We start from the raw sequence: 57,146 nt of genomic DNA, 5'->3' as shown, positions 1-57,146 counted from the left end.
ACGATCATCAACACAGCCGCCTCAGCGGCATGACACCGACACTGTCACCCGATCGTGCAGCAGTCCCATGATCAGGCCGGTGCGGTACTCCGGCAGGTCGGGCAACAGCAACCACGCAAGCCCGAACATCACGGCGGGACCGATAATCCAATTCAGGACCACCGATCCGATCAGCAGACGACGGTCCCGCGTCACGGAGTCGAGGCGGTCGTAGCGCACCTTGGCGAGCACCGGATACATCATGATCAGCAAACCGATGGCGATCGGCAGCGAGATCCCGTCGATCTCGACGCCGGCCAGCACATCCCCGACCCCGGGCACCACGCGACCCAGCACCAGGCCGGCGACCATCGCCAGCCCGATCCACACCGGCAGAAATCGGTCGAGCGTCGAAAGTCGGCCCGTGGCAGCCGAATCCGTCGAGCTCATTCGCACGACCGCGCCTCGCCGGTCACCGCCGTCAACTCCCCGATCACGGCCCGAAGATCGTCGAGGACGCGAGTGTTCACGCGGTAGTACACCCACGTCGCGCGACGCTCACTGGTCAGCACACCTGCTTCCCGAAGAACCTTCAGATGATGGGAGATCGTCGGCTGCGACAGATCGAAGGAGCCCGAGATGTCGCACACGCAGGCCTCGCCACCCGGATGCGCAGCCACCTCGCTCACCAATCGCAGGCGCACCGGATCCGCGAGCGCTTTCAGCACCGTTACCGCCGTGATTGCCGCGTCGACGGACAGTCCGTCGTGCACGCGGCCTTGATTCGACATGTGCCTATATTGATAGATATCGATGTATGATGCAAATGGTCTGCGCCATGAGCTGGTGCCACACTGCAGGAGGTAAGCGGCGGGTAACAGCCGGCACGGCAGCGACGACATCCCAGGTTAGGGCCGGGTTTCATCGCAGCATCGCAGGGGACGCTTATGCCGAACGACCGCACGCCGAGAAACGCCGACGATCCCGAACCGTCGGACCGGCTCCGGGTCCGCGATGTGGATCGCATCACCGCCATGGCGGCACTCGACGATGCCTACGCCGACGGCCAGCTCGACCATGGGGCATACACCGACCGAATCGAACGCGCTCGCACCGCGGTGACGTTCGCGGATCTGGGCCGGCTCGTCGACGATCTACAGCGACGCGACGACGCCCCCGACCCCGGCCCGTCATCTGCTCCACCGTCCCGCACCAGGTGGCTTGCGGTCGTCTCGACAATCCTGGTCGTCGTCGCCCTCACCGTGGCGGTCGTCGTCGCGGTGGCAGCGGTACGTGCGGGCGATGATGCACATCCGCCGAAGGACACGTCGGCCGCCCCACAGAATCCGGGCGGCGACACACTCGTCGACGGCCCGATGTACACGACGGATGCACTCCGCGCTTTGATCACGAAAACCCGAGAACGATTCGGCACCACGGTGATCGACGGCGTGCATCTGTATCGGGACAATGCGGTGATCCATGTGTTCGACAAGAAATCGCCCAACGGCACAACGCATTACATGTATTCACCCGCGGGCGGCCGCTTCTACGACCCGGAGGTTTACGGCGGCAACGCGGTCAATTCCGGCCCCGGATCACCCCCGGTGGACCTGACCGAGGTTGACGTCGACAAGGTCATCGCCCTCATCGCCGACTCACCGGCCAAGCTCGGCCTCACCCCGGCCACAGCGGGCCCGGTCCCCTTCCGCGTCACCATCGGAGGTGATGACGGCGGCGATATCTGGATGGGGGTCAACGACATCAGCCTCGACTCTCATCTCGTCGCCGATCTCAAGGGCAACATTCTCGGCATCGAGAGATGTGGCTGGGGCTGTTGAATCAGCCAGGTCCCCCGGTTCGCGCGACATCGTCTCGTTCCCGCGACCGCGGCCGAAGTCGCAGGAACGAGGCGAGGTCGCGGGAGGTGTCGGCACCCCGCGCTACCGTGGGCTGATGTCCGAGGTCCGCCACACTGTGATCGACACCGTGCTGTGTCCGCTCTCGCTGGTGGCCGACGGCGATCATCTGATCGGCCTGCATTTCGAGCGGTCGATGACACCGGCGAAGCCGCTCCCGGGACGATACGTCGAGCTCACCGACGATCCGCTCCTGACGCGCATCCGGACCCAACTCGACGACTACCTCGCGGGCACCCGCCGGGAGTTCGACATCCCGCTCGACATCCGCGGCGACGAGTTCTCACGCACGGCGTGGGCTCGTCTGCGGGAGATCCCGTACGGCGAGACCCGGTCGTACGGCGAGCTCGCCGATCAGGTCGGACCGGGCGCATTCGCCCAGCGCATCGGGCAGGTGATGAACCGGAACCCGATCGCCATCATCGTGCCGTGCCATCGGGTCATCGGCGCCGACGGCCGGCTCATCGGATTCGGCGGTGGACTCGACCGCAAACGGTGGCTTCTCGATCTCGAGGAACCACCCGAGGCCCGGGAAGCGCGCCTCTTCTGACGACGGCCGTGCTCACCCCCCACCCATACTCGCGACGACCATGTGTTTCAGCCGAATGTGCCCCTGCGTAAGCAGCGCTGCCGCGGAAAGCGTTCTCGCCCAGGCCATGCCGGAGTAACGTCTCACGACCGCCGGGACCGCGTCGCGTAAGCGACCGGGCTGATGCCCACGGCGTCGGTGAAGTCCCTGGTGAAGTGGGCCTGGTCGTACCAGCCGAGATCCGCGGCGAGTGCCGCGACGGGGGTGTGCGGTTCGGCGTGCAGCCGATCGAGTGCATCGTGCAGCCTGCAGCGACGGATCAGCCACTTCGCCCCGACCCCCACGTAGTCGCGCATGAGCCGCTGCACGGTGCGCTCGCTCAACCCGTGCCGTGCCGCGACCTGCGCGACGGACAGCACCGACGAATGCTCCCGGATGTCGGCGACGAGCCGCGCGACGTCGTCGAAGGCGGCGTCACGCTCGGCGGGGATCATCGCGCGCACCACGGTCTCCAGGGCGTCCAGCCGTTCCTCGTCGGTGCCTGCCGCACGGATCGCCGACAGCGATGCGACGGTCGGCGAGATCGCAGCGGCAGCGACGATCCGGTTGGTGATCGTGTGCGCCCGCACTCCGGTGAGCGCGGTGAACGCGCCGACCGCGAACTTGATGCCATAGGTCGAGCCGGTACCGGTGAGTGCGATGTCGAATCGTGTGGTGACGACGCCGTGCACCAACTCGTCGGGCATCCGGTGGCCGAACCGGTCGGCGCCGGACTCGGCGGTCAGATGCACCGACGGATGACTGAGGACCTGGGAGTGATGTGGACGCGGATGCCGCACGTCCCATCGCACCGACCAAAAGTGCTCGACGAGGTGACTCAGATCGGCCGGCGGATCAGCCCGACCCAGCTCGAACATCTCGCCCGAGAACTCCGGGCGCAACACCCCCGTCGGGTGGTGCGGATTTGTCCAAGACGTCACCGTCCCAGAGTAGTGAGAATCGGCGACATGACCGACTATCGCCCGCAGGGATACACCACCATCACACCGTTTCTCGTCGCGACGCCCGCTCGGGAGGCCATCGCCTTCTACCAGGATGTGTTCGGCGCCACGGTCATCGACATCATCGACGGTCCGGACGACACCGTCGCGCATGCGGAGCTCGAATTCGGCTCAGGGCGTATGCAGATCTCCGATCCGGCCCCGGCAATGGGACTCGTCGCGACCGACGGAACGAACAACGTCAATCACTCGTACGTCATTTACCTGCCCGACGTCGACGCCACCTTCGCGAAGGCCGTGGCGGCGGGGGCGACAGTCTTCGAGGAACCGTCCACCTTCGTCACCGGCGACCGCTTCGGCACAATCCTCGACCCTTTCGGTCACCGATGGGCGATCATGACCCGCGTCGAGGACGTGGCTCCGGAGGAAGCCAAGCGCCGGGTCGCCGCGTGGGTGGCCGAGAACTCCTGATCCTCCCCGATGCGGGTCACCCCGTGTCGGCCGATCGACCTGTCCCTGCGCAACCGGCCCTTCCGAGCGACTCCGCCGTGCCCAGGCTTCTCACCTCGCGTCATCGATATTCCCCCGGCGAGTGAAAGCCTGGGCCCGGGCGGCCTGCCGCGATACGTTCCGGCCGTGACCCCAACCGACCAGCCGATTCATCTGGCCATCGCGTTGAACGGCGCCGGCTGGCATCCGGGGGCGTGGCGGACTCCGGACGCGCAACCCGCCGACCTGTGGAATGCGGACTACTGGACCGATCTGGTGGTCACGGCAGAGGCAGCCCTGGCCGACTTCGTGACCATCGAGGACTCCCTCGGCCTGCAGTCCGACGATCCGTTTCGACCCGATGACCGGACCGATCGGGTCCGCGGCCTCCTGGACGCCGTCGCGATCGCCTCCCGTGCGGCACCGTCGACGCGTCACATCGGCCTCATCCCGACCGTGATCTCCACGCACACCGAGCCGTTCCATATCTCGAAAGCCATTGCGACGCTCGACTATGTGAGCGAGGGGCGAGCCGGAGCGCGCGTGCAGATCGCGCCCCGTCGCGATATCTCCGATCATTTCGGCCGACGTGACCTACCGGAGATCGACCGTTCGCGACTCGACGATCCCGCGACCGTCGCCGCCATCCGGGACTATGTCGACGAGGCCATCGATCATGTTGAGGTGAGTCGTCGGTTATGGGACAGCTGGGGTGACGACGCCGAGATACGCGACGTGGTGACCGGCCGGTTCGTCGACCGAGACGAGATCCACTACATCGACTTCGAGGGCCGCTGGTTCTCGGTGAAGGGGCCGTCGATCACCCCGCGTCCGCCGCAGGGACAACCGATCGTCGCCGCCTTGGGGCACGGGGCCGAACCCTATCGGCTCATCGCGACGTCGGCGGACATCGGATTCGTGACACCCACCGACGCCGAGTCGGCCGCCGAGATCGTCGGTGCGATAAGGGATCTCCAGAATGCCGCCGACCGCGCCACCGAACCGCTGCACATCTTCGCCGACGTGCTGGTGATCCTCGACGACACCGAGGATGCCGCGCACCGGCGTCTCGACGAACTCGATCGGCTCGCCGGGTCACCGCTGCGCAGCGACGCCTCGGTATTCGCCGGCACCGCAGCACAACTCGCGGACCTCATCGAACAGTGGCATGGCGCGGGCATCACCGGATACCGGTTACGCCCGGCAGCCCTGCCCGTCGACCTCACCCGGATCTCCCGGCTGCTCGTCCCAGAACTGCAGTCACGCAAGATTTTCCGTACCCGCTACCCGGATGAGCCGACGACCTTGCGATCGTTGCTCGGGTTGCCCCGCCCGGTCAACAGGTACGCGCGCACATGACACGCCCGGACAAGCAGATTCATCTTGCCGCGCACTTCCCCGGCGTCAACAACACCACGGTGTGGAGCGACCCGGCATCCGGCAGCCACATCGAATTCAGTTCCTTCCGGCACTTCGCCCGGACCGCCGAACGCGGCCTCTTCGATTTCCTGTTCCTCGCCGAGGGATTGCGCCTCCGAGAACAGAACGGGCAGATCTACGATCTCGACGTGATGGGCCGCCCGGACACCTTCACGGTCCTCAACGCGCTGGCCGCGGTCACCGAACACATCGGGCTGGCGGGGACCATCAACTCCACTTTCAACGAACCCTATGAGGTGGCAAGGCAATTCGCCTCGCTCGACCATCTGTCCGGTGGACGCGCCGCCTGGAACGTGGTGACCAGCTGGGACGAGTTCACCGGCGAGAACTTCCGCCGCGGCGGATACCTGGAGGAAGCCGATCGTTACACCCGCGCGCAGACTTTCCTCGACGCCGCCATCGGCCTGTGGGACTCCTGGACGCCGGGGGACATCCTCGCCGACAAGGAGTCCGGAGCCTTCCTGGCCCGGCCGGACGCGGGCATCTTCGCCCACCACGACGCCTTCTTCGACATCCACGGACGATTCAACGTACCGCGCTCGCCACAGGGAAGACCGGTGATCTTCCAGGCGGGAGACTCCGACCGCGGTCGTGAGTTCGCCGCCGCCTCGGCCGATGCCATCTTCAGCCGCCACGCCACCAGGGATACCGGACAGGCGTTCTACGCCGATGTCAAAGGGCGCCTCGCACGCCATGGGCGTCGGCACTCGGATCTCCTGATCCTGCCCGCCGCAACCTTTGTGCTCGGCGATACCGATGCCGAGGCAGCCGATCTCGCCCACGAGGTGCGCCTCGCGCAGGTATCGCCGGCGACCGCACTCCGGTTCATCGAGCAGCTGTGGAATACGGACCTGACCGGCTTCGACGTCGACGGGCCGCTACCGTCCTTCGACCCGGTCGTCGGTGACACACTGATCTCGCAGGGACGGGCCAGCGTCCGCCGGTTCGCGAAAGATCCGGTGGCACAGGCACATGACTGGCGCGCACGCGCCGAAGCGGGGAACCTCACCGCGCGCGAGGTCGTCATCGAGGTGACCGGCCGCCAATCCTTTGTCGGTTCGCCCGACACCGTGGCCACCGCGATCAATGAGATGGTGCAGGCCGATGCCGCCGACGGCTACATCCTCGTACCGCACGTGACCCCCACCGGTCTCGACCACTTCGTCGACACCGTGGTACCGATCCTGCAGGAACGCGGCGTGTTCCGGACGGAGTACCCGGGCGGTACCCTCCGCGAGAACCTGGGATTGGGCGAATTCCACCCGGTGGCACGGGAATTCGTCGGGCAAGCATGACCACACCACTTGGCGTCCTCGACCTGATCCCGGTGACGAGCGGTTCGACCGCCGCAGACGCCCTCCGCAACAGCATCGAACTGGCCGTCGCCACAGAGCAACTCGGCTACAGCCGTTTCTGGTTCGCCGAACACCACCTCAATCCCGGCGTGGCCGGAACCTCCCCTGCCGTGGCACTCGCGCTGACCGCCTCGTCCACCACCACGATTCGGCTCGGTTCGGGCGCCCTGCAGATGGGACACCGAACGGCACTGTCCGCGGTCGAGGAATTCGGACTGCTCGACGCCCTTCACCCAGGACGATTCGATCTGGGGCTCGGGCGTTCCGGCGGCGCACCGAAGGAGAGCGTCGCTCCGGCACCGGCCATCGGTCGAGCGGCGACCGTGGTCGACGGCCATACCCCCAACGGCCTGCGGATACCGGAACGCTTCGATCCCGGCGCGCTCCTGCGATCACCACGCTTCGAGTTGCAGCGCACCCTGCTGACCCTCCCCGACAGCCGGCCGCAACCCTATTCCGATCAGGTCGCCGATGTTCTCGCTTTGCTGGCCGGCACGTATCGGGCTGCGAATGGCGAGGAGGCGCACGTCATTCCGGGAGAGCATGCGGCGCTGCAGATCTGGGTGCTGGGCAGCAGCGGCGGCGAGAGCGCGATCGTCGCGGGCGAGCGCGGACTGCGGTTCGCCGCCAACTACCACGTCAGCCCCGGCACGGTACTGGAGGCGGTGGACGCCTACCGGGCGGCGTTCACCGCATCCGACGACCTCGACGCACCCTTCGTGAGCGTGTCCGCCGACGTCGTCGTCGCCGAAACCGACTCCCACGCAAGTGAACTCGCGAGCGGCTACGGACCGTGGGTGCGCAGCATCCGGACCGCGGCGGGTGCCATTCCCTACCCGAGCCCGGCCGAGGCCGCCGGGTCCACGTGGACGCCGGAGGACGACGCGCTGGTCGCCGACCGCCTCGAGACCCGATTCGTGGGCACACCAACGCACGTCGCCGACGACCTGGAGCGACTACGGGACGCCACCGGCGCCGACGAACTGCTCATCACCACCATCACGCACTCACACGAGGCGCGCGTCCGGTCCTACGCACTGCTCGCCCGGGAATGGTCGCGGCGAGGACTGCTCAGCCCACCTCCGCGGTGACCTCTGCTTCGGCGTCGGCCTCGTCGGCCTTGCGTTTGCGCCGCGGTATCAACCAGCGACGATCCACCCACCGGTAGACGGCGATCACCGATGCGGCGAGCGCCCAGCCGAGCAGGATGTCGAAGACGTAGTGCTCGGCCGTGTAAACCAGGGTGAACGCCATCGCGAGGGCATAGCCCATGAACAGCGTCTTACCGAGTGCCTTGACGCGCGGCCACATGAACAGCGCCAGCAACATCGTGAGCCCGGCGTGCAGCGACGGGATCGCCGCGACCAGGTTGGCCTTGCCCTGGCCCATCTGCACCAGGTTCGACGCGGCCTCGATGTTCAGGTAGTTCCATCCGCGCGACGAGATCCGCTCGACGTAGGGTGCCGCATCCGGATGACTCGGTGTCACCTCGCCGAGGAGTCCGCCGTCCGGATCGGGGGTCTGCTCGTACATGCAGAGCGGATCGTGCGGATAGTCGGCGACCTCGGCGGCCGAGCACTTCGCCGCCGCCCACGGCGGTGCCGCGGGCAGCAGGGTGTAGCCGACAAGAGCGAGGAACGTCGTCGCCACGAAACACACGGCGTAGCGGCGCCAGGCCACCCGGTCCCGCAGCCACAGCACGGCGGCCGCCGCATACGGGATCACGAAGTACGACATGTAGACGACGCTGGTGATGATCTCCCACCACGGCGGTTCGGCCTGCTTGAGATGACTCTGCAGCCAGACCGTGGGGTTCACGCCGAACATCGCCTGATCGACGTCGACGGCCAGATGCCAGTGCGTCGGCATGCCGAGCCATACTGCGACGTCGCGCGTCCAGTCGTAGAGCAGCAGGATGAGCGCGAACGGGAGCCAGTCGATAATGACCGTGATGGCTCGCCGGCGGCCGATGCTCGCGGCGAGCAGCCCCAGGCAGAGCAGAACCAGCAGCCGCGTCCGGTCGAAGGCCAGACCGTGCTCGCTGAACTCGTAGATCATGAAGCCGAGCCAGGCCGCGAGAGCGACCCAGCGCACCGTGGTCAGATCGCGACGCTTCTGCGGCTCATGCTCCATCTCGGCGGCCGCACCCAGGTCGTCGAGGATCGGCTCGACACCCTTCGGGGACTTGTCCGTACCGGGCGGGCCGGTGGCCGACGAGGCCTCGACCGAATCGTCAATGGTCACCGGTGATCCCTACGTCCACACCCCAAAACCGCAGGGCACCCGTCATCGTTCAAGCATTCGCCGTATCACGTCAGCCTAATGATCATTACTCGTTCGGTCCGTGTTAACCCGCCCGTTGTCCGTCATCGGACCCACGAATGACACCGAAGAGCCACTACAATCGTGACTGGAATCACATTCGGCCTGTTGCGGCGACGACCGGCCCGACCGCAGGAGGGATGCCGTGCCCGATCGATACCTCCGCTACGGCGACCAGCGCTACATCATCACCAAGGAAACCGAGGCCCGCCTCGACCCACCCTGAACGCGGTCTACACCGGCGGCAGCCATCAGTGGCTGAACCTCTACCACGACAGCGAGGCGCCCTGCCGCCTCCTGATCGCACCCGGCGTCCCCATCACCATCGAGACCCTGCCCGCGCCGACGGACTGAGTGCCGGCGCCGACCTCTATCGTGGAGCCATGCGCATCGGAGCCCATCTGCGTGAAGACGACGACCCACTGGCCACCGCCGAGTCCCTCGGCATCGACGTGTTCCAGATGTTCGTCACGGACCCGCAGAGCTGGAAGAAACCCGAGGCGCGTCCCGATGCGGCCGCGATCCGCGACTCCGACGTGGACGTCGTGGTGCACTCCAGCTATCAGATCAACGTCGCCAGCCTGAACAACCGGCTGCGTATGCCGTCCCGCAAGGCCGTCGAACAGCAGGCCGCCGCAGCCGCCGAACTCGGCGCCTTCGGACTGGTCGTCCACGGCGGTCATCTTCGCGACGGCGAGGACTCGAAAGAGGGATTCGCCAACTGGCGCAAGCTCTTCGACCGTCAGGTCGACAAGGGCGGCTTCGGCGTGCCGATCCTGATCGAGAACACCGCGGGCGGCGACCACGCGATGGCCCGCACCCTGGAGGCCATCGACCGGCTGTGGGAATCGGTCGGCGATTTCGAGCAGGCCGGCTTCTGCCTCGACACCTGCCACGCCTGGGCGGGCGGCGAAGATCTGGTCGGACTGGTGGAACGGGTCAAGGCCATCACCGGCCGCATCGATCTGGTGCACCTGAACAATTCGCGCGACGAATTCGACTCCGGCCGCGACCGGCACGCCAATCTCTCCGCGGGCCACATCGATCCCGACGTACTCGTCGCGGTGGCCGCCGCCGCGGATGCGCCGGTGATCCTGGAGACGCCGGCCGACGGCATCCCCGACGACCTGGCACTCCTCAAGTCGCACCTCTGACTCACGCACCTCGGCTCGCTGCGGAATACATCGCGCTGAGCACCCTCCGAGGGCATATTGCCCTCGAACACCCCTGACGGCGACGTTTTCAGCAGCGTCGCGCACCCACCCGCGCCTGCGATCCGCCAGCGTGAACACAATGCTTGCAAGAGTTAGCGCAGATCACATTGCCGTGGCTTGTCGATGTTTGAAGCCACGAGTAGTCTGGCGGTTACTGGCGAGTAACTTACTCGTCGTCTTGGACTTCGCAGCCAGAACGTCACACAACGTCACGCCCACATCGGAAGAGAGAATCAGACATGGGCCACTACCAGAGCAACATCCGTGACCTGCACTTCAACCTGTTCGAGCTCCTCGAGCTCGACAAGGTGCTCGAGAGCGGCGAGTTCGGCGACCTCGATCACGACACCGCCGTCGACATGCTCCGTGAAGTGAAGACCCTCTCCGAGGGCCCGATCGCCGAGTCGTTCGCCGACGCCGATCGCAACCCGCCGGTCTTCGATCCGGACGAGCACTCGGTGACCATCCCCGAGTCCTTCAAGAAGTCCTACAACGCACTCATCGAGGCCGGCTGGGACAAGGTCGGCGTCGACGAGGCACTGGGCGGCATGCCCGCTCCCCGCACCCTGTACTGGGCGATCGGCGAGATGATCCTCGGCGCCAACCCGCCGGTGTTCATGTACGCGGCCGGCTCCGGCTTCGCGAACATCTTCTTCGACAACGGCACCGACGAGCAGAAGAAGTGGGCGGCCATCGCCTCCGAGCGCGGCTGGGGCGCCACCATGGTGCTCACCGAACCGGATGCCGGTTCGGACGTGGGCGCGGCCCGCACCAAGGCCGTCAAGCAGGAGGACGGCACCTGGCATATCGACGGCGTGAAGCGCTTCATCACCTCCGCCGACCAGGACATGACCGAGAACATCTTCCACCTGGTGCTGGCCCGCCCCGAGGGCGCGCGTCCGGGCACCAAGGGTCTGTCGCTGTTCTTCGTACCGAAGTTCCACTTCGATCCCGAGACCGGCGAGCTGGGCGAGCGCAACGGCGTCTACGTCACCAACGTCGAGCACAAGATGGGCATCAAGGCGTCGGCCACCTGTGAGCTGACCTTCGGACAGCACGGCACCCCGGCCGTCGGCTGGCTCGTCGGCGAGGTGCACGACGGCATCGCGCAGATGTTCGATGTCATCGAGCACGCCCGAATGATGGTGGGCACCAAGGCCATCTCGACTCTGTCGACCGGTTACCTGAACGCGCTGGAGTACGCCAAGGAGCGTGTGCAGGGCGGCGATCTGGTCCAGATGACCGACAAGAACGCCCCGCGCGTGACCATCACCCATCACCCGGACGTGCGTCGTTCGCTGATGACCCAGAAGGCGTACGCCGAGGGCCTGCGCGCCGTCTACCTGTACACCGCGTCGCATCAGGATCCCGTTGCCGCACAGATCGTTTCCGGTGCGGACGCCGAGATGGCGCACAAGGTCAACGATCTGCTGCTGCCGATCGTCAAGGGCGTCGGCTCCGAGCGTGCCTACAGCGTCCTGAGCCACGAGTCGCTGCAGACCCTGGGCGGCTCCGGCTTCCTGCAGGATTACCCGATCGAGCAGTACATCCGCGACTCGAAGATCGACTCCCTGTACGAGGGCACCACGGCCATCCAGGCGCAGGACTTCTTCTTCCGCAAGATCATTCGCGACCAGGGCGCCGCACTCGGCCACGTGTCCGCGCAGATCCAGAAGTTCCTCGACAGCGAGGGCGGCAACGGTCGCCTCAAGTCGGAGCGCGCACTGCTGAAGACCGCCTTCGAGGATGTGCAGGCGATGACCGCCACCCTCACCGGCTTCCTGATGGGCGCGCAGGAGAACCCGAAGGAGCTGTACAAGGTCGGCCTCGGTTCGGTCCGCTACCTGCTGGCCGTCGGCGACCTGCTCATCGGCTGGCTGCTGCTGCGTCAGGCCGAGGTCGCCCTCGCCGCGCTCGACAACGGCGCATCGGCCGAGGACAAGGCGTTCTACGACGGCAAGGTCGCGGTGGCGAGCTTCTTCGCGAAGACCATGCTCCCGCAGCTCACCTCCGTCCGCGGCACCGTCGACAACCTCGACGGCGAGATCATGGAGCTCGAGGAAGCCGCGTTCTGATCGCAGACTGAACAACCGACGTACGTCCCCGGTGGCCACACGGCCGCCGGGGACGTTCGTCGTGGGCGTCCACGCACGCGATCGTCCACCGGTGTTAGCGTGCGCCCATGACGACGCCCGAGAGCTACACCCATCGCCTGACCGTCCGCTACTACGAGGTCGACAGCCAGGGAGTCGTCTTCAACATGTGGTACCTCGGCTATGCCGATGTCGCGCTGTCCGGCTATCTCGCCCACGTCGGCCTGACCATGGATCGCCTGATCGAGATCGACACCGACATCCACGTCGTCAACGCGGAGGTCACCTACCGTGCGCCCCTGCGCCTCGACGACGTCGTCGACATCAGCATCGCCGAGGTGACCGTCGGACGCACCAGCATGACGTTCCATCTCACCCTGCACGTCGACGAAACGCTCACCACCGAGATCCGCGTCGTCTATGTGACACACCGCCTCTCGGACCGGCAGAAGATCGAGGTGCCCGAGTCGGTGCGGGCCGCGGTGACGGGTAACTAGCCGGTCCCCGAAAGCGAACGGACCGCCACGACCTGAGTCGTGACGGTCCGTTGATGCTACGAACGCTGCCGGTAACTACTTCGGTGGCATCCGGATGCCGCCGTCGACGCGGACGACCTCGGCGTTGACGTAGGAGTTGGTGATCAGCTCGACGACCATCGAGGCCAGTTCGTCGGCGATACCGAGACGATGCGGGAACAGCACCGACTCCCCCAGCTTCGCCTTGAATGCCTCGGAGGCCTCGCCCTCGCCGTAGATCGGGGTGTCGATGAGGCCCGGTGCGACGGTGTTGACGCGGATGCCGACCGCCGACAGGTCACGCGCGACCGGCAGGGTCATGCCGACGACGCCGCCCTTGGAGGACGAGTACGACGCCTGACCGATCTGGCCGTCGAAGGCCGCGACGGACGCCATGTTGACGATCGCACCACGCTCGCCCGCGGCGTCGAGCGGCTCGTTGCGGCTCATCGCGGTGGCGGCCAGGCGGATGCAGTCGAAGGTGCCGATCAGGTTGATGGCGATGACCTTCTTGTAGGCGTCCAGGTTGTGCGCCGACGCGAACTCGCCGTCCTTGCCGATGGTGCGCTGGGCCCAGCCGATGCCGGCCGAGTTCACCAGGGCGCGCAGCGGGCCGAGCTCGCCCGCCTTGTTGACGGCGTTCTCGATCTGCTCGGTGTTGGTCACGTCGACCTCGACGAAGGCGCCGCCGACCTCCTTGGCCAGCTCCTCACCCTTGTCCTTCTGCAGATCGGCCACGACGACCTTGGCGCCCTTGGCGGCCAGCTGACGAACCGTCGCCGCGCCGATGCCGGAGGCACCACCTGTCACGATTGCACTTGCTCCATTGATATCCACGTCCCGGAGCCTATCGAGCGTTCCATCGCGGGTCCAGAGGGGCGGCGCGGCCGCGACCATTCACTTGCAGGTGACCTTGGGCTCCGGATCGTATTTCACGGTGCGCGTGTGACGGTTGATCTCCCGGCCGGTACGGATGTCGGTGATGACGCGGGTGTTCGACGTGGTGAAGCCCCTGCTGCCGGAGGTCGCCACACAGTCGTCGCCCTTCGGCAGCGTCAACGACGGCGGATCGGTGTACGCACTTCGATTTCCGGTGATCGACTGCACCTCAACGGTTTTGGTGCCCCACAGCCGCACCGTGACGCCGGAGGGCGACCAGGAGGTCTCGATCAGCACACCGTGCTTGGAGTTGTTGCGGAACTGGAGGTCGATGGCCCCCTCGAAGACCGTCGCCTCGCGGGCCTCCGGATAGCGCGAGATGTAGTAGCTGTGCTCGGTGTGGTCGACGTCCTCGAGACCGGCGAAATAGGCGGCGTTGTAGAGGGTCGTCGCGAACTGGGAGATGCCGCCGCCCACGGACTTCGCCGCGTGGCCGTGATCGATGATCGTCGACTCGACGTAGCCCTGCGCGGTGCCGCGCGGCCCCGTGTAACCGTTGAGCGAGAACGTCTTACCGGGCTGGACGAGGGCACCGTTCACCTGTTCCGCGACGATCCGGATGTTCTCGCCGGAGGCGCTGGTGAACCCGCCGGTGGAGAATTCGCTGATCACCTCGCGCACCCCGAGTTTGCGGGCCCCGTCGGTGGTCAGCTTCGGTGGGAGCCTGGTGTACACGACCTTCGCGACGCGCCGCGGGTCGTCGCCGATGGCCGCACCCGCGACCGCGCCGAGCGACCGATCCCACTCGATCCGCGCACCCTCCTTGGCGGGCACCACGACGGGTGAGCCGCCGCGGATGGTGAAGCCCGCGTCGACCGGAGCGTTCTCGGTGCGGGCCAGCTTCGGCTGCAGAAGGGCCCGGCCGGCCTTGCGATCCATAACGGGCCGCAGTCCACCCTTGCCGTCGGGACGGAAGGTGAGCACCGGGCCGAGTTCCTGTGGAGTCAGGCGGACGGAAATGTTCTGGCTGCCCGCGACCGTCACCGGCCCCGACATCGCGCGTGCGGCCGGACCGTCGACGGCCGCCCGGACAGCGTCGGCGCCGACGGTCGGTGAGAAATCCTCCATGGGAAGGTCGACGTCGCGACCGTCGAGCCAGTGTGCCGCGAGAGCCTGGGCCGCGGCATCACGGTCGACCCGGCGTCCCGCGGCGGGCATCTCGGCGACGGGCTTCGCATCGACGAAATGCACGCCACCCTCCTTGGCCGCCTTCTCCAGGGTGCCCCGATGGGCGTGCAGGGCGCCGTTGAGCGCCTCGGCGTCCACGTGCACGACGGGAGTGACCGTCCGCGCAGCGCCCACCAGAGCGGCGGCACGGGTGAAGGGATTGTGGGGCTGCTCCATGAGCCGGTCCAGGGTGGCGTCGGTGTCGAAGCTCAGGCCGAGGTCCCGGGACGGAACCTGCGCCTGTCCGGTCTCGGTGCGCAGATCGACGGGCCGGTCGGCACGTTCGCCGAGCTGCTGCAATCGGCCACGGGCGGTGTCCCGGTCGAGGCCGCCCAGCTCGACGCCGCCGATCGTGGCCCCGCGTGCGGTCCGATCCTGGGTGAGGACCATCTCGACGGCCAGACCGATCCCCGCCACTCCGATCACCAGGATCGAGGCGCGGAGGATCCAGCGGGCCAGCACAGCCCAGGAAGCTCTTCTCACGAAATCAACTATTCATCACTGACGGGAATCACGGCCACTCACCGTGGGGGCCGGAAAAGTAGGCGCTCCGACCGAGCTGCCGGGTCGGGGGTCTGGCAGCTCAGCCGGAGCTACTCGTATATCTACGCTATTTTTCCGCTCGATACACGTTTCCGGAGAAAAAATTTCACCGTGTGTGACCTGATCGTTGCCGCGACCACCCGCGGCGGACGGCCTACGTTCGTATATCGACGCAGGTCACCGAGGCAGATCGGGATTTTGGTATCCCTAAGGCCGAATTAGCCTTCAATGATCGCCGTCACACCCTGGCCGCCGGCCGCACAGATCGACACGAGAGCGCGGCCACCGCCGTTCTCCTTGATCATCTTCGCGGTCTGCGCGACGATCCGGCCGCCGGTCGCGGCGAACGGGTGACCCGCCGCCAGCGACGACCCGTTCACGTTGAGCTTGCTGCGGTCGATGGCACCGAGCGGGACGTCGAGGCCGAGGCGCTCCACGCAGTACTCGTCGGACTCGAAGGCGGCCAGCGTGGCCAGCACCACCGAGGCGAAGGCCTCGTGGATCTCGTAGAAGTCGAAGTCCTGCAAGGTGAGTCCGTTGCGCTTGAGCAGACGCGGGATCGCGTAGGTCGGCGCCATCAGCAGGCCGTCGGGGCCGTTGATGTAGTCGACGGCGGCCGTCTCGCTGTCCACGAGGTAGGCCTGCACGGGCAGGCCCTTCTCGTCGGCCCACTCGTCCGAGGAGAGCAGCACCGTCGAGGCACCGTCGGTCAGCGGCGTCGAGTTGCCCGCGGTCATGGTGGCGTCACCGAGCGACGTGCCGAAGACCGGCTTGAGCTTGGCCAGCTTCTCGACGGTCGAATCCGCGCGCAGGTTCTCGTCGCGGGTCAGGCCGTGGAAGGGCGTCATCAGGTCGTCGTAGAAACCGCGGGCGTAGGCCGCGGCCATGTTCTGGTGGCTGGCCGCGGCCAGTTTGTCCTGGTCCTCGCGGGTGATGCCCATCTCCTTGGCGGTGATGGCCGCATGCTCACCCATCGACATGCCGGTGCGGGGCTCGCCGTTCTTCGGGATCTCGATGCCCAGGGTCGGCAGCAGCTTCGCGATCGCGACCATCTGCTCCTTGGTGGTCTTCGCGCGGTTCACCTCCAGCAGCTGCCGGCGCATCTGATCGGACACCGCGATGGGGGCGTCCGAGGAGGTGTCCACGCCACCGCCGACGGCGACGTCGTAGCGACCGGCCGCGATGCCGTCGCTGACCGCGACGATCGCCTGCAGGCCGGTGCCGCAGGCCTGCTGGATGTCGAAGGCCGGGGTGTACGGCGAGAGCGCGGAACCGAGCACACATTCGCGAATGAGATTGAAATCACGCGCATGCTTGAGGACGGCGCCCGCGGCCACCATGCCGAGCTGCTCACCCTGCAGGTTGAACCGGCTGACCAGCCCGTCCAGAGCAGCGGTGAACATCTCCTGGTTGCCGACCTTGGCGTATGCCTTGTCCTGGCGGGCGAACGGAATCCGGTTGCCGCCGAGAATCGCGACCGGGCGCATCGTGCGGGTCTTCGGTGTCTTGGCCACTTCGATCTCCCAAGGGTTGAGTTCGGAATCTATAGCGTATTCTTACTGATGAGTAAGTTCGTTGTCGAACTCCCCGACCCACGTCACAATCCATCATCAGACACATCACCAGACAAGGAGAACCCACATGGCCCCCAGCGGGAACAATGGCCTGTACTCGACCTTCGTCCATTCCCTTCCGGGCTCGTTCATCGCCAAGCAGGCGGGACTCCCCGTGCCGCCCACGCTACGCCGATACAAGACATCGGAGCCCGCTCTTCCGGGACCGGTGCTGCTGGGCGGACAGGGCCGCCTCATCGAGCCGCTGCGCGAGATCCTGACCACCCCGGACTACGACGTGATCCACAACGCGACCACCGGTCGCTCCGCCGACAAGTACGGCGCACTGGTCTTCGACGCCACCGGCATCACGTCGCCCGCCGAGCTCGGGCAGCTGTACGAGTTCTTCGCGCCGCAGATGCGGTCGCTCGCACCCTGCGCGCGCCTGCTCGTCATCGGCACCACCCCGGAACTGATCGACGACGCCAATGAGCACGTCGCCCAGCGCGCCCTCGAGGGCTTCACCCGCTCGGTCGGCAAGGAACTCCTCAAGGGCTCCACCGTCCAGCTCGTCTACGTCGCACCGGATGCCGCGACCGGCCTGTCGGGCCTCGAGTCGACCCTGCGCTTCGTGCTGTCGGCCAAGTCGGCCTTCGTCGACGCCCAGGTGATCCGCGTGGGCAGCGCCGACGCCACCGCTCCGGCGAACTGGGACAAGCCCCTCGAGGGCAAGGTCGCCGTGGTCACCGGTGCCGCCCGCGGCATCGGCGCGACCATCGCCGAGGTTCTCGCCCGCGACGGCGCCCACGTGATCGTCGCCGACGTCCCGCAGGCCGGTGAGGCACTCTCGGAGACCGCGAACAAGGTCAACGGCACCGCCTTCCCGATGGACGTCACCGCCCAGGACGCCGGGGCCAAGCTCGCCGAGCTGGCTCTCGAACGCCACGGCGGCGTCGACATCATCGTGAACAACGCAGGCATCACCCGCGACAAACTGCTCGCCAACATGGACGAGGCCCGCTGGGAGTCGGTCATCGCGGTGAATCTCATTGCGCCGCAGCAGCTCGTCCAGGCACTGCTGGACAAGAAGGCGCTGCGGAAGGGCGGCGCGGTCGTCGACGTGTCGTCGATCGCGGGCATCGCGGGCAACCGCGGCCAGACCAACTACGGCACCTCGAAGGCCGGCGTCATCGGCCTCGTCGACGCATATGCGCCGATCCTGGAGAAGGAGGGCATCACCATCAACGCGGTGGCGCCCGGCTTCATCGAGACCAAGATGACCGCGGCGATCCCGCTCGCGACCCGTGAGGCGGGCCGCCTGATGAGTTCGCTGCAGCAGGGTGGCCAGACCGTCGACGTCGCCGAGACGGTCGCGTACTTCGCCAACCCGGCCTCCAGCTCGATCACCGGCAACGTGGTCCGCGTCTGCGGCCAGGGATTCCTGGGTGCGTGATGGGTAGGACGATCACGCTCGACTCACCGCCGAGCACCCTGGAGGTGTACTCGAAGGCGATCGGCGCGATGCTGCCGGTCATCGGCAAGTCGGGACGGGTGCGCGCCGACGCCCCGCTGCCCGACTTCTCGTACCGCCTCGAGAACGTCCGCGTCGACCCGGAGCAGCTGCGCGCCTACTGCCGGGCGACCGGGCAGGCCTTCGGCGACACGCTCCCGGTGACCTACCCGTTCGTGCTGCAGTTCCCGCTGACGATGAAGCTGATGACCGAGGACTCGTTCCCGTTCGGCGCGGTCGGTTCGGTGCATCTGACGAACTCGATCCGGCGTTTCCGCCGGATCGGGGTCGACGAGCCGCTGACGATCACCACGCATGCGGAGAATCTTCGTGAGCACCGCAAGGGCATGCTCATCGATGTCATCTCGCAGATCAAGGTCGGGTCGGAACTGGTGACCGAGCAGGTGGGCACCTTCCTGAAGCAGCAGCGGACCAGTCTGTCCGACGAGCCGCGCGGACCGGAGCCGAAGTCGTCCACCCCGCCGCCCCCGGACGGCATCCTCTCGGTGGATCTCGGACGCATCCGCCAGTACGCATCGGCATCGGGCGATCGCAATCCGATTCACATGGGTGATCTGACCGCGAAGGCCTTCGGCTTCCCGCGCGCCATCGCCCACGGCATGTGGTCGGCGGGCGCCACGATCGCGAACGTCGAATCCCAGCTGCCCGGCGACGTCACCTACGACGTCCGCTTCGGCAAGCCGATCCTGCTGCCCGCGAAGGTGTATCTCTACACCAAGCGGGTCGGTGACGACGGCGACTTCGACATCGCGATCCTGGACCGCCGCAAGGGTTTCCCGCATCTGACGGCGACCACCCGCGGCCACTGAGCCGCGGTCGGCCCGGACATACGACGTTCCCGCGACCTCAACTCGTTCTCGCGACTTCGGCCGAAGTCGCGGGATCGGGACGAGGTCGCGGGAACGCTTGTTTGGCGGGTGTGGGGCGGCTATTCGCCGGAGGCCGCGAGATGCGGGCGTCCGACGCCCTTCAGGCCGCGCCAGGTGATGCCGACGAGAAGGTCGGTGGCGGTGTCGAGATCGACGTCGCCCTCGGAGATCCGGTCGGCGACGGCCTCACCGGCACCGACGAGCGCCACGGCGGTGAGTTCGAAATCGATGTCGCGAGCACCCTCGACCGTGGTGCCGGCACGGATGAGTTCGGTGATCATCTCGGTGACCCTGGCCCGGCTGTCGACGACGAACCGCGAGAACGACGCGGTGCCCACGGCCACCCGGTAGAGCACCTTCCACGACTGCCGGTGCTCGTCGACGAATCGCAGGAATTCCCGGACGACGGTGCGGGCCTGATCCCGTTGACGCAGTTTCGGATCGAACCCCGCGCTCATCGCCTCGATGAAACGTCCGGATTCGCGTTCGATGCAGGCGCTGAATAATTCGTCCTTGGAGCCGTAATACAGATACAGCATCGGTTTGCTGATCTGCGCCTCGGCGGCGATGGCATCCATGGACGTTTCACGAAAGCCGTTCTCGGAGAACACCTTCACCGCAGCGTCGAGCATCTGCTGTTCCCGAACGGCGCGGGGTAACCGCTTGGTACCGCCGGCCATCACCGCACCTCCATACGCCCGACACAAATAATTCCGATTGATCGTACCGAATATCTTACCAGCCGGTAAGTTAACCGTATTCAGAACCCTGCCCGGCGAGTCAGCAGGTCAGTACGCCTTTCGAACGAAGAATCCGCACGACGGAACGATCGACCCGCTCCCGCGTCAGCCGCTTGGCGGCAACCTCCCGTTGCAGGGCGTCCAGCACCGACGACACCCGATCCGTCGCCAGCCAGAGCGCGATGTCCGAGCCCGCTCGGATCGCCCGCGGAACCGCTTGCTCGATCGGATAGCGCGCACTGATGGCGGCCATGCCGGACAGATCGTCGGAGAACACCACGCCGTCGAAGGGCGGGGCGTCGTAGCCGCGCCCGCTGCGCAGCATGCCGATGGCGCGCGGGCTGATGCTCGCGGGCGTCTCCGGCCCGGTCAGTCCGGGGACGATCAGGTGCCCGACCATCACGCCCGCGGTGCCCGGGTCCCTGAGCAGACTCCGGTAGGGCACCAGATCGCTGGTCTTCAGACTCGACAGGGGCGGGGTGCGCACGACACCGGTGTGCGTGTCGCCCGACCCGTGGCCGTGGCCCGGGAAGTGCTTGAACACGGGCATGACGCCGGCCGCGGCGAGACCGTCGGCGAAGGCCTTCGCGTAGGTGGTGACCACCTTCGGGTCATTGCTGAACGAACGGTCGCCGACGACCTCGCCGTCGGACTCGTCGCTCACATCGGCGACGGGCGCGAAATCGACGGTGATGCCGAGCTTCGCCATGCGCTGCCCGATCGACTCGGCCAGTTCGCGCACCTGCTGCGGGGTCTTCGTGGCGGCGAGTTCCCGCGCCGACGGACTATCGATGCCGATCCCGGACAGCCGCGACACCCGGCCGCCCTCCTGATCGACGGTGACCATCAGCGGGATCGTGCTGTTGCGTGAAATACGCGCTGCCGCACCGGACGTGAGGATCGACTTGTCCGTCCAGCTGCCGACGAAGATCCCGCCGATCTTCTCCGACTTCACGATCTGCTGTGCGTCGGCCGCATCCCGCACACCGACGACCAGCAGCTGTGCCAGCTTCTGCCGCAGCGTCATCGCCTTGAGTTCCTGTGCCCCGCAGGCCAATGCGGCCGAGGTCGGCACGCTCGACGACGTCGGGGAGGTCGTCGGCGACGTGAGGGACGGCGAACTCGAGGGCGCACCGGTCGAGGCGTCCGAAGCGCAGGCAGCCGCGGTCGCCGCGAGCACCGGGACGACCGCACACACCAGCGCACGACGTGCCGCCATGGTGCGACGACGACCCGGACGAACTACTGCACCCCGCAAGAAACCCATGCGGCGAGTGTGGCATGGATCTCGCCTCCGGCATGTATCCTCAGGTCATGGACGCCGGGTCCGAGACCGCCTCCCAGGCCGCCAGCGCGCAGGCCTCGATGGCCCGGGCCGCCGTTCCACAGCCCACCGCCAACGGCCGTGATCCCGGGGACACCACGCATCAGGTCCTGATGATCGCCTACGACGGCTCCCCGAACGCCGACCGCGCCATCCGCTATGCGGGACGCTTCCTCCGCGCCGACACCGCTCACGTCGTCACCGCCTGGCGTCCCGGAGGTGTGGCACCCACCGGCATCTCCGCCCTCGCCGGCGGGGTGCAGCCCTACCTCGACCCGCAGCTGGACGCCGAGGTCGACGCGGCCCTGCGGGACGAGGCGGCGCAGATCAACACACGCGGGGTCGGCCTGGCCACCGAGTGCGGACTCAACGCCCGTGGCTCGCTGGCCGAGGTGGAGTCGACGGTGTGGGGCGCGCTCGTCGCCGCGGCGGACACCCTCGACGTCGACATGCTGGTCACCGGCACACGCGGGGAGACCGGACTCCGGGCGCTGGTGCACTCGAGCGTCGCCGAACACGTCCTGAAACACTGCGGTCGCCCGGTGTTCATCGTGCCCGCCTGCTGCGACCGGCAGCCCGACGTGACCCCGTGACGCATCACCCCTGATCGGATTTTGGTAGTTTCGTCGCCATGATCAACAACCGTCTGGCCGCTGGTGCCGCCGCCGGGATCGCCGGCATCGTGGTCGGACTCGGAGCCGTGTTCCTCGGCGGCTTCCTATCCGCGGAGACCAGTCCGTCGACGGACGTGAACAGTGTCAACCCGAACAGCGGCTTCGTGCAGGGCTCGGTGGACTACGGCACTCGCGGTGACACCGCGGACAACAACTGACGCCCGACTGACGCGCCGCGGCGTCCTGATCGCCGCCCTGTGCGCGCTGGTCGTCTCATTTCTCCAGTCACCCGGACGCATCGCGGCGGACACCAAACTCGATCTGACCGCCGACCCGATCGGCTTCCTGGCGCGCGCCGCTCATCTGTGGTCGCCCGACGCCCCGCTCGGGCAGGTCCAGAATCAGGCGTACGGCTACTTCTTCCCGCACGGCGCATTCTTCGCCCTCGGTGACCTCCTCGCACTGCCGCCGTGGGTGACCCAGCGCCTCTGGTGGGCCCTGCTGATCACCGTCGGGTTCGTCGGTGTCGTCCGGCTCGGCGAGGCTCTGCGGATCGGTTCCCCGGGCTCCCGGATCATCGCGGCATTGGTTTTCGTCCTGAGCCCGCGCGTGCTCACGACCATCGGCTCGATCTCGTCGGAAACCCTCCCGATGGTCCTCGCTCCCTGGGTGCTGATCCCGGTGGTGCGGGCCCTGGACCGCGACGCACCCGGTACGCAGCCGTTGTGGCGGTACGCGGCGCGATCGGCCGCCGCGGTCGCGCTCATGGGTGCGGTGAACGCGGTCGCCACCCTCGCCGCACTGGGCGTCGCGCTGCTGTGGTGGCTGCTCGCTCCCCTCGCCGGTCGAGTAGCCCGCGAGCGCAGCACCCCCGCCGATCACGTAGCACACGAGCGCAGCACCCCCGCCGATCACGTAGCACACGAGCGCAGCACCCCCGCCGATCGAGTAGCACACGAGCGCAGCACCCCCGCCGATCGAGTAGCAGGCGAGCGCAGCGAGTCTGCGTATCGAGATCTCGATACGCCCTCGGCCAGCGCCTCGGACTACTCGATCACCGGGAGATGGTGGCGCTTCGGCGCGTGGTGGGCGCTGGGACTCGCGCTGGCGTGTGCGTGGTGGCTGGTGCCGCTGCTGATCCTGTCGCGGGTGTCGCCGCCGTTCCTGGACTTCATCGAATCGTCGCGCGTGACAACCGAATGGACGTCGCTCACCGAGGTGCTGCGCGGCACCAGTTCGTGGACCCCGTTCGTGTCGCCCGAGCGCGTCGCGGGCGCGGTTCTGGTGACGCAGCCGGCCGCCGTGCTGGCGACCGTGGTGCTTGCGGCCGCCGGTCTCGCCGGATTGTGTATGCGCCGCATGCCCTTCCGCGGGCGGCTGATGACGATCCTGGTCGTCGGGCTGCTGTTGATGTGTGTGGGGTTCGTCGGCGGGCTGAGTTCCCCCATCGCCGAGCCGGTGCGGGTCTTCCTCGACGGTCCGGGCGCCCCGCTGCGCAACATCCACAAATTCGAGCCCTTCATCCGTATCCCCCTGGTGCTCGGCATCGCGCATCTGCTGGCCCGCGTTCCGCTGCCCGGCACCGCGACGATCCGGGACAGTCTGCGTGCCCTGGGACGCCCGGAACGGTCCCGGCCGGTGGCCGCGGCGATCGTGGTGGTGGTCGCCGCCTTCGGTGCCGGTTCGCTGGTGTGGACCGGCCAGCTCGCACCGGCGGGCACCTACCGGGCGCTGCCCGATCACTGGCGCGCGGCGTCGCAATGGCTGGCCGATCACGATCGGCCGCCCGGCTCCACGGCACCGGTACGCAGCCTGGTCGTCCCGGGTGCGCCGTTCGCCGATCAACTGTGGGGCCTCACCCGCGACGAACCGCTCCAGCCCCTCGCCGACGGTCCGTGGGCGGTCCGCGACGCCATCCCGCTCACCCCGCCCGGCGCCATTCGCGCCCTCGACTCGGTGCAGCGTGACATCGCGAACGGGCGGGGTTCGGCGGGCCTGGCCGCGACGCTGGCCCAGCAGGGCATCGGTTTCGTGGTGTTGCGCGCCGACCTCACCCCGGAGACCTCCCGGTCGGCGCGTCCACTCGTCGCGCAGCAGGCCCTGAACGCCTCCCCCGGCCTGCGCCGGGTCGCGGTCTTCGGCCCGGAGACCGGCCCCCCGACCGTCGACAAGGTGGTGCGCGACAACGGCTTACGCCCCACGATGCCCGCCATTCAGATCTATGCGGTCGATGATGGCAACGGCTTCCCGGGCACCGGCCCGACCCTCACCGATCTCGATTCGATGCCGCGGGTGAGCGGTGGCGCCGAGGCACCGGCCGCCGTGCAGGCCTTCCGCGGATGGTCCGGTATGCGCCCGATGGGACCGGTTCTTCTCGACGCGGACGCGCGACGGGCCGGACTGCCTGCACGACCGACGACGGTCACCGACTCCCCGGCCGACCGGGAGACCGACTTCGGTCGCGTCGACGATCACAGTTCCGCGATCCGCACGCCCGACGATCCGCGCCGCACCCAGAACGCCGCGGCCGACTATCCGGTCGACGGTCAGCCACTCGTCCACGGCGAATGGCTGCTCGACAATCAGCCCGGCCAGGTCCGCGTGTCGGCATCCGGTTCGGCATCCGACGCCACCCAGCCGGGCCAGACCTCCCCCGCCAACGCACCGGCCGCGGCCTTCGACGGCAACCCGGACACGTCGTGGGTGAGCAGCGGCCTCGACTCCGCGGTCGGCCAATGGTTGCGCCTGGACTTCACGAAGCCGCGCACCGATCTCGCGGTCACGCTGAGCACCTCGCGGGCCATCGGGCCGGATGTCAGCGGCATCCTGGTGACGACCGAATCGGGCAGTACCGTCGCCGAGGGCGTGGAACCCGGTGAGCCCGTGACGGTCACGGCCCCGTCTGGGCCCACCCGGTGGATGCAGATCCGTGCCATCAGTACCGCCGACGGACTGCCCGGCAACCAGTTCGCCATCGGCGAGCTGTCCCTGAGCGATCTGTCCGCACGCCTCCCGCTCACCATCCGGCATCGCGTGGTGCTGCCGGAGATGCCCGCGGGTACACCCGTCGACGGGTGGCTGCTCGACCAGGAACTGAACGGCCGATCCGCCTGTGTGCGGGACGGTTCGGCGACACGATGTTCGCCGGGGCTCGGCCTCCCCGCCGAGACGCCGGGCATCGTCACCCGCGCACTGTCGGTACCCGCCCCGGTGGCGGTCACGCCGACCGTCGTTCTGCGTCCGCGACCGGGCGACGGCCTCCGGCAACTGCTCTCCGCGCCCGGGCGGATCACCGCCGACGGCCCGACCGCCGTCGACGACCCGCGGGGCAACGCGTCGGCCGCGGTCGACGGTGATCCCGGAACCACCTGGACCGCACCGGAATCCGACGGCTCGAAGAAGACCAGGGAGCCGGAGATGGTGATCCGGCTGCCGCGCCCGCACCGTGTGGAGCGTCTCAGGCTGACCCTGCCCCGCGACTATCCGGCCGCACCACGCCGCATCACCGTCGACCTCGGGTCGGGCCCGCAGACCCGCGACGTCCCGGCCGACGGCGTGATCGACCTGAATCCGGCGGTCACCCAGCGTATCTCGCTCAGAGTCCGGAAATCGGCGGACCTCATCGACGTGAACAGCCTCGGCTTCTCCCGCCAGGCACCACCGGGCATCAGCGAGATCGGTGTGGAACCGGCGGTGTCCCCCACCCCGGGGGCCGATCCGGAGCGGCCGGTCACCATCGGCTGCGACGCCGGTGTCGGAATGACCGTGTCGGGGAAGGTGATCGGGCTGTCGGTGCGCACTACCGAGGGGGCACTGCGCAACGCCGAACCGGTGCTCGCCCGTCCGTGTACGCCGGAGCCGGTCACCATCGGCGCGGGTGAGCAGGAACTGTCGGTGAATCCGGGATCGGCGTTCACCGTCGCGCAGGTCGCCCTTCCGACGTCCGGCAGCCGGGCGCTGTCCGGCGCACCGGACGCCATGACGGTCCCGACCGTGTCGGACTGGTCGTCGACGCACCGGGTCGTCGACGTGGAATCGGCGCCGGCACAACGGGTCCTGACCGTTCCGGAGAGCACGAACACCGGCTGGCGGGCCGAACTCGACGGGGCGCAGCTGCACCCGATCGTGGTCAACGGCTGGCAGCAGGGATGGCTGGTCCCGGCCGGTGCGCGCGGTCCGGTCACCCTGACCTACCGCTTCGACTCGCTCTACCGCTGGTCGCTGGGCATCGGACTCGCGCTCGTCGCACTGCTGCTGGTCGCCGCGGCGTGGCCGGCCCGTAGACGTCCGGATATCGAACCGGCCGACGAGACCCCGGGCGCGGGTACATCACCGTGGCTCCCGGTCGCCGCCGGGGCGGGGTGGCTCGGTGCGGCCTGGCTGCTCACCGGCTGGTGGGGGCTGGTCGTCGCGGTGGTGACGGGCGTCCTCGTCCGGCGCGCACCGCCGCGCACCGGTGTGGTCGTCGCCTTCACCGCGTTGTTCGCAGCCGGGGTCGGTCTGGCAGCGGGGCCATGGCATGCCTCGACCGGGTACCACGGCTTCTCGTGGTGGGTTCAGCTCCTCGCGGCGGTCGCCGTGTCGACGGCGGTCTGGACCGTCGTGGACCCGGAGCGCTCGCTGTCGCGAATCCGCTTCTCGCGGTTACGAAGCCACAGGCGCGCCGGTTCCTCGACGAAGGCATAGCTCGCGGCCGAGATGCCGACGGTGAGGACCACGGTCAGTGACCACACCTGCAGGGTGTGCCCGTTGAACGGCAGGATGCCGAACAGTCCGAAGACCACGGCGAGCACCACGAGGTGCCAGATGAAGATGCCGTAGGACCACCGTCCGAGGGCCAGCATCGGCGGCGAGGAGAGCACCCGGAACTCGCGGCCCGACGCGGGCAGAAACACCAGCGGGGCCAGGACCGCGAAGGCGCAGACCGCACCGAGCGTCATCTTGGTGGCGAACTGCGGGGCCGACAGGGCGCCGAGTCCGGTCGGCCCGGCGATAGGTGTGCAGGCCAGACCGTAGGCGACCACGAACGCCGCCAGCATCCACCACCGATGCGTGCCGATCGCCGCGAGCCGATACACCCAGCGGGGTGCGGGCGTTCCATCGTGCCGGGCCCGGTCGAGGGCACCGACGGTCTCCGCGAGCAGCAACCCGACGAGGAACCACGGCAGGTGGCCGAAGACCCAGTTCTTCGGTTCGACACCGGCGGCCACCGGCAGGGCCACCGCCACCCATCCCCAGGCGAGGCTGAGCAGGCCGATGCCCACGAGCACCGGAATCCGCAGTCGCGAACGGTCACGGCCGTCCCCGCGGCGGCGCAGCGCGAGGAGTGCGTAGCCGAGGACCGGCAGCAGCAGATAGAAGGCGACCTCCACCGACAGACTCCACATCTGCGTGAGGCCCGCGGTCAGCGACAGCGGCACGAAGACCTGCGTGAGCGTCAGGTTGGCCAGCCACACCGTCATCCCGGCGCGGGCAGCCTCCGGCAGCAGGGTCAGCACCACCACGACGACCACGACGTAGGCGGGCCAGATCCGCACCACCCGGTGCATCAGATAGCGGCGCGTCGACGGAGCCCGAGTGGCATCCGGATCGTCGGGCGGCGCCTGCGCGGCCGCTACCCAGGGCCGCCACAGCAGGAATCCCGACAGCGCGAAGAACAGGGCGACGGCCAGATCCAGACGACCGAGCACCGGACCGACGACGGGCAGTTCGACGGCCCGCGTCTGGAAGGCGACGTGCGTGGTCAGCACCCCGATGGATGCCAGTGCGCGCATCCCTTCGAGCTGCGGATAAAAGCGGGTGATGGCCATGCTGGATGTCAGCGTACCGAGGTGACCGGGTCGCGATCGCGGCTGCCGGTAACGTTGCCGCCTATGGCATCGCCGCGTCTGTCCACCCGCGATCTGATCGGACCCGTCCTGATCTTCGTCGGCGGGTTCCTGCTCGCCGCGGCGCTCGCCCTGCCCACGCTCGTCGCCGGGCAACTGCGCACCATCCCGCTGAGCACCGACGTGACCACCGCCGCGACGACCGCCCCCGACGCCCCCGCACGCATCCTCGACCGGTGTTCGCCGGCCACCCCCGCGGCGCGGGTCGTCGAGGCCGATCTGACCCGGCAGCAGCGTTTCGTGGCGGTCCGCCCCGCCGACTCGGACCGGGTCACCCTGCAGGCGGGCACCTCGATGCGTGCCGATCGGCTGCACATCGACGGGAGGACGGTCGAGACGAAGGCGCCGCGTCCGGGCAGCGAAGTGCCGCCCGCCGAGGGCGCCGAGCTCTGCACCGATCCGGTGCTGAGTGCGGTACGCGATCGCGTCACCCTCAACCGTCGCACCGCGCTGCCGGACACGACGGCGGGCGGGTCGTCGGAGATCCAGTACGACAACGGGTCGGCACCCGTGCGCGTGCCGGATCGTCGCGGCGTCACCTACCTGCTGCCTTTCGACGTCACCGCGGGCGACCACACGTTCTTCGATGTCACGACGCGGCGTTCGGTGCCGCTGCGCGCGGCGGGCGAGACGACCGTGCACGGGCACGACGCGCTGCGGTTCGTCGCCGACGTCCCCGACACCGATCTGCAGACCCTGCCCGACAACACCGGGGTGGCCGGCGCCAGTCCGACGTCGATCACCCGGCCGGCCGGGTGGTTCGGCGTCCCCGGTGTCGATCCCGCCCGCGAGCTGACCGCCAACCTGCACCACGAGGCGCACTGGGAGATCGCGGTGGACGCCGCATCCGGGACCATCCTCGACGAACAGATCACCATCACCCAGGAATACCGGCTGGTCGGCGCGGATCTCCCCGATCATCGTGTGACCAACCTGGCCGCGACCTTCGGCTTCGACGACAAGTCCCAGCGCAGGCAGGTCGATCACGCCACCGCACTTTCGGCGCCGGTCACCATCTGGGGCCGGGTCGTCCCGATCCTCGCGGCCCTGCTCGGGCTCGCGGCCGTCGGCGCCGGTCTCGCGTTGCTGATGCCCGCCCGGTTCAGCCGGTTGCGGGCCGCGTGGTCAGATCGACGACGGTCGTGATGACGGCGGCGGCCGTGGCCGCCACGACCGCGACCACCGCGAGCGCCACGATCGAGTGCACGACGGTCAGCATCAGGACCGCGGCCACCACCACCGTCGCCCAGGTGATGAGGGAGACGGCGGTGGCCTGCCGGGCGATCGCGGACAGCAAGGCCACCTGCAGTACGGCCAGCATCGAACCGGTCAGGGCGAAGAGCCACAGGACACCGACGAGCGGCTGATAGTCGGGGCGGATGACATGCGGGACGAGCGGTCCGGCGAGCCCGGCCGCGACGGTCACCATCGCACCGATCGCCGCGACGACCCGGACGGCGTGGATCAGCGCGGTCCGGGAGACCGCCGGATCGGCGAGGCGCGGATAGAACACCACGCCGACGGCCTGCGGCAGCCAGAACGCCACCTTGGTGGCGATGGCACCGAGGGCGTAGACGCCCGCGTCGTGCGCGGACAGCACGAATCCCGACAGCATCAGATCGATCGACGAGGCGACAACGAGAACGAGCTGGACGCCACCGGCGCGGACGACCTCGCCGAGCCCGAGGTGCCCGGTCGTCGTTTCGTCGTCGCGCGAGGGCACCCCGCGTGCGGCACGCACCGCGAGGAGGGCGACCGCCGCACCAACGGCGGTTCCGATCACACCGGCGGTCAATGCACCCGCCGGACCGGCCCCGGCCGCGAGCGCACCGATCACCGGGATCGTCCGTACCACGCCGACCACGGCGAGAACCCAGGCCAGCAGGCGGAACTCGTGGCTGCCCTGGAGCATCCCCTGAGCCGCACCGATGACGGTCAGCAGTGGTGTGGTCGCGAGTGCGGCCGCGGCGGTGGCCACCGGCATCGACCCGATCCAGGCGACCAGCGGCGTGCCGACCACCGCCAGCACCACCACGATCCCGACGGTGCCCACGGTCACCGCGCGAATCCGGGCGGGGTCGGTACGGGCAACGACGGCCCGGGCGATCACGGCCTGTATCGCCAGTGCCGCCACACCGAAGATCAGCGTCGCCGACAGCGCACGGGCCAGCTCGCCGTACTCGGCGGTGTCCAGCCACCAGCGGCTCGCCGTGAGGTGGACGAGGTAGGAGAAGACGTTGGCGACCATCGAGCCGAGGGCCACCCGGCCGAGCGCGGCCGATGTCCCCGACCGCGCCACCGACACCATGCCGTCAAGTGTGCCCTGCCGGGTCCGGCGCGCACGGGCAGCCCGACGATCCGGTCGACCACGGTCCCCGACAGCGGTCGCTTTTGCACCGAAGGACTCCTGTGGGCGACGATGAGGGGGTTCCATAGTCTGTCCGTCCTGCCCGACCTGCGAGAAAGCCACCGACGACCCGATGTACGACCAACAGTTCACCGACGACACCGCGGCCGAGAACGGCGAACCGGTCGGCTTCCGCATCGACCCGGTTCTGGCCCGTAGCTGGCTGCTCGTCACCGGTACGCATCCCGACCGCTTCGCGGCCGCATCCCGGTCCCGGGCCGACATCGTCGTCCTCGACATCGAGGATGCGGTCGCCCCGAAGGACAAGGTCGACGCCCGCAACAACGTGCTGGAGTGGCTCAAGCAGGGCAACCCGGATTGGGTCCGCGTCAACGGCTTCGGCACGCCGTGGTGGGCCGACGATCTCGACGCGCTCTCGACGACCACGGTCGGCGGCATCATGCTCGCCATGGTGGAGTCGATGGATCACGTCACCGAGACCGCCAAGCGTCTGCCCGGTGTGCCCATCGTCGCCCTCGTTGAAACCGCCCGCGGACTCGAGCGCATCACCGAGATCGCCTCGGCGAAGGGCACATTCCGCCTGGCCTTCGGGATCGGCGATTTCCGCCGGGACACCGGTTTCGGCGAGAACCCGGCGACCCTGGCCTACGCGCGGTCGCGCTTCACCATCGCCGCCAAGGCCGCCCACCTGCCGAGCGCCATCGACGGACCGACCATCGGGTCGAGTGCCCTCAAGCTGTCCGAGGCGACCGGTGTGGCCGCCGAGTTCGGGATGAGCGGCAAGATCTGCCTCAGCCCCGACCAGTGTCATCTCGTCAACGAGGGCCTATCGCCGTCGCAGGACGAGATCCGGTGGGCCCAGGAGTTCTTCGCCGAGTTCGAGCGTGACGGCGGCGAGATCCGCAACGGCTCGGACCTACCGCGGATCGCACGCGCCACCAAGATCCTGGATCTCGCCCGCGCCTACGACATCACCCCGCAGGACTACGAGGACGACCCGGAGCACGCCCAGGCGCCGTCGGACACCTTCCACCGCTGACCTTCGCCGACGTGACCGGGGTGACGGCGCGCGAGACACCGGCCCGGGTGCTGCCGGTGCTCTACGCGGTGTCGACCGTGCTCACGCTGCTCATCCTGGCTCCGCTGCTGCGTGGCGGCCACCTGCTGTACCGCGATGCGGTCTCCACGCCGCGCAGCTTCGTCACCGACACCACCCTCGGCATCGACGGCCTGGCTCCGCGTGCGGTACCGCAGGATTGGGTGATCGCACAGCTCAGCCGGTTCGTCGACGGCGGACACGTGGTGGTCGCGATCATGGTCGTGGCGATGATCCTCACCGGCGTCGGCTTCGGACGCCTGGCGGTGCATGCCATTCCGGCCGTGGGCCGTACCGGCGCCGCGGTGGCCGCCGTGGTGTCCATCTGGAATCCCCTTGTCGCCGAACGCCTCCTGCAGGGTCACTGGAGTCTGCTGGTGTCCTATGCGGCACTCGGCTGGATCGCCTGCGCGGCCCGCGACATCGCATACGGCCACGATCGTCGCGCGTGGCCCGCGCTGTTCGCGGCGGTTGCCGTCGCAGGCTTCACCCCGACCGGCTCGGTCATCGCCGCGATCGCGCTGCTCGTCGTAGTGCCCCGCCTGATCGGCGACCGGCGGTGGGGTGCACTCGGATCACTCGGGGCCGCACTGATCGTCGGTGCACTTCCGTGGCTGACCGCGACGATCGTCGGGGCCCCCGCGGTCGGCGGTGGCACGGAGGGATTCGTGGTCTTCGGTGTGCGGGCCGAGCCGTGGCTCGGCACCGTGGGGACGGTGCTGGGACTCGGCGGCATCTGGAACGCCGATGCGGTCCCGGCGAGCCGAACCATCGGGTGGGCGGCGGCGGCAACGGTGGCCTTCCTGCTGGTGATCGCCGTCGGCACGCGGTGGTGGTGGGTCAGGCGCCGGGAGACCGATCCGGGTATCGGGGGCTGGGCGGTGCTCGCGATCTGCACCGTTGTCGCCGTGAGCCTGACCGCGATCGGACCGCTCGCGCAGGCGCTGTCGGATGCCTCCGGCACGATCGGCGGCCTCGGACTGTTCCGCGACGGCCAGAAATTCCTGACGCTCACGATGCCGTTCGCCGCCATCGCCGCCGCGGCGGCCACGCAGGCGTTGCGCGCCTGGGTGCCGGCCGGATTCGCCGCCGCGGCAACACTTCTGCTGATCGTCGCACCGCTGCCGGACCTGGCCTGGGGTGTCGGCGGGCAGCTACGTCCGATCACCTATCCCGCCGACTGGGCCAGGGTTGCCGATACCATCCCCGCCGACTCCGGTGCCGTCGCCGTCTGGCCGCCGGGCGCAGTCCGGCAATACGCCTTCACCGACGGCCCGTCGCTGAACCCGCTGGCACGGATGGTCCGGGCGCCGGTGGTCGAATCCGGTGAGCTGACCGTCGACGGCGTGGTGGTCGACCGTGCGTCCGGGCGGGGCGCACAGGTCGATGCCGCGTTGCGGGCCGGCGGCGACCCGGCCTGGCTCGCACGGCTGGGCGTCGGCTGGGTGGTCGTCGAGAACGATTCGCCGCCACCACTTCTCGCCACAGGCGCGGAACAGGTGTTCGCCGGCGACGACCTGCGGCTGTACCGGATTCCATCCTCGATCGCCGAGCGGGGGGCATCGGGGGCGACACGCTTCTGGGTGCAGGCCGCACACGTCGCCTGGACGGCGACGATCCTCGTCGCACTCGCGCTGTACGCGTGGCGGCCTCAGCGGCGCAGATCTCCGATCACGGACTCGAACCCGTCGACCGTTGCGGACCAGGAGTAGCTCTCCGCCTTGCGCTGCGCATTGCGTCCGAGCCGTGCAGCCTCATCCGGATCGTCCACGAGTTTCCTTGTGGCACTGACGAGTTCGTGTACGCCGTCCACCAGGATTCCGGTCTCGCCGTGGTCGATCGACTCGACCAAACCCACCGATGTGCGGTAGCCGATCGTCGGCACCCGATGTTGAGCGGCCTCCACCACGGCGAGGCCCCACCCCTCCTTCCGGGAGGGCATCAGATGGATATCGGCGGCGGCCAGCAGCCGATGCTTCGTCACCTCGTCCACGTGGCCGTGAAAGGTGACGTGTCCGGACACACCGAGTTCGCTTGCGGTGCGGCGTAATTCATCCGACCACCAGCCCCCGCCGATGACATCGAGGTGGAGATCGGGGTGGGCATGGCGTAGCTCGGCGACCACCGTCAGCGCGTCCTCGACCTGCTTATGCGGCACCAGCCGGGACAGCACACAGAGCCGGGGTGCGGTGTCGTGGGCGTGCGGCGCATCGGCGCCGAACTCGGGCAGCGGATCGATCCCGTTGCGGATCACCGTGATTCGTTCGCGGTCGACCCCGAGCTCGGCCAGTTCGTCCGCCGACGGTCCGGAGACGGTGATGTAGCGATTCCGTCGATGCACCCGCGGGGAGACGCGGGACTCGAGGAACCAGCCGAGGCGGCCCAGCAGTCGGCCCGCCACCGGCCACTGTTCGCGGTGACAGTGATGGACGAGAACGACCGTCGGCGCGGACGAGACCACGGTGGCGAAGAACGGCACGCCGTTCTGGGTGTCGATGATCGCGGTGATCGGATGGCCTGCCAGGCGGCCGCGCCCGAACCGGGCGGCGAGGATGGTCGCCAACGCCCGCGGATACACACCGATCCGGCCCCCGGCCCGCAGGATGCGCATACCGTCGCGCCACTCTTCGGCCATCGCCCCACCCGGACGTGCGGTGAGCAGGGTGACCCGAGCGCCGCGTCGCGCCAATTCGGCGCCGACACGTTCGAGGTAACGTTCACTGCCGCCCCCCTGCGGATGCGTGGTGTCACGCCAGCAGAGCAGCAGGATATGTGTGTCCGGATCGATCATCGCCGGACCAACAGTACTGGGTGGGGCCCGCCCGGCCCAATGTCGTGAGCGGCCCGGACGGAGGACGTGGCATCCCCTCCACACCGCGTTCTCCGGCCGGGCCGATAGTGCCCGATCGGATACTTCCGATCGTTGCGGCTACACTGTAGCCGATAAAGGTGCTTGCGTCCACAACTGCCGTTGTGCATACCCGACAGGGAGAAGACACCCCGCGATGAGCCAGGCAGAGCCATGAATGATCCCGCGGCGCGGGTGGGCCGCGGTCGACCACCGATGCCGATGTCGCAGATCCTCGACGTGAGCCTCGACATCCTCATCGAGGAGGGCGTCGCTAACCTCGGCATGCGGCGGCTGGCCCGTCGCCTCGGGTGTTCCACCTCGACGCTGTACCGGCAGCTACCGGGCGGAAAACACGAATTGCACGTCCGGCTGGCGGAACGCGTGATGAAGGCGATGACGGCCGACATCCTGATCGCGCTGAGCGACCAGGCAGACGACGCGGTCTGGACCGACATCATCGAACGCGCGGCGCTGGCCGGCTTCGACTATCTCCGGGCGAATCCGTACATCGCGGCGCTGTTCGGCACCGACCCGGTGCGGTTCAGCGTGGGCGCCCGGTACAACCATTCGATTCCCCTGATGGTCGCGGCCGGTCTGTCGCGCGAGGACGCGGCGAGCGCCGATCACGCCGTCGCCCGTCTCGTCGTCGGATATGCGCTGCGCGACCTGGAGAACCTCGATCAGTGGGTCACCGAATTCCGTGATTCGGAGCCGGGTGCCCAGCCCACGGTCCTCGAAGCACGTCCGGTCGATCACGCCGCTCTTCGCCGCGAGTTCCACTTCGCGATCCGTACTTTCTTGCGGGGCCTGAGCGTGCTCGCCGACGAGGGCATGGCGGTCAACGGACGATGACGCGGACATCCCCGGGCTTTCGCCGCCACGCCACCCTTCGCCGGGCCGCACGCCTGCTCAACGACTTCCGTTACGAGCAGACCGACCCGGCACGTTTCTACGGCGCCATCGCCGAGGACACCGCACAGCTCGTCGCCGACTGGTATGCCTCCGATTCACCGGCAGGCGCGGTGGTGCTCGACGTCGGCGGCGGGCCCGGCTACTTCGCCGACGCCTTCGACCGACGCGGGGCCCACTATCTCGCGGTGGAACCCGATCCGACCGAAATGCATTCCGGCGGAATCGAACACCGCGCCACGGTGCGCGGCTCCGGACAGCATCTGCCGTTCGCGGACTCGTCGATGGACGTGACCTTCTCGTCGAATGTCGTCGAGCACACGTCGGCCCCGTGGCAGATGGCCGACGAGATGCTGCGCGTGACGCGGCCCGGTGGCACCGTCATCGTCAGCTACACCCTGTGGTGGGGGCCGTTCGGCGGTCACGAGATGGGTCTCACCCACTACCTGGGCGGTCATCGCGCCGCGCGGATGTACACGCGACGGCACGGCCATCCGCCCAAGAACCTGTACGGCACATCGTTGTTCGCGGTCACCGCCGCCGAAGGGCTGCGGTGGGCGGCGTCCGCCGGTGATCGCGCCCACCTCGTCGCGGCGTTTCCCCGCTACCTTCCGCACTGGATGTGGTGGGTCATGCGCGTCCCCGCGCTCCGCGAGGTGCTCGGCACGAATCTCGTTCTGGTCCTTCGGAAACGCTGAGTCCCACAAAATTTTCACCGCACAGCGTGCCCGACTGGATTATCCGGTCGGACAGGCTGTGACGTCAGAATTCTGTGGGCTCACTCGCTCGGCAGCTGCGCGGTACAGGTCAGCGGACCACCGTTGCTGGTCGAGGACGCGAGCAACTCGTCGCCGTGCAGGATCGAGCAGGTCACCGGGCCGCGCAGCACCAACGCGCTGATCTCGGCGCGACCACCGGTCACCGTCGTCGCCTGTGACCACGGCGATCCCGCCACCGCGACGACCGTGAACTGATTGCCGCTCCGGAACCGCAGTCCGACGATGTCGCCGTTGCCGGTGATCTGATACATCACCGCGCCCGGTGCGACCGTCGGTCGCGGCGGGGCCGTGGTGGTCGGCTCGGTGGTCGTCGTGGTGGTCGTGGTGCTCGTCGTCGTCGCGGAGGATGTCGTCGACGACGTACCCGGCGCGGCCGTGCCCTCGTCGTCGGACCCACCGGTACCGCGCGCGATCAGGAACCCGACCAGTGCCAGCACCACGACGGCGGCGAGCACCGCGAACACCAGTCCGGCGGTGCGGCCGGACTTCTTCGGCGGCGGTGGGGGCGCCTGATCGCCGTACGGCGCGCCATAGCCGGGTGCGCCGTAGGTCGGCGGTCCGTAGCCGGCCGAGGGTGATGCCTGCGTGTACGCTTGCGGCTCCTCCCGGCGCCCGAAGGCACCGGTGGACCCGGGCGCGTCGTCCAGCGGATCGAAGGCCCGGGTCTCCGGATGCTCACGATTCGGGTCCCAGGGACCGTCGGGTGGTCGGGTCATGGACGCGATTCTCCCATTGTCGGCCGGGTCATCACGCGAAGCCGCGCGAATCCCGCGATACGGACCGGTACGTCAGGCCTCGACGATCGCCTCGAGCGGCCGGGTTCGAGCCGCCCGCACCGCGGGCCACAGCGCGGCCAGCACGCCGACGACCGCCGATCCGATCAGCGTGATCACGATGAGAGACCACGGCAGCACCGGGTCACCCAGGCCCCACTTGGCGAGTGTGCGGACGAGCGCCCAGCCGATGACCGTGCCCAGGACCACACCGGTGACCGCACCGAAGATCGCGATGAGCACCGATTCCACGTAGATCGACCGCCGGACCTGCGAGCGCAGCATGCCCACCGCCCGCAGCATCCCGATCTCGCGGGTGCGTTCGACCACCGACAGCGCCAGCGTGTTGATGATGCCCAGCACGGCAATCACCAGGGCCAGCCCGAGCATCGCGTACAGGGTGGCGAGCATCGAGTCGATCTGTGACGACACACTGCTCTTGAACTGCTGCCGATCCTGGATCTGCACGGTGAGGTAGGACTCGGTGGCTTTCTCCAGATTGTCGCGCAACGCCGCGACATTGGTGTTCGGTGCCGGATCGACGAGGACCATCGCGCTGATCCGCATCTGTTCGGGCACGAGCTTCGCGTAGACGTCCGGTCCGGCGATCCACGGCTGCAACGCCTCGTTGTCGGCGTACACGCCTGCCACCGTGGTCGTCACCTCGGTGCCCGTCGGTGACGTGAAGGTCACGACGTCGCCGCGCTTCCAGCCCTTCTCGGCGCTGGTGCGCTTGCTGACGAACAGTCCGTCAGCGGGCAATCGATCGGATGCACCGTCGGACATCGTCAGGACCGCGACATCGGACGGTTGACCGCCCACCGCACCGAACCCGGTGACCGTCTTGCCGTCGACCTCGGTCTGCAGCATGCCGAAACTGACAGCCGTCCCGACCCCGTCGACCTTGGCGACGGTGTCCTCGACCGAGCCGGGGATCGGCATCTGATTGGCGCCGGTCACCATGTATTCGGCACGCAACCCGGTGTCGACGGCATCGTCGACGGTGCCCTTGAACGAGGTGCCCAGGGTGCCGATCACGGCGACCAGCATCAGCCCGAGCGTCAGCGCGAAGGCCGTGGCCGCCGTGCGGCGCGGATTGCGGACCGCGTTGGTGCGGGCGAGATTGCCGATCTTGCCGAAGGGTGCACCGATCACGCGTCCGAGCGCACCGACGATCGGCCGCGACAGCGCGGGCCCGGCCAGCACGACCGCGACGATCGCCGCAGCCGCACCCGCACCGACGGTCAGCGCCGGGCCGAGGCCCACCCCGAAGGATCCGCCGACGATCGCTGCGACGCCCGCCACGCCCAGGATCACGCCGGCGACGGTGCGTGGCACCAGCGAGGCCGAGCCCTCGGCCATCCCGGCGCGCATCGCCTCCACCGGTGGCACCCGCGACGCCCGGATCGCCGGGACCCAGGCGCTCACCATGGTGACCACCACACCGACGAACAGTGAGGCGAGGATCGCGCCCACACCGATCTGCAGCGGCGCATCGGGCAGTCCCGACTGCGATGTGGTGATCGCCTTGAGGAGAGCGGCGATGCCGATACCGACGCCGAGTCCGACCACGCCGCCGATGATGCCGACGATCAGCGCCTCGAACAGCACCGAGCGGGAGATCTGCCTGCGGCTGGCACCGACCGCCCGCAGTAGTGCGAGCTCCCGATTCCGTTGCGCGACAATCATCGCGAACGTGTTGTAGATGATGAAGGTGCCGACGATGAGTCCGATCGCCGCGAACGCCAACAGGATTCCGGTGAAGATGGTGAGGAACTGGTTGACGGCGTCCTTCTGATCCTGGCGTACCTGATCGCCGGTGCGCACCTTGTAGTCGTCACCCGGCAGCGCCGCCTCGATCCGCTTCTGCAGCTCCCCGGGCGACACACCCGGCACGGCCGATAGATCGACCTGCGCGGAATGCGTTCCATCGGAGAACAATTGGCGTGCGACGGCTTGATCGAACTGGACGTTCACGACACCACTCGTGGCGCCGGGCAGGTCCAGCAGGCCGACGACCTTCACCTCACGTGGCTGCGCGAATCCCTGTCCGACAACCACTTTGGTGGTCGATCCGACCTTCAGGTCGGCGGTGTCGGCCGCCGAGGAGTTGAGTGCGATCTCGCCCGGCCCCTTCGGGGCCTGACCGCCGGGCAGCAACTTGCTGGTCTCCGGTGACAGTGCCTGATCCTCCGGGATGAACGCGGTACCCATGCTGGGTGCCCCACCGGTCTGCAGTGCTTTGCCGTCGGCCTGGGCGATCGTCACCGAGCCGGAATAGTTGCTCACGATCCGGTCGATGCCCAGTTCGCCGCGCCGGGCGGTGAGATCGTCGATGACCTTCTGCGGCACACCGGGTGACCGCTGGTCCTCCGGTGTGATCTGCACGGCCACACCGGGTGCGACCCGATCGAAGATGTCCGAAAAGCCCTTGGACACAGTGGACGTGAACACGATCGAACCGGCGACGAAGCAGGTGCCGAGCACGATGGAGAAGACGGTGAGGGCAAGCCGGAGTTTGTGCGCCCGCAGATTCCGGATCGATACGCGGCGCATCACTGATGCGGACATGGCTCAGCGCACCTCGTACGGATTCGCCTCGTGTTTGCCCGCCGTGTCGGCGGACGCGGGCCCGTCGTCGAGGTTCTTCATGACCTCGAAGACGTCGTCAGCGGTGGGACGCGCCAGTTCCCGGACGATCTGACCGTCGGCGAGGAACACCACGCGGTCGGCGTAGGCCGCGGCCCGCGGGTCATGCGTCACGATGACGACGGTCTGACCGAATTCGTCGGTGGCCGCACGCAGGATCTGCAGCACCTCACCGGAGGATCGTGAGTCCAGGTTGCCGGTGGGCTCGTCGCCGAAAATGATGTCCGGCCGCCCCACCAGGGCACGCGCGCACGCGACACGTTGCTGCTGGCCACCCGAGAGTTCACTCGGGAGGTGGCTGAGACGGTCCGCGATGCCCAATCGCCCGATCACCGCATCGAACCATTCGCGGTCCACGTCGCGTCCGGCGATGTCGAGCGGCAATGTGATGTTCTCGGCCGCGGTGAGCGTGGGCACGAGGTTGAACGACTGGAAGACGAACCCGAGGCGATCGCGCCGCAGCGTGGTCATCGCCTTGTCGGAGAGCCCTGTCAGAGTGGTGTCGCCGATGAACGCGCGACCGTCGCTGGCCACGTCGAGACCCGCGAGGCAGTGCATGAGTGTCGATTTGCCGGAGCCCGAAGGCCCCATGATGGCGGTGAATTCGCCCTTGGCGAAGCCGATGGTGACGCCGCGGAGCGCGGCGACCGCGGTGTCCCCGGTGCCGTACACCTTGGTGAGGTTTTCCGCGCCGGCGGCGACGGTCGGGGCAGGTGCGCTGGGCACAGGAGCCGTTGTCATGTTCCTACCGTGCCAAAAGTCGGGCCGTATGACCATCGGGGACCGACCCTGAAATGACCCTGAGATCGTTCGGACGACGCGATCGCCGATTTCACCCGCTGGTTGAGTAGGCCCCGAGCGCAGCGAGGCGCCGTATCGAAACCGGCACCGACGCTACCGCTTCGGGAAACGGACCTCGAGGGCGTGGACGCGGGTGGGACCGGAGAAGGCGTCGTTGGACACCACGAACAGCATGCGCGCGCGATAGGTGAGCCACGGACGGTCGGAAAGCCAGTTGCCCCAACCCAATCCGGACATATTGCCGGTCACCAGTCGCGGCAGCGGCGCGGTCGAGAAGATCGGCCGCTTGGTCATGGCCTGCTCGGCTCCGGATAGGCGGGCCTTGCCGGTCACCGGCGTCGCACCGCGGGTGGTGGTCCAGTAGATGCGGGTGGTGCGGCCCTTGCCGCGCTCGAGCACCAGATAGTCGGTGTCGTTCACGGCGAGTACGTCGGCGGCGACCTTGTCACCGTCGGTCCGGTAGACGAACTCGCTGGTGCGCGCGCCCCGCCAGCTGAGCAGGCGGGCCGAATGCGCGCGGTCCTGCCGCAGGCCACCCGCGGTGATCGCGCTGATCCGGCCGGACGGGGTGACGGCGACACCGGTCAGCCCGCGCTGACCGTCGAGCCCGGATGACTTGGTGGTGCGGTATGCGGCGGGCAGGCGCAGATCGGTCTCCTGGTTGCCGAGCGCACCGGTGAGCCGGACGAACTGGTGGGCTCCGCCGCTCGCCACGGCGAAGCCGCCTCCGGGCCGCTGCCGGATGCCCTCGAACTGCGCGCTTCCCGGCAGCATCGGCAGGATGCCCGGGCCGAGGATGGTGCCGCCACCGGTGACGGCGGGGCGACCGGTGAATCCGACGCCGCTGGCGAACGGGATCGTCGCATGGAAGACCCGTGCGGGCCCGTGCCGTCCGACGTCCGTGGACACCATGACGTACCGGCCGTTGCCCGACCGATCGATCCCGGAGATGCCACCGAAGGTCGGCACCGCCGGAATCGTCGTCGAATCCTGATAGAGGGCGCTGACTCCGCCGGACGGTGCGGGCGGTGCCGGGACGGCGACGGCGGGACCGGCGACGGTCCCGGACACGGCCGCAGCGCAGACTGCGACGAACGTCGCTCCCCAGAGGCGAAGTCTCATAGCCGGAAAGGGTACCGGCTCAGCTCAGGCGCTGCTTGAGCGTGTCCAATTCGTCACGCAGGCCGCTGGGCAGCTTGTCCCCGACGAACTCGAAGAGCTCCTCGATGAGCGGGATCTCCTTGCGCCATTCGTCGGCGTCGACGTTGAGCGCCGCCTCGACATCCTCGGCCTCGATGTCCAGGCCGTCGACATCGATCTCGGACGGCTTCGCGACGATGCCGATCGGGGTGTCCACACCCTCGTTCTCGCCTTCGATGCGGCCGACGATCCACTCCAGCACACGGCTGTTCTCGCCGAATCCGGGCCACAGGAAGCGGCCGTCATCGCCACGACGGAACCAGTTGACGTAGAAGACCTTCGGCAGCTTGTCGGCGTCGGCGTTCTTGCCGAGTTCGATCCAGTGGGCGAAGTAGTCTCCCACGTGGTAGCCGAGGAACGGCAGCATCGCCATCGGGTCGCGGCGAACGGTGCCGACCTTGCCCTCGGCGGCGGCGGTCTGCTCGGAGCCGACGGTGGCGCCCATGAACACACCGTGCTGCCAGTCCCGGGCCTCGGTCACCAGCGGGACGGTGGTCTTGCGACGGCCACCGAACAGGATCGCCGAGATCGGCACACCGGCCGGATCGTCCCACTCGTCGGCCAGCGACGGGCACTGCGAGATCGGCGTGCAGTAGCGCGAGTTCGGGTGTGCGGCTTTGTGTTCGGACTGCGGCGACCAGTCCTCACCGAGCCAGTCGATGAGGTGATCGGGGGTGTCGCCGTCGATGCCCTCCCACCAGATGTCCTTGTCATCGGTCAGCGCGACGTTGGTGTACAGCGTGTTGCCGGCCTCGATGGTCTTCATCGCGTTCGGGTTGGAGTCGTCGCTGGTGCCCGGCGCGACACCGAAGAAACCGAACTCCGGGTTGATCGCGTACAGGCGACCGTCCTTGCCGAACCGCATCCAGGCGATGTCGTCACCCACGGTCTCGGCCTTCCAGCCCGGGATGGTCGGCTGGATCATCGCGAGGTTGGTCTTGCCGCAGGCGCTGGGGAACGCGGCGGCCACGTAGTAGACCTTGTTCGCCGGGCTGGTCAGCTTGAGGATCAGCATGTGCTCGGCCAGCCAGCCCTCGTCGTGGGCCAGCACCGAGGCGATGCGCAGGGCATAGCACTTCTTGCCGAGCAGTGCGTTGCCGCCGTAACCCGAACCGTAGGACCAGATCTCGCGATCCTCCGGGAAGTGGCTGATGTACTTGTCCGGGTTGCACGGCCACGGGACGTCGGCCTGTCCGGGCGCGAGCGGGGCGCCGACGGAGTGCAGCGCCTTGACGAAGAATCCGTCGTCACCCAGGGCGTCGAGCACCTGCGGGCCGACGCGGGTCATGATGCGCATGGACAGGACGACGTACTCGGAGTCGGTGATCTCGACGCCCAGCTTCGGGTCGTCGGAGCCGAGGGGGCCCATGCAGAACGGGATGACGTACATCGTGCGGCCGCGCATGCTGCCGCGGTACAGCTCGGTCATGGTGGCCCGCATCTCGGCGGGGTCGACCCAGTTGTTGGTAGGGCCGGCGTCCTCTTCGGTGGCCGAGCAGATGTAGGTGCGGGACTCCACGCGGGCGACGTCGGCGGGGTCGGAGTTGGCCAGGAACGAGTTCGGCTTCTTCTCCTCGTTCAGCTTGACCAGGGTGCCCGCGTCCACGAGCTGCTCGGTGAGGCGATTCCACTCCTCGTCGCTGCCGTCGGACCACACGACGCGGTCGGGCTGCGTGAGTTCGGCGACCTCGGCGACCCAGGCGAGCAGTCCTGCGTGCTTGGTCGGCGCGGTGTCCAGTCCGGGGATCGTAGCTGCGGTCATGAAGGCCTCCTCCGAGGTGACGGCCCGTGCACAGACCGTCGGCAATGTCGTCCGTCCCCACAGGATACGTGGACCGAGCGCACGTTAGGTACCGGGGTTGGACGGCCCCGCGACCTCAGCCGATACGGCCGGAGTCCCCGGAGACCCACGCACCGCTCGACCGGTCGAGGGTCGACGACGAATATTTGCCGTGCGCGTCGACCTCGGTGATCTTGTCGACCTGGCCGTCCTGATCGGTATCGGTGTACACGGTCAGGCCGTCCGGGCCGGATCGGGTCAGTGAATCGCGTACGCCGTCGGCGTCGGTGTCCACATCGGCCGGACCGAGATCCCAGATCCGGCCGTCCTGGTGCAGGAAGAGGTGACCTGCGGTGGCATCGCTGTCGCCCGGTGCCGGGGTGACAGCGGCCACCGGGGTGATGCCCGCATGTTCCGGGCCGTCGAGACCGGCGTCCTCGATGTCGGCGCCATCGATCCCGGGCGCCTGGCCCGCTGCGTCGTAATCGTCGAAGACCGAACCCGTGTCCGGGGCGAAGTGCTCGGCGGCGGCCGTCGACGTCGCATCCTCGGCGCCGAAATCGCCACCGAAGTCGCCCGGGGCGGCGTCATGCCCGAGCGGGTCGTGCGATTCACCGCCCGCAAACGTCATATCCATCGCGTTCTCCCTCATAACGCTCCTCACACGTGCCGTTGAGTACTAGGACGCACCGTGAGGTCGATCGGTTCCGGTCCGGTCCGATCCCTGTCCTTCGAACGATGGACAACCGCGTCAGGGGTCCCCGTCGGCGGGCGGACCGGTCCGCTCCTCATCCTCTCTCATCGGCGCGGTTTTGTCGGCACGCACACGGTTCAGCAACTGCCTGCGCACCGCATGCACCTGCGTCAGCCGGGCGCGCTGATCGGCGGCGGCCGAACCCGACCGCAGGACACGCATCCGGTTGTCGATGTCCTCGACCGCGTCGACGGTGCGCCGGGCCCGGCGTTCGTAGTGTCGCGCGACCTGACCGGCCAGCGGTGCCTCGGCGGCGGCCACCCGTGCGGTGACCCGATGGTCGAGGCGGCTGCGGGTCTCGGCCATGGCATCGGCGGTCCAGGTCCGCATCTCGGCCCGCAGCATCGCGGTGCGCCGCACCCGGATCACCCACACCGCCACCGCCAGCCCGACGAGCAATGCCAGCGGCATGCTGATCCACTGCAATGTCTGCACCGACGCCATCGGTGCGACGATCAGCCGTCCGATGCCGACACCGGTCGACGCCCCGATGACCATGAGCAGGGCGTCCTCGCCACCACGGCGGCCGCTGGGCAGTTCGCGTGTGAACGGCGGTTCGGTCGCGCGGTCGTCGCTGTCGGCGATCAGGTCGGAGTCGGCCGCGGCCTCGGAGCCGTCGATGCCGACGAGGGTGGTGGCACGGACCTGTTCGATGCGTTCGGCCGTCGCACGGTCGATCCGGTCGCGCAGTGCGGCGGCCTCGGTGGCCAGACGTTGCGCGTGGTCGGCGACGTCGCCGCGGCCGAGTCCGGCGCAGCGGGCCTGACCCGCGGTTGCCAGCGCGCGAGTCCCGGCGGCCACGTCGGCCAGGGAGCGCCCGCGGACGCGGGCCAGACCGGCGCGGCCCGCGGCCAGGCGGTCGGCGCGTCCACGATCCCGCGATTCCACGAGGAACCGTCTGCGACGAGCGAGTTCGCTTGTCTCCGCACCGGATCCCATCGGATCGGCCGGTCCACCGGCCAGGTAGTCGACCGCGCCCAGCGCGGCGGCAAGATGGGCTCGTTCACGCCGGACGGACGCCGGTTCGGCCAACTGTTCCCGCACCCACTCGAGCACATCCGGCACCCCGGCGCCGATCGTCGACGACACCGCGAACACCGGCATCAGCTCATGCGGGTCGAGCACCGCACGGTGTGCCCGCAGGATGCGCGGCCAGTCCCAGAACGCATCGATCTTGGTGCACACCAGCGCGACCACGCCGAACCGTGACCGCAGTTCGTCGACGGCCCGTTTCTCCTGCTCCCCCACCGTCGACGTGGGGTCGACGACCATCAGCGCGAGACCGATGGACGGGTCGTCGGTGCCGCGACCCCAGCGCCCCTCCACGACCCGGACCTCCGGGTCGACGTCCCGGCATGCGCCGACCAGTGCGGTCACACCGACCCCACCGATACCGAAGGCCGCCGTCGTCGTTCCGGTGCCGGCCACCGCGGCGGCGTCGTAACCGGTGAGTTCGTGGACGCTGTCGATCAACTCGGCCATCGTCTGCGCAGCGGTCATGTGACGACGCCCTGCAGGAGCTGCTCGATGGCGTCGCGATCGACACCGCGGAGCGCGAGAAGTTCGAGCCGATGCCGTAGTTCGACGATCCGCCAGTGCCGGACCACACCGAGCCGCTCGCGGATCGGTCCGACCAGCCCGCCGATCCCGGACTCGGACCGCAGCATCCGCGTCAGGGCCTCCGGGGTCGCTGCCGGACCCGATTCCGCACCGAGGACTGCGAGCACCCGCTCCAGCCCGCGACGATCCAGCCGTTCGAGAAGTGCGGCGCGGGTCCGCCGCTCGTCGGTGTCACTCATGCCGATCCCCGTCGCCACCGAGGGGTCGACGCGTGCGGACAGGAACAGCCCGGTGAGGCCGGGCAGCGGGTCGGCGGTTCCGGCCAGGGCCCGGAGAAAGACGAGATCGGCCGGAGTGACCTCGGCGCAGGCGAGCAACGCCGAGACCGGATACACGGTGCGGCCGCCCAGTTCCCGGCCGCACCGGCCGGCGATGTCGGCCGCGGATCCGACGATGGTGTCCGCCTTGTTCAGCACCACCAGACAGCGATCCGCCGGTACCGCCCGGAGTTCCTCGTGATCAGCCGCCCGGGGCGGGCCGGTGAGCACATGGATCCACAGATCGGGCACCACCGGACTCACCTCGGCCCGGACGGGCACGATCGGTTCGCCCGCATCGACGGCAACCGGCGCGGGAGCGGCCGCGTCGACGGACAGTCGGTCGCGGAGTGCGCGGCCCAGCATGTCGCGTCCGGTGCCCGGGCGTCCGATGATCTGCACCCGTAGCGGACGCGCGAAGAGCCGCCCGGCGTCGGTCAATGCCCCCCGGGCCGGGGAATCGGGCGCCACCAGATCGGCCAGCCGGCCCGCCTCGGCGGCGCCGACCAGCGCACTGTCGGCGAGTGCGGGCGACTTGGACATGTGGCCAAATCTAACGCCTGACAGTGCGGAACACGGCGTCAGCCGCGCAGTTATCCACAGGGCGACACGCTTCTGACATCGGCCACATGCCGGTCGGGTGTCCGGATGGGGGTCCGATACGACACGATGGTCAGGTGAATGACAGTGCCGACCAGTCACGCCTGTATCCCCGGGTGACGAGCTTCCGGTTTCGTCGGGGCACCCTGACGACCGGGCAACAACGCAATTGGGAAACCCTGTGGCCGCAGTGGGGGCGCGACCTGGCAACCGGTACCGACCGGATTCCCGAACCACCGCTCGACCTGCCCGGATGGTTCGGCCGGGAGGCGCCGGTGATTCTCGAGATCGGCAGTGGCACCGGAATCTCGACGGCCGCGATGGCCGAGGCGGAACCGGATGCCGACGTCGTCGCCGTCGAGGTCTACCGACCCGGACTGGCACAACTCGTCGGTCTCGTCGACCGTGCCGGTCTGACCAATGTGCGCATGGTGCGCGGCGACGCGGTCGTTGTACTGAACGAACTACTCCGTCCGGCGAGCCTGGCGGGCATCCGGGTGTTCTTCCCGGACCCCTGGCCGAAGTCCCGGCACCACAAGCGCAGGCTGCTGCAGAGCGGGACCATCGAATTGATGGCCGACCGGCTGGCACCGGGCGGCGTGCTGCACATCGCGACCGATCACGCCGAGTACGCCGAATGGATCGCCGAACGGCTGGCCACCCAGCGCCGGGAGGTCCCGCACGTGGTGCAACTGACCACCGAGTCGCCCATCCTCCTCGAACGGCCGACGACCAAGTTCGAGGGCCGTGCCGAACGCGAGGGCCGCGACGTCAACGAGTTCGTCTACGTGCGGCCGATCCCCCGCGATGCCGCGGCGGCCGCGCCGGGCGACACCGAGAAGGGCAGTCACACATGAGTTCTCGCGACAACACCACGTCGGACGCACCGGAATCACCGGCCTTCGCCGAGACGATCGCGGGCCAGAGCCAGGCATCGCGGGTGCTGCTCGTGTGGGACGCCCCGAACATGGACATGGGCCTCGGCGCGATCCTCGGTGGCCGGCCGACGGCCGCGCATCGTCCCCGTTTCGACGCGCTGGGCCGCTGGTTGCTGCAGCACACCGCGCATCTGTCCCGCGACGTCGACCCGGATATCGCGATCGAACCCGAGGCCACGGTCTTCACCAACGTCGTGCCGGGCAGCGCCGACATCGTGCGTCCCTGGGTGGACGCGCTCCGCAACGTCGGTTATGCGGTGTTCGCGAAGCCGAAGCTCTCCGACGACAGCGATGTCGACGACGACATGCTCGATCACATCGAGGTGCGCAGGCATACCGTCGGCCTCAGCGGACTCGTCGTCGCCTCCGCCGACGGACAGGCGTTCCGCGAGCCGCTGCTCGACATCGCGGCCGACGGGGTACCGGTCACCGTCATCGGATTCCGCGAGCACGCGAGCTGGGCGCTGGACACCGACGGCCTGCAGTTCATCGACCTCGAGGACATTCCCGGGGTCTTCCGGGAGCCGCTGCCGCGCATCAGCCTCGACTCGCTGCCCGACGACGGTGCCTGGCTCACCCCGTTCCGGCCGCTGTCGGCGCTGCTCCGGTGAGACCCGCACCACATTCCGGACGGATTCCGACCCGGATCAGCGGCGACGCGCCGTCGACGCCTCAGGCGTCACTCAGGACCACCTGAAACAATCAAGCGTTGCCGATGGACAGGTCGGTGGCAATCTGTACGAGAACTGTCATCCACTCGATCGACGGTGTCGTCGAGGGGTTATCGCGGGTTCACCGACCCGATGCAGGAAGGACTAAGGCGTGTTCGGAGCCATCGGCACCTTCGTCTATCGCATGCGCTTCGCGGTCATCGCGGTACTCATCGCCCTGATGGGCGGCTTGGGTCTGTACGGAATCGACCTGCCGAAGCACCTGAGCCAGAGCGGCTGGTTCGATCCGACGTCGGAGTCGGCGCGCGGCTCGGTCGTCGCCGACACCGCCCTGGGCCGCGATCACCGCTCCGACGTGATCCTGCTGATCACCCCGCCCGAGGGCACCACGGTCGACGACACGGAATTCGGTGCCAAGGTCGAGAATTTCGTCGACGACCTGATCAACGCGCACCCGGAGATCATCAACCGGACCGATCCCGGCGTCATCGACCCCTTCTATCTCCGTGATCAGTCCCCCACCTCGAAGGCCGCACAGGAGACCATCCGGTCCCGCACCTTCACCGAGGACAAACGGCACGCCTTCATCAGCATCGGCATCAAGGGCGACGACGACACCACGGTTCTCAACAACTTCAAGACCGTCGAACCGTTCTTCGACAACATCGGTGAACGCGTCAATCTGCCGGACACGAAATTCGAGCTCGCGGGCCTGCAGCCGATCGCGGGCAGTATGGCCGCCGGCATGGACAAGGACATCCACCGGGCCGAGGTGATCGCGCTTCCGCTGGTCGCGCTGATGCTGTTCTTCATCTTCGGCGGTGTGGTCGCGGCCACCCTCCCGGTCCTGATCGGCGGTCTGACGATCGCCGGGTCACTGGGCATCATGAAGATCCTCGCCCAGGTCACCGAACTCAACATCTTCGCCCAATCCGTGGTGACGCTGATCGGGCTCGGCATCGCCATCGACTACGGCCTGTTCATCGTGAGCAGATTCCGGGAGGAATTGGCCGAAGGCTATTCGACAAAGGCCGCGGTACGAAGAGCCGTGATGACCGCGGGGCAGACCGTGGTGTTCTCGGCCACCATCATCGTGGCCGCGCTGGCCTGTCTGCTGATCATGCCGCAGGGCTTCCTGAAATCGGTCGCCTACGGCGCGATCGCGTCGGTGAGCCTCGCGGCCATCCTGTCGATCACCGTGCTCCCGGCGATCCTCGGCATCCTCGGACCGAAGGTCGACGCACTCGGACTGCCCTTCCTGCGCCGCACCAAGACCAAGGAAGAGGTCGAGAACGGGTTCTGGGGCAAGCTCGCGGGCTGGGTCATGCGCCACCCGGTGGCGACCGCGGTGCCCACCGTGATCATCCTGCTCCTGCTGATGGTGCCGTTCGGCGGCATCAAGTTCGGCGGCATCAGCGAGAAGTTCCTTCCCCCAGACAATCCGAACCGCGTGGCGCAGGAGAACTTCGACAAGTTCTTCCCGACGGAGCGCACCGAAGAGATCAAGCTCGTCATCGCCTACAACCCGAATGACAGCAGCAGCGACAATCTGCCCCTGATCGCGGAGCAGGCCAACAAGATCCCCGGATTCACCAAGCAGTTCAGCCTGTCCGCCGATCAGGGCGCGCTGACCGGTCAGTACGGCCAGAACGGTCCGGAGATCATGCAGATGTCGGCAGGTCTCGTCGACAGAAACAATGCGGCACAGGCGATCAAGGACCTCCGTGCCATCGACACGCACGGACTGAAGATGTGGGTGGCGGGTACACCCGCGCTCACCCAGGATTCCATCGACGCGCTGATGACGCGATTACCGCTGATGGCGGTGATGCTGGTGCTGATCACCGGCCTGCTGATGTTCCTGGCGTTCGGATCCATCGTCCTGCCGATCAAGGCCGCGCTCATGACCGCACTGGGACTCGGTGCGACACTGGGCATCCTGACGTGGATCTTCGTCGACGGGCACGGTGCGTCGATCGCCAACTTCACGCCGGGACCGCTGTTCGCGGCCATCCTGGTGCTGATCATCGCCATCGTGTTCGGACTGTCCACGGACTACGAGATATTCCTGTTGTCCCGCATGGTCGAAGCGAGACAGAAGGGGGCGAGTACCACCGAGGCGGTCCGGGTGGGCACCGCGCACACCGGCCGCATCATCACCGCGGCGGCGGCCATCCTGGTGGTGGTCACCGGTGCGTTCGGCCTGTCCGAGATCGTGATGATGAAGTACATCGCGTACGGCATGATCGCCGCACTCATCCTGGACGCCACCATCATTCGCATGTTGCTGGTGCCGTCGGTGATGAAGCTGCTCGGCGACGACTGCTGGTGGGCACCGCGCTGGATGCAGACCCTGCAGCAGAAGATCGGTCTCGGCGAGACGATTCTCGACGACGAACCGGACGAGATGCGCGACGGCGGTAGCGGACCGCGCGCCGTCTCGTCGGGCCGGATGGCCGCCGAGGCCCCGACCTCGGTCATGGCCGCCGTTTCCGCCGGTGCGCCACTCACCAGCGCAGGCGGGCCGCCCCCGTCCCGGACCGCACCGCGCGGTCCGGCCCGCACCGCACCGCGGCCGTCGACCGCACCGCACGCCGGACCGGAACATTCTCCCGCACAGCAGAACCCGGCACCGAAGACCGGACCGGATTCCGGCCCGGCCCCGACGCGCCGACCGTCGGCACCCGCGCCGCGACCGGGCAGCTTCCGGCGGAGCCGCGCGAACCGCGACGAGGGCCCCGATACCGGCCAGTGGAAGCTCGGCCACGGCGGTATCCGCCTCGGCGACGCCACACCTCCGGCAGCGCCCGAGCCCCCGGCGCCGTCGTCGCCAACCCCGCCGCGACCGGCACCCGCACGCGCCCCGCGCCCCGAGGCCCCGCGTCCCGCACCCGGCCCGGAGCGCAGGACGTCGGCACCCGAATCGGCGCAACCGAATTCGGGCGGACCGGACGGCATGCTGAACCGCAGGCCGTCGCTGGACCGGAACGGCAAGCGTCCGCTGGCCGCATCCATCGAGCCCGAGGGGCAGCAGCCCACGCCGTCGCCCGACGGACCGCGTCAGGGACCGTCGCCGATGGACCGCGGCCTCAGCGAGAACGCCACCCCGGCCAGTGACGACGGCAAGGCGCCCCCGCGACGTTCGGACCGGCATGCCCGCGCCGAGGGCGACGGCGAGGGTTCGCAGATCAGCGTCCAGGACCTGTTGCGCCGCAGCCGATCCGAGGACTGACGGCGGTCTCGATACGCGTCGGACTCGCTCCGCTCGCTCGACGCTACTCGACCAGCGAGGATGGCCCGCCGATCAAGCCCGCACAACCCGCGCACACCCCCGCCGGTCAAGCCCGCACACCAGCGAGAATGCCCCGCCGGTCAAACCCGCACACCAGTGAGGATGGCCCGCCGGTCAAGCCCGCACACCAGTGAGGATGGCCCGCCGGTCAAGCCCGCACACCGACGCACGACTCCCGCCGATCGAGTAGGCACCGAGCGCAGCGAGGAGCCGTATCGAGATCACCGCGATCAGTCGTCGAGCCCGTGCTCGATGGCATAGCGGGTGAGTTCCACCCGGTTGCCCAGTTGCAGCTTGCGCAGGGTCGCCTGCACATGGTTCTCGACGGTGCGGTGGCTCAGCGACAACTTGGTGGCGATCTGCTTCGCGCTCAATCCTTTTGCCACGTAGCGCAGCACCTCGGTCTCCCGGTCGGTGAGCGTCGGCCGGTCGGGTCCGGGGTCGGGCTGCTGCGAGATCCGGCGGTACTCACCGAGGACCAGGCCGGCCAGCCCGGGTGTGAACACCGCCTGGCCGTCCGCGGTGGCCCGCACGGCGTCGACCAGCTCCGCCCTCGACGAACTCTTCACCAGATAGCCGCTCGCACCGGCCTTCACCGCTTCCAGCACGTCGTCACGTTCGTCGGACGCCGAGAGCACCAGCACCCGGGTGTCCGGGGACGCGGACAACACCGCGGTCGTCGCCTCGGTTCCGGTGCCGTCCGGTAGCTGCATGTCCATCAGCACCACGTCGGGGCGCACGGCGGCGGCCCGACGCCCGGCCGCGCCCACCCCGTCGGCCGTGGCGACGACCTCGAAACCTTCTTCGGCGAGATCCCGCGCCACCCCGTCGCGCCACATCGGGTGATCGTCGACGACCATCACCCGCAGCGTTCGTCCCTCACCGGCTTCGGTGCCGCTCATCGTGCCTCCCGTTCCACCGGAATCGTCAGTTCCCATTCTGTCCCGACCCCGGCACCCGTATCCAGGATCGCGGTGCCGCCCATTGCTTCCACCCGCCCGACGATCGATCGGGACACGCCCATGCGGCCCTGCTGCTCGGCCTCGGCCAGGCGGCCCGGTGCGATGCCCACGCCGTCGTCCCGGACACTCACCACCACCTGATCGACGAGGTCTTCGAGCAGGACGTAGGCGCGCGCATCCGGTCCGGCATGGTGGGCGACGTTGTCGAGCGCATTGGTCACCACCGCGCGAACTTCGGCCGCGACGGCCGAATTCACCAGAACGGGTGTGGCGGGCGCACTCACCGCGACGCGGTCGGCGGCGAAGTCCCGGAGCACGGCGGCCAGATCCGTCGCCGTATCACCGGCCGACGGCGGATCCGTATCGAGACCGGGGATGTCGGACACCAGCTTGCGCAGCGACCGTTCCTGCGTACCGGCGAGTTCGGCGAGTTCGGAGGTGGGCCCGCCGATCTCGCGGCCCCGCTTCGCGATCAGCGAGAGCGCCTGCAGCACACCGTCATGCACCTCGCGGGACAGCCGTTCGCGTTCGTCGGCGGCGGCCGCGAGGCGCGCCGCAGCGGTCAGCGCGGCGTGCGCACGTCGCGCGGTCACGGAGGCGAGGCCCACCGCCATGCCGGTCGCCACGATGATGATGATGGTGGCGTTGCGGCCGAAGTTGAGATCCAGCTGCCCTTTTACGAAAGCGCTTGTGCCACCGACGATCAGTCCGCCGACGATGCCCCACACCGGACCCGCGAGCAATGCGACCGAGATGACGGCGTTGGTCGCCCAGAGCGTGGTCGGCCAGGTCTGGTTGTTCCAGGCCCACGCGTCATCGGCGACGAAGGAGGTGGACAGCATGAGGCCACAGACCACGATCACCTCGGCGGACACCCAGTACGGGTTACGCCCGAATCCGGCGAAATAGGCGACACCACAGACCACCGTGGTCGCGGTGAGCACCCCGAACAGCACCCAGGTGACGGCCGGACGTTCCAGGTCGCCGTTGATCGCGATCTGGAATCCGAGCGCGTAGAGGAACGCGAGGACCCGGAACAGTTGCGCGGCCCGCCACAACGGCCCCACCGGGTCGGTGTCGGCGGCGCGTGCGAGTTCGGCGGCCCGCACCGACAATCGGCTCGACGCCGGGTCGGCGAACTCCGTACTCCCGGCGCGGCCGGTCCGCGAGGTCACCGCTCAGCTCTCGCCGCGAGCCGGAGGCGGGTCCTCGCCGGCGGCACCGCCGGAATCGTCGGCCGTCGTCGAGGTTTCCGTGGGACCGTCGTCGGGTTCGCCGGTTTCCGTATCGGCGTCGTAGGCCTCGTAGTCCTCGCCGGCCTCGTCCACGGCGTCGAATCGATCCCATCGCGGTTCGTCCGGTTCCGCGACGAACATCCCGCTTTCGTGGCCGCGTGCCGCGACGCGCGCCCGGTGTCCCTGTGTCAGCGCCGACAGATGCCGCACGAACGTGTTGCCGAATGCGATGAGCGGCACCGCGAGCAGGCCACCGATGATCCCGGCGGCGACGATTCCGGCCGCGATGCCGAGCACCACGGCGACGGGATGCAGGCGGACCGAACGTCCCAGCAGGAAGGGTTGCAGGACATGGCTTTCCAATTGCATGACGCCGACGACGATGGCCAGCGCGATGACCGCGGCGATCCAGCCCTGGGTGACGAGGGCGACGAGGACCGCGAGGGTCCCGGTGGCCAGCGCACCGACGATCGGGATGAACGCGCCCAGGAAGACCAGGGAGGCCAGCGGAAGTGCCAGCGGCACACCGAGAATCGCCAGCCCGATGCCGATGCCCAGTGCGTCGACGAAGGCTACCGCCACCGTGGCCCGCACGTAGCCGACCAGTGTGCCGAAGCCTGCGTTGCCCGCGGCACGGACACGCCCCCGCGTCTCGCGGGGCACCAGCTTCGTGACGAAGGTCCAGATCTGCCCTCCGCCGTACAGGAAGAAGATGAGCAGGAAGACCGCGAGCAGGGCGCCGGTGATGATCTCGGTGGCGGTGGTCGCGGTGGCGAGCGCCCCGTTGGTCACCTTGTCCTGATTGTGCTGCAGGAAGTCGGTGACGTCGGTGCCGACGTTGCGGACCTGTTCGTCGTCGATGCCGAGCGGCCCGTCGACGAGCCAGTCGCGGGTGCGATCGACCGTGACGGTGATCTGGCGGGTCAGCTCGGGGAAGCCCCGGATGAATTCCTGCACCACGAAGGTCATCACGGCCGACACCAGCCCGAGCGACACCACGAGGGTGATCAGGACCGCGAGCGAACGTGGCACACGGTGCCGGTCCATGAAGTCGACCACCGGAACGAGCATCGCCGCACCCAGGATGGCCAGGGCGACCGGGACGAGAACCTCCTGGAAGTGGTGGAAACCGAGCAGCAGGACGTATACGCCCGCGGCGATCACGAGCAGACGCCACGACCACTCGGCGGCAGCCCGCACCAGCGGATGAACCTTGGCCCGATCGGCCGCGGCGAGCCGTTCGGCGAGGCTCCCCGACTCCGACGACCGTCCCGCGGTTTCGGCATCGCTCACAGCTGTCAGGGTAGCGGTGGTTAGGGTGTTTCCATGTCGTCGGAAGGGCCCGGGGTCCAGCCGACGCGCACACGGTCCCGTTTCTGGTGGGTCCGGTGGGTTCTGTTGGCCGTCGTGGTCACCATTCTCGCCGTCGAGGTGGTTCTCATCGCGCCCAGCCTGGAGGACGCGTGGGCGCGGATCGGTGACCTGGACTGGGTGTGGTTGGTCGCGTGCATCGTGGCCGCGATGTTGTCGATGGACAGCTTTGCGCAGGTACAGCGCGCCCTGATGCGCTCGGCCGGGGTGCGGGTGACGCAGTGGAAATCGCTGTCGGTGATCCTGGCGTCGAACTCGGTCAGCCAGACCATGCCGGGCGGCCCGGTGCTCGCGCCCGCCTTCGTCTACCGGGAGACCCGCAAGTGGGGTGCCACCCCGGTGATCGCCTCCTGGCAGGTGGTGATGTCGGGTCTCCTCGCCGGCGTCGGCCTGGCGGTCCTGGGATTCGGCGGTGCACTTCTCGCGGGCGCGAAGACCAGCCCGTTCTCGATGGTGTTCTCCGTCCTCGGATTCATCGCGGTGGTCCTGGTCTTCCAGTATCTGGCCAGTCATCCGGAGTCCTTGCAGAGCATCGTCCTACGTGTGCTGACCTGGTACAACCAGGTGCGCAACAAGCCGGAGACGCAGGGGCACGATCGAGTGATCGAAACCCTGGAGCAGTTGCGCGCGGTGCAGCTGACCCGCAAGGACCTGTCGATCTCCTTCGGCTGGAGCCTGTTCAACTGGATCGCCGACGTGGCCTGTCTCGCGTTCGCGTGCTGGGCCGTCGGTGCCCACCCGAGCATCTCCGGACTCATGGTCGCGTACGCGGCGGGCAAGGCGGTCGGCACCGCCGTCCCGCTTCTGCCCGGCGGCATCGGGGTCGTCGACGCGGTGCTGGTGCCCGCCCTCACGAGCGCGGGCATGCCCGCCGCCGACGCGATCACGGCCGTGCTGGTGTACCGCGTGATCAGCTACGTGCTGGTGGCCGCGATCGGCTGGATCGTCATCCTCGTGATGTTCCGCAACAGCATCAAGGACGAGGATTCGCTGGACGAGGCACTGGCGGACGACGCCGATGCCCGGGCGCCGACGGGCGACACACACGCCGGTCCCCCGGGCACCGACGATCCGCCGGAGAATTCACCACCGGGTGTCCCATCGCCGGACGAAGCACGCCCTGACGATTCCCGCGGGCCCGACGATTCGCTACCGTAAGGGACCATGTCGACGTCCACACCGGTCGCACCGGCCGCAGCGGCCCGGTTGTCCATGCCGGTGTCCGCCCTCTTCGATCTGATCGCGGTGACGGCCTTCGTCCTCATCGGCCGCGCCGATCACGAGCGCGGCTTCGCGATCACCGGCGTGCTGCAGACGCTCTGGCCGTTCGTGGTCGGCGCCGCGGCCGGCTGGTCGATCGTGTACGTGTTCTCCCATGTCGGGTCCAGCGACTGGTTCGGTCACCATTTCCGGCCCGAACGGCTGCCCGCGGGCACCGTCATCTGGATCTGCACGGTCGTCGTCGGCATGATCCTGCGGGTGCTGCTGCACCAGGGGGTCGCCGCCAGTTTCGTCGTGGTCGCGACCATCGCGCTCGGACTGTTCCTGCTCGGCTGGCGCGCGGTCCTCGCGATCATCCACCGACGCCGCGCGTCGGCCTGATCACTTGATCCGGAAGTACTTCTGCGCCACCTGCAGTGCGGCCGTGCCGGACTTCTCGCCCTCGCAGTAGACGACGATCACCTTGCCGCCCTGCAGGCCGACGAACCAGCCGGGCCCCTGCGGCCCGTTGGTGCCGACCAGCGCCTTGAGCCCGGGAGCACCGGTGAGGTCGCTGGCGTCACCGTTCTTCGCGGTGGCGGTCATGCTCTTGAGGATCGGCTCCGACAGGGCGGGGTCGAGTTCGCCGAGGCGGCCGTCGGTGACCTTGGTGGGCACCCCCTTGATCACATACGGCGCGACCGACGACGGCTGACCGCTGACCGTGCGGGCCAGGGCCACCCCGAGCGCACCCATGTTCAGCATCGACGACGTCATCTGCCCCGGCCGGTAGTCGACGGTCGCCACGCCGGGCTTCACGTCGCCCGGCGCACTCGCCCCGGCGACGGTGAACTCGACGCCGAGTCCGAGCCGGTCGAGAGACTCGTCGGTGGACTGCTTGCCCGCGACCGGGCCGTCCATCGCACTGCGCACCGGGTCCAGGGTCGAGCCGACCGGGTACTGCGCGCCCGCGCTGATCCCGCGTGCGCGCGCCGCACTGTTCTGCGCCATACCGA

46 protein-coding genes and 3 pseudogenes (1 of these 49 cut by a window edge) are annotated in these 57,146 nt (G+C 68.5%); 25 read left to right on the top strand and 24 right to left on the bottom strand.

Annotation, left to right across the window (positions count from 1 at the left end; genetic code table 11):
- Positions 1 to 66: 66 nt before the first annotated feature.
- A pseudogene (locus AC4JJG_RS13350) lies at positions 67 to 429 on the bottom strand (arsenic resistance protein); the annotation flags it as partial.
- The gene (locus AC4JJG_RS13345) at positions 426 to 770 is read right to left on the bottom strand and encodes an ArsR/SmtB family transcription factor (RefSeq protein ID WP_495401393.1); all 345 of its coding nucleotides are present in this window, start codon (positions 768 to 770) and stop codon (positions 426 to 428) included. The pseudogene AC4JJG_RS13350 and the gene AC4JJG_RS13345, both read right to left, overlap by 4 nt.
- 156 nt (positions 771 to 926) lie before the next feature.
- Between AC4JJG_RS13345 and AC4JJG_RS13340 the strand changes: the two genes are divergently transcribed.
- Both AC4JJG_RS13340 and AC4JJG_RS13335 read left to right on the top strand, forming a co-directional pair.
- Positions 927 to 1,820: a DUF1707 SHOCT-like domain-containing protein gene (locus AC4JJG_RS13340; RefSeq protein WP_495401394.1), complete on the top strand. Its 894-nt coding sequence runs from the start codon at positions 927 to 929 to the stop codon at positions 1,818 to 1,820.
- A 115-nt stretch (positions 1,821 to 1,935) separates the two neighbouring features.
- On the top strand, positions 1,936 to 2,448 hold the full coding sequence (locus tag AC4JJG_RS13335; RefSeq protein WP_495401395.1) for a methylated-DNA--[protein]-cysteine S-methyltransferase: 513 nt from the start codon (positions 1,936 to 1,938) through the stop codon (positions 2,446 to 2,448).
- A gap of 122 nt (positions 2,449 to 2,570) precedes the next feature.
- Here the strand turns inward: AC4JJG_RS13335 and AC4JJG_RS13330 are convergent, their stop codons facing one another.
- Positions 2,571 to 3,407, bottom strand: coding sequence for a DUF6597 domain-containing transcriptional factor (locus tag AC4JJG_RS13330; protein WP_495401396.1), 837 nt, complete (start codon positions 3,405 to 3,407; stop codon positions 2,571 to 2,573).
- A 27-nt stretch (positions 3,408 to 3,434) separates the two neighbouring features.
- On the opposite strand from AC4JJG_RS13330, the gene AC4JJG_RS13325 reads away from it, so the two are divergent.
- The 4 genes from AC4JJG_RS13325 (at position 3,435) to AC4JJG_RS13310 (ending at position 7,803) form a co-directional block, all read left to right on the top strand.
- A complete protein-coding gene (locus tag AC4JJG_RS13325; protein WP_495401397.1) occupies positions 3,435 to 3,899 on the top strand; it encodes a VOC family protein in 465 nt (154 codons plus the stop codon).
- A 165-nt stretch (positions 3,900 to 4,064) separates the two neighbouring features.
- Complete coding sequence (locus tag AC4JJG_RS13320; RefSeq protein WP_495401398.1) at positions 4,065 to 5,276, top strand: LLM class flavin-dependent oxidoreductase; 1,212 nt, start codon at positions 4,065 to 4,067, stop codon at positions 5,274 to 5,276.
- On the top strand, positions 5,273 to 6,652 hold the full coding sequence (locus AC4JJG_RS13315; RefSeq protein WP_495401399.1) for an NtaA/DmoA family FMN-dependent monooxygenase: 1,380 nt from the start codon (positions 5,273 to 5,275) through the stop codon (positions 6,650 to 6,652). Before AC4JJG_RS13320 ends, AC4JJG_RS13315 begins: the two co-directional genes overlap by 4 nt.
- Positions 6,649 to 7,803, top strand: coding sequence for an LLM class flavin-dependent oxidoreductase (locus AC4JJG_RS13310; RefSeq protein WP_495401400.1), 1,155 nt, complete (start codon positions 6,649 to 6,651; stop codon positions 7,801 to 7,803). The genes AC4JJG_RS13315 and AC4JJG_RS13310 overlap by 4 nt, the downstream gene beginning before the upstream one ends.
- Here the strand turns inward: AC4JJG_RS13310 and AC4JJG_RS13305 are convergent.
- On the bottom strand, positions 7,784 to 8,845 hold the full coding sequence (locus AC4JJG_RS13305; RefSeq protein WP_495401674.1) for a phosphatase PAP2 family protein: 1,062 nt from the start codon (positions 8,843 to 8,845) through the stop codon (positions 7,784 to 7,786). The two genes, AC4JJG_RS13310 and AC4JJG_RS13305, sit on opposite strands and share 20 nt — an antisense overlap.
- A 334-nt stretch (positions 8,846 to 9,179) precedes the next feature.
- Here AC4JJG_RS13305 and AC4JJG_RS13300 point away from each other — a divergent pair.
- From AC4JJG_RS13300 to AC4JJG_RS13285, 4 genes and pseudogenes are all read left to right on the top strand, one after another.
- Positions 9,180 to 9,388, top strand: a pseudogene (locus AC4JJG_RS13300) (hypothetical protein).
- Positions 9,389 to 9,417: 29 nt separating this feature from the next.
- Entirely contained in the window at positions 9,418 to 10,188 is a 771-nt protein-coding gene (locus tag AC4JJG_RS13295; protein WP_495401401.1) for a deoxyribonuclease IV, read from the top strand.
- Between the two features lie 299 nt (positions 10,189 to 10,487).
- On the top strand, positions 10,488 to 12,323 hold the full coding sequence (locus AC4JJG_RS13290; RefSeq protein ID WP_495401402.1) for an acyl-CoA dehydrogenase: 1,836 nt from the start codon (positions 10,488 to 10,490) through the stop codon (positions 12,321 to 12,323).
- Between the two features lie 107 nt (positions 12,324 to 12,430).
- Positions 12,431 to 12,838, top strand: coding sequence for an acyl-CoA thioesterase (locus AC4JJG_RS13285; RefSeq protein ID WP_495401403.1), 408 nt, complete (start codon positions 12,431 to 12,433; stop codon positions 12,836 to 12,838).
- Between the two features lie 75 nt (positions 12,839 to 12,913).
- On the opposite strand, the gene AC4JJG_RS13280 is transcribed toward AC4JJG_RS13285, so the two are convergent.
- The 3 genes from AC4JJG_RS13280 to AC4JJG_RS13270 form a co-directional block, all read right to left on the bottom strand.
- A complete protein-coding gene (locus AC4JJG_RS13280) occupies positions 12,914 to 13,693 on the bottom strand; it encodes an SDR family NAD(P)-dependent oxidoreductase (RefSeq protein ID WP_495401404.1) in 780 nt (259 codons plus the stop codon).
- A 60-nt stretch (positions 13,694 to 13,753) separates the two neighbouring features.
- Entirely contained in the window at positions 13,754 to 15,352 is a 1,599-nt protein-coding gene (locus tag AC4JJG_RS13275; protein ID WP_495401675.1) for a VanW family protein, read from the bottom strand.
- Positions 15,353 to 15,723: 371 nt separating this feature from the next.
- Positions 15,724 to 17,019, bottom strand: a complete 1,296-nt coding sequence (locus AC4JJG_RS13270) for an acetyl-CoA C-acetyltransferase (protein ID WP_495401405.1) — start codon at positions 17,017 to 17,019, stop codon at positions 15,724 to 15,726.
- Positions 17,020 to 17,146: 127 nt separating this feature from the next.
- On the opposite strand from AC4JJG_RS13270, the gene AC4JJG_RS13265 reads away from it, so the two are divergent.
- The gene (locus tag AC4JJG_RS13265) at positions 17,147 to 18,511 is read left to right on the top strand and encodes a 3-oxoacyl-ACP reductase (RefSeq protein WP_495401406.1); all 1,365 of its coding nucleotides are present in this window, start codon (positions 17,147 to 17,149) and stop codon (positions 18,509 to 18,511) included.
- A complete protein-coding gene (locus AC4JJG_RS13260; RefSeq protein WP_495401407.1) occupies positions 18,511 to 19,398 on the top strand; it encodes a MaoC/PaaZ C-terminal domain-containing protein in 888 nt (295 codons plus the stop codon). The genes AC4JJG_RS13265 and AC4JJG_RS13260 overlap by 1 nt, the downstream gene beginning before the upstream one ends.
- Before the next feature lie 119 nt (positions 19,399 to 19,517).
- Here AC4JJG_RS13260 and AC4JJG_RS13255 read toward each other — a convergent pair whose 3' ends face one another.
- Together AC4JJG_RS13255 and AC4JJG_RS13250 are read right to left on the bottom strand one after the other, a co-directional pair.
- The gene (locus tag AC4JJG_RS13255; RefSeq protein ID WP_495401408.1) at positions 19,518 to 20,138 is read right to left on the bottom strand and encodes a TetR/AcrR family transcriptional regulator; all 621 of its coding nucleotides are present in this window, start codon (positions 20,136 to 20,138) and stop codon (positions 19,518 to 19,520) included.
- 100 nt (positions 20,139 to 20,238) lie between these two features.
- Entirely contained in the window at positions 20,239 to 21,465 is a 1,227-nt protein-coding gene (locus AC4JJG_RS13250; RefSeq protein WP_495401409.1) for a glycoside hydrolase family 3 N-terminal domain-containing protein, read from the bottom strand.
- A gap of 98 nt (positions 21,466 to 21,563) precedes the next feature.
- On the opposite strand from AC4JJG_RS13250, the gene AC4JJG_RS13245 reads away from it, so the two are divergent.
- From AC4JJG_RS13245 to AC4JJG_RS13235, 3 genes are read left to right on the top strand one after another with little or no spacing between them, the layout of a single operon-like run.
- On the top strand, positions 21,564 to 22,115 hold the full coding sequence (locus tag AC4JJG_RS13245) for a universal stress protein (protein ID WP_495401676.1): 552 nt from the start codon (positions 21,564 to 21,566) through the stop codon (positions 22,113 to 22,115).
- A gap of 38 nt (positions 22,116 to 22,153) precedes the next feature.
- Positions 22,154 to 22,354, top strand: coding sequence for a DUF2613 domain-containing protein (locus AC4JJG_RS13240; RefSeq protein WP_495401410.1), 201 nt, complete (start codon positions 22,154 to 22,156; stop codon positions 22,352 to 22,354).
- Positions 22,355 to 22,382: 28 nt separating this feature from the next.
- On the top strand, positions 22,383 to 26,822 hold the full coding sequence (locus AC4JJG_RS13235) for an alpha-(1->3)-arabinofuranosyltransferase (protein WP_495401677.1): 4,440 nt from the start codon (positions 22,383 to 22,385) through the stop codon (positions 26,820 to 26,822).
- 14 nt (positions 26,823 to 26,836) lie between these two features.
- On the opposite strand, the pseudogene AC4JJG_RS13230 reads toward AC4JJG_RS13235, so the two are convergent.
- A pseudogene (locus tag AC4JJG_RS13230) lies at positions 26,837 to 27,910 on the bottom strand (acyltransferase family protein); the annotation flags it as partial.
- Positions 27,911 to 28,009: 99 nt separating this feature from the next.
- Here AC4JJG_RS13230 and pgfA point away from each other — a divergent pair.
- Positions 28,010 to 29,170 carry a cell envelope lipid trafficking protein PgfA gene (pgfA, locus tag AC4JJG_RS13225; RefSeq protein WP_495401411.1) on the top strand — a complete coding sequence of 387 codons (1,161 nt, stop codon included), beginning with the start codon at positions 28,010 to 28,012 and terminating at the stop codon, positions 29,168 to 29,170.
- Here pgfA and AC4JJG_RS13220 read toward each other — a convergent pair.
- Entirely contained in the window at positions 29,127 to 30,332 is a 1,206-nt protein-coding gene (locus AC4JJG_RS13220) for a polysaccharide biosynthesis protein (RefSeq protein ID WP_495401412.1), read from the bottom strand. The genes pgfA and AC4JJG_RS13220 overlap by 44 nt on opposite strands.
- Positions 30,333 to 30,504: 172 nt before the next feature.
- On the opposite strand from AC4JJG_RS13220, the gene AC4JJG_RS13215 reads away from it, so the two are divergent.
- Positions 30,505 to 31,431: an HpcH/HpaI aldolase/citrate lyase family protein gene (locus AC4JJG_RS13215; protein ID WP_495401413.1), complete on the top strand. Its 927-nt coding sequence runs from the start codon at positions 30,505 to 30,507 to the stop codon at positions 31,429 to 31,431.
- Positions 31,432 to 31,442: 11 nt separating this feature from the next.
- A complete protein-coding gene (locus AC4JJG_RS13210) occupies positions 31,443 to 33,200 on the top strand; it encodes an MmpA family trehalose lipid delivery protein (RefSeq protein ID WP_495401414.1) in 1,758 nt (585 codons plus the stop codon).
- Here AC4JJG_RS13210 and AC4JJG_RS13205 read toward each other — a convergent pair.
- The gene (locus tag AC4JJG_RS13205) at positions 33,140 to 34,279 is read right to left on the bottom strand and encodes a glycosyltransferase family 4 protein (protein ID WP_495401415.1); all 1,140 of its coding nucleotides are present in this window, start codon (positions 34,277 to 34,279) and stop codon (positions 33,140 to 33,142) included. The genes AC4JJG_RS13210 and AC4JJG_RS13205 overlap by 61 nt on opposite strands.
- Before the next feature lie 231 nt (positions 34,280 to 34,510).
- Here AC4JJG_RS13205 and AC4JJG_RS13200 point away from each other — a divergent pair, with 231 nt between their 5' ends.
- Together AC4JJG_RS13200 and AC4JJG_RS13195 are read left to right on the top strand one after the other, a co-directional pair.
- Positions 34,511 to 35,191 (top strand): TetR/AcrR family transcriptional regulator, encoded by a 681-nt coding sequence (locus AC4JJG_RS13200; protein WP_495401416.1) that lies wholly within the window; start codon positions 34,511 to 34,513, stop codon positions 35,189 to 35,191.
- Entirely contained in the window at positions 35,188 to 35,946 is a 759-nt protein-coding gene (locus tag AC4JJG_RS13195; RefSeq protein WP_495401417.1) for a class I SAM-dependent methyltransferase, read from the top strand. Before AC4JJG_RS13200 ends, AC4JJG_RS13195 begins: the two co-directional genes overlap by 4 nt.
- 80 nt (positions 35,947 to 36,026) lie before the next feature.
- On the opposite strand, the gene AC4JJG_RS13190 is transcribed toward AC4JJG_RS13195, so the two are convergent.
- The 8 genes from AC4JJG_RS13190 to AC4JJG_RS13155 all read right to left on the bottom strand — a co-directional run bounded on the left by AC4JJG_RS13190 (position 36,027) and on the right by AC4JJG_RS13155 (position 46,404).
- The gene (locus tag AC4JJG_RS13190) at positions 36,027 to 36,743 is read right to left on the bottom strand and encodes a hypothetical protein (RefSeq protein ID WP_495401418.1); all 717 of its coding nucleotides are present in this window, start codon (positions 36,741 to 36,743) and stop codon (positions 36,027 to 36,029) included.
- 72 nt (positions 36,744 to 36,815) lie between these two features.
- Positions 36,816 to 39,356, bottom strand: coding sequence for an ABC transporter permease (locus tag AC4JJG_RS13185; protein WP_495401678.1), 2,541 nt, complete (start codon positions 39,354 to 39,356; stop codon positions 36,816 to 36,818).
- Positions 39,357 to 39,374: 18 nt separating this feature from the next.
- Positions 39,375 to 40,190 (bottom strand): ABC transporter ATP-binding protein, encoded by an 816-nt coding sequence (locus AC4JJG_RS13180; protein ID WP_495401419.1) that lies wholly within the window; start codon positions 40,188 to 40,190, stop codon positions 39,375 to 39,377.
- Between the two features lie 153 nt (positions 40,191 to 40,343).
- On the bottom strand, positions 40,344 to 41,372 hold the full coding sequence (locus AC4JJG_RS13175) for an esterase-like activity of phytase family protein (RefSeq protein ID WP_495401420.1): 1,029 nt from the start codon (positions 41,370 to 41,372) through the stop codon (positions 40,344 to 40,346).
- Between the two features lie 19 nt (positions 41,373 to 41,391).
- Positions 41,392 to 43,212 carry a phosphoenolpyruvate carboxykinase (GTP) gene (locus tag AC4JJG_RS13170; RefSeq protein ID WP_495401421.1) on the bottom strand — a complete coding sequence of 607 codons (1,821 nt, stop codon included), beginning with the start codon at positions 43,210 to 43,212 and terminating at the stop codon, positions 41,392 to 41,394.
- A 115-nt stretch (positions 43,213 to 43,327) separates the two neighbouring features.
- The gene (locus AC4JJG_RS13165) at positions 43,328 to 43,867 is read right to left on the bottom strand and encodes a DUF6802 family protein (protein ID WP_495401422.1); all 540 of its coding nucleotides are present in this window, start codon (positions 43,865 to 43,867) and stop codon (positions 43,328 to 43,330) included.
- A 114-nt stretch (positions 43,868 to 43,981) separates the two neighbouring features.
- Entirely contained in the window at positions 43,982 to 45,484 is a 1,503-nt protein-coding gene (locus AC4JJG_RS13160) for a hypothetical protein (RefSeq protein ID WP_495401423.1), read from the bottom strand.
- Complete coding sequence (locus tag AC4JJG_RS13155; protein ID WP_495401424.1) at positions 45,481 to 46,404, bottom strand: hypothetical protein; 924 nt, start codon at positions 46,402 to 46,404, stop codon at positions 45,481 to 45,483. The genes AC4JJG_RS13160 and AC4JJG_RS13155 overlap by 4 nt, the downstream gene beginning before the upstream one ends.
- Before the next feature lie 116 nt (positions 46,405 to 46,520).
- On the opposite strand from AC4JJG_RS13155, the gene trmB reads away from it, so the two are divergent.
- From trmB to AC4JJG_RS13140, 3 genes are all read left to right on the top strand, one after another.
- Positions 46,521 to 47,318 (top strand): tRNA (guanosine(46)-N7)-methyltransferase TrmB, encoded by a 798-nt coding sequence (gene trmB / locus AC4JJG_RS13150; RefSeq protein ID WP_495401679.1) that lies wholly within the window; start codon positions 46,521 to 46,523, stop codon positions 47,316 to 47,318.
- Positions 47,315 to 48,010, top strand: a complete 696-nt coding sequence (locus AC4JJG_RS13145) for an NYN domain-containing protein (RefSeq protein WP_495401425.1) — start codon at positions 47,315 to 47,317, stop codon at positions 48,008 to 48,010. Before trmB ends, AC4JJG_RS13145 begins: the two co-directional genes overlap by 4 nt.
- A 211-nt stretch (positions 48,011 to 48,221) precedes the next feature.
- A complete protein-coding gene (locus AC4JJG_RS13140) occupies positions 48,222 to 51,302 on the top strand; it encodes an MMPL family transporter (RefSeq protein ID WP_495401426.1) in 3,081 nt (1,026 codons plus the stop codon).
- A 290-nt stretch (positions 51,303 to 51,592) separates the two neighbouring features.
- Here the strand turns inward: AC4JJG_RS13140 and AC4JJG_RS13135 are convergent, their stop codons facing one another.
- From AC4JJG_RS13135 to AC4JJG_RS13125, 3 genes are all read right to left on the bottom strand, one after another.
- Positions 51,593 to 52,264 carry a response regulator gene (locus AC4JJG_RS13135; RefSeq protein ID WP_495401427.1) on the bottom strand — a complete coding sequence of 224 codons (672 nt, stop codon included), beginning with the start codon at positions 52,262 to 52,264 and terminating at the stop codon, positions 51,593 to 51,595.
- A complete protein-coding gene (gene macS, locus AC4JJG_RS13130; RefSeq protein ID WP_495401680.1) occupies positions 52,261 to 53,439 on the bottom strand; it encodes a MacS family sensor histidine kinase in 1,179 nt (392 codons plus the stop codon). The genes AC4JJG_RS13135 and macS overlap by 4 nt, the downstream gene beginning before the upstream one ends.
- 63 nt (positions 53,440 to 53,502) lie before the next feature.
- Complete coding sequence (locus AC4JJG_RS13125) at positions 53,503 to 54,852, bottom strand: AI-2E family transporter (RefSeq protein ID WP_495401428.1); 1,350 nt, start codon at positions 54,850 to 54,852, stop codon at positions 53,503 to 53,505.
- Positions 54,853 to 54,885: 33 nt separating this feature from the next.
- On the opposite strand from AC4JJG_RS13125, the gene AC4JJG_RS13120 reads away from it, so the two are divergent.
- Together AC4JJG_RS13120 and AC4JJG_RS13115 are read left to right on the top strand one after the other, a co-directional pair.
- Positions 54,886 to 56,088 (top strand): lysylphosphatidylglycerol synthase transmembrane domain-containing protein, encoded by a 1,203-nt coding sequence (locus AC4JJG_RS13120; protein WP_495401429.1) that lies wholly within the window; start codon positions 54,886 to 54,888, stop codon positions 56,086 to 56,088.
- 6 nt (positions 56,089 to 56,094) lie between these two features.
- The gene (locus tag AC4JJG_RS13115; RefSeq protein WP_495401430.1) at positions 56,095 to 56,532 is read left to right on the top strand and encodes a DUF3054 domain-containing protein; all 438 of its coding nucleotides are present in this window, start codon (positions 56,095 to 56,097) and stop codon (positions 56,530 to 56,532) included.
- Here the strand turns inward: AC4JJG_RS13115 and AC4JJG_RS13110 are convergent, their stop codons facing one another.
- Positions 56,533 to 57,146: the end of an NTF2-like N-terminal transpeptidase domain-containing protein gene (locus tag AC4JJG_RS13110; protein ID WP_495401431.1), read on the bottom strand. The gene runs 1,021 nt beyond the window's last position; only the last 614 of its 1,635 coding nucleotides appear in the window; its start codon lies beyond the right edge, outside the window — the gene reads right to left on this strand; the stop codon is at positions 56,533 to 56,535. It lies immediately after the preceding gene.

It is taken from the genome of Gordonia sp. B8661-1, assembly GCF_059427765.1.
Note: the sequence above shows the minus strand (reverse complement) of the source record. Positions and strands in the feature narration are given on the sequence as shown.

Coding starts and splice junctions, on each gene's coding strand:
- AC4JJG_RS13245 (WP_495401676.1), top strand. CDS start 21,564: ATGGCCCGGGCCGCCGTTCCACAGCCCACCGCCAACGGCCGTGATCCC.
- pgfA (WP_495401411.1), top strand. CDS start 28,010: ATGGCATCGCCGCGTCTGTCCACCCGCGATCTGATCGGACCCGTCCTG.
- AC4JJG_RS13180 (WP_495401419.1), bottom strand. CDS start 40,190: ATGACAACGGCTCCTGTGCCCAGCGCACCTGCCCCGACCGTCGCCGCC.
- AC4JJG_RS13120 (WP_495401429.1), top strand. CDS start 54,886: ATGTCGTCGGAAGGGCCCGGGGTCCAGCCGACGCGCACACGGTCCCGT.
- AC4JJG_RS13290 (WP_495401402.1), top strand. CDS start 10,488: ATGGGCCACTACCAGAGCAACATCCGTGACCTGCACTTCAACCTGTTC.
- AC4JJG_RS13310 (WP_495401400.1), top strand. CDS start 6,649: ATGACCACACCACTTGGCGTCCTCGACCTGATCCCGGTGACGAGCGGT.
- AC4JJG_RS13200 (WP_495401416.1), top strand. CDS start 34,511: ATGAATGATCCCGCGGCGCGGGTGGGCCGCGGTCGACCACCGATGCCG.
- AC4JJG_RS13115 (WP_495401430.1), top strand. CDS start 56,095: ATGTCGACGTCCACACCGGTCGCACCGGCCGCAGCGGCCCGGTTGTCC.
- AC4JJG_RS13185 (WP_495401678.1), bottom strand. CDS start 39,356: ATGCGCCGCGTATCGATCCGGAATCTGCGGGCGCACAAACTCCGGCTT.
- AC4JJG_RS13340 (WP_495401394.1), top strand. CDS start 927: ATGCCGAACGACCGCACGCCGAGAAACGCCGACGATCCCGAACCGTCG.
- AC4JJG_RS13205 (WP_495401415.1), bottom strand. CDS start 34,279: ATGATCGATCCGGACACACATATCCTGCTGCTCTGCTGGCGTGACACC.
- AC4JJG_RS13345 (WP_495401393.1), bottom strand. CDS start 770: ATGTCGAATCAAGGCCGCGTGCACGACGGACTGTCCGTCGACGCGGCA.
- AC4JJG_RS13250 (WP_495401409.1), bottom strand. CDS start 21,465: ATGGGTTTCTTGCGGGGTGCAGTAGTTCGTCCGGGTCGTCGTCGCACC.
- AC4JJG_RS13160 (WP_495401423.1), bottom strand. CDS start 45,484: ATGACCGCTGCGCAGACGATGGCCGAGTTGATCGACAGCGTCCACGAA.
- AC4JJG_RS13175 (WP_495401420.1), bottom strand. CDS start 41,372: ATGAGACTTCGCCTCTGGGGAGCGACGTTCGTCGCAGTCTGCGCTGCG.
- AC4JJG_RS13335 (WP_495401395.1), top strand. CDS start 1,936: ATGTCCGAGGTCCGCCACACTGTGATCGACACCGTGCTGTGTCCGCTC.
- AC4JJG_RS13305 (WP_495401674.1), bottom strand. CDS start 8,845: ATGGAGCATGAGCCGCAGAAGCGTCGCGATCTGACCACGGTGCGCTGG.
- AC4JJG_RS13190 (WP_495401418.1), bottom strand. CDS start 36,743: ATGACCCGACCACCCGACGGTCCCTGGGACCCGAATCGTGAGCATCCG.
- AC4JJG_RS13285 (WP_495401403.1), top strand. CDS start 12,431: ATGACGACGCCCGAGAGCTACACCCATCGCCTGACCGTCCGCTACTAC.
- AC4JJG_RS13220 (WP_495401412.1), bottom strand. CDS start 30,332: ATGGTGTCGGTGGCGCGGTCGGGGACATCGGCCGCGCTCGGCCGGGTG.
- AC4JJG_RS13260 (WP_495401407.1), top strand. CDS start 18,511: ATGGGTAGGACGATCACGCTCGACTCACCGCCGAGCACCCTGGAGGTG.
- AC4JJG_RS13275 (WP_495401675.1), bottom strand. CDS start 15,352: ATGGTCCTCACCCAGGATCGGACCGCACGCGGGGCCACGATCGGCGGC.
- AC4JJG_RS13195 (WP_495401417.1), top strand. CDS start 35,188: ATGACGCGGACATCCCCGGGCTTTCGCCGCCACGCCACCCTTCGCCGG.
- AC4JJG_RS13255 (WP_495401408.1), bottom strand. CDS start 20,138: ATGGCCGGCGGTACCAAGCGGTTACCCCGCGCCGTTCGGGAACAGCAG.
- AC4JJG_RS13155 (WP_495401424.1), bottom strand. CDS start 46,404: ATGTCCAAGTCGCCCGCACTCGCCGACAGTGCGCTGGTCGGCGCCGCC.
- AC4JJG_RS13145 (WP_495401425.1), top strand. CDS start 47,315: ATGAGTTCTCGCGACAACACCACGTCGGACGCACCGGAATCACCGGCC.
- AC4JJG_RS13240 (WP_495401410.1), top strand. CDS start 22,154: ATGATCAACAACCGTCTGGCCGCTGGTGCCGCCGCCGGGATCGCCGGC.
- AC4JJG_RS13325 (WP_495401397.1), top strand. CDS start 3,435: ATGACCGACTATCGCCCGCAGGGATACACCACCATCACACCGTTTCTC.
- AC4JJG_RS13265 (WP_495401406.1), top strand. CDS start 17,147: ATGGCCCCCAGCGGGAACAATGGCCTGTACTCGACCTTCGTCCATTCC.
- AC4JJG_RS13215 (WP_495401413.1), top strand. CDS start 30,505: ATGTACGACCAACAGTTCACCGACGACACCGCGGCCGAGAACGGCGAA.
- AC4JJG_RS13165 (WP_495401422.1), bottom strand. CDS start 43,867: ATGGATATGACGTTTGCGGGCGGTGAATCGCACGACCCGCTCGGGCAT.
- AC4JJG_RS13170 (WP_495401421.1), bottom strand. CDS start 43,212: ATGACCGCAGCTACGATCCCCGGACTGGACACCGCGCCGACCAAGCAC.
- AC4JJG_RS13295 (WP_495401401.1), top strand. CDS start 9,418: ATGCGCATCGGAGCCCATCTGCGTGAAGACGACGACCCACTGGCCACC.
- AC4JJG_RS13315 (WP_495401399.1), top strand. CDS start 5,273: ATGACACGCCCGGACAAGCAGATTCATCTTGCCGCGCACTTCCCCGGC.
- AC4JJG_RS13135 (WP_495401427.1), bottom strand. CDS start 52,264: ATGAGCGGCACCGAAGCCGGTGAGGGACGAACGCTGCGGGTGATGGTC.